This is a genomic window from Providencia sp., assembly GCF_040396775.1.
In the GTDB taxonomy this organism is placed as follows: Bacteria; Pseudomonadota; Gammaproteobacteria; order Enterobacterales; family Enterobacteriaceae; genus Providencia.
Window position 1 is genome coordinate 1 of record NZ_JBEBNT010000021.1, and the last position, 57671, is coordinate 57671.

49 protein-coding genes and 2 tRNA genes (1 of these 51 running past the window's edge) are annotated in these 57671 nt (G+C 43.9%); 15 read left to right on the plus strand and 36 right to left on the minus strand.

Going from position 1 to position 57671, the window contains the following annotated elements:
• Window positions 1-65: 65 nt before the first annotated feature.
• The 3 genes from sltY to ABWP91_RS17195 all read right to left on the minus strand — a co-directional run bounded on the left by sltY (window position 66) and on the right by ABWP91_RS17195 (window position 2718).
• A complete protein-coding gene (sltY, locus tag ABWP91_RS17185; protein WP_353244257.1) occupies window positions 66-1979 on the minus strand; it encodes a murein transglycosylase in 1914 nt (637 codons plus the stop codon).
• 279 nt (window positions 1980-2258) lie between these two features.
• Window positions 2259-2561, minus strand: coding sequence for a HigA family addiction module antitoxin (locus ABWP91_RS17190; protein WP_353244258.1), 303 nt, complete (start codon window positions 2559-2561; stop codon window positions 2259-2261).
• Between the two features lie 10 nt (window positions 2562-2571).
• Complete coding sequence (locus ABWP91_RS17195; protein ID WP_353244259.1) at window positions 2572-2718, minus strand: type II toxin-antitoxin system RelE/ParE family toxin; 147 nt, start codon at window positions 2716-2718, stop codon at window positions 2572-2574.
• 379 nt (window positions 2719-3097) lie between these two features.
• On the opposite strand from ABWP91_RS17195, the gene ettA reads away from it, so the two are divergent.
• The gene (gene ettA / locus ABWP91_RS17200) at window positions 3098-4765 is read left to right on the plus strand and encodes an energy-dependent translational throttle protein EttA (protein ID WP_353244260.1); all 1668 of its coding nucleotides are present in this window, start codon (window positions 3098-3100) and stop codon (window positions 4763-4765) included.
• Between the two features lie 492 nt (window positions 4766-5257).
• Here ettA and nadR read toward each other — a convergent pair whose 3' ends face one another.
• The 3 genes from nadR to serB form a co-directional block, all read right to left on the minus strand.
• On the minus strand, window positions 5258-6493 hold the full coding sequence (nadR, locus tag ABWP91_RS17205; RefSeq protein WP_353244261.1) for a multifunctional transcriptional regulator/nicotinamide-nucleotide adenylyltransferase/ribosylnicotinamide kinase NadR: 1236 nt from the start codon (window positions 6491-6493) through the stop codon (window positions 5258-5260).
• 24 nt (window positions 6494-6517) lie between these two features.
• A complete protein-coding gene (radA, locus tag ABWP91_RS17210) occupies window positions 6518-7903 on the minus strand; it encodes a DNA repair protein RadA (protein WP_353244262.1) in 1386 nt (461 codons plus the stop codon).
• A gap of 514 nt (window positions 7904-8417) precedes the next feature.
• Entirely contained in the window at window positions 8418-9395 is a 978-nt protein-coding gene (gene serB / locus ABWP91_RS17215; RefSeq protein ID WP_219245657.1) for a phosphoserine phosphatase, read from the minus strand.
• Window positions 9396-9586: 191 nt separating this feature from the next.
• Between serB and ABWP91_RS17220 the strand changes: the two genes are divergently transcribed.
• Window positions 9587-10333 (plus strand): AhpA/YtjB family protein, encoded by a 747-nt coding sequence (locus ABWP91_RS17220; RefSeq protein WP_353244263.1) that lies wholly within the window; start codon window positions 9587-9589, stop codon window positions 10331-10333.
• A 3-nt stretch (window positions 10334-10336) separates the two neighbouring features.
• On the opposite strand, the gene ABWP91_RS17225 is transcribed toward ABWP91_RS17220, so the two are convergent.
• Window positions 10337-11119, minus strand: coding sequence for an energy transducer TonB (locus tag ABWP91_RS17225; protein ID WP_353244264.1), 783 nt, complete (start codon window positions 11117-11119; stop codon window positions 10337-10339).
• 201 nt (window positions 11120-11320) lie between these two features.
• Between ABWP91_RS17225 and ABWP91_RS17230 the strand changes: the two genes are divergently transcribed.
• The 5 genes from ABWP91_RS17230 to ABWP91_RS17250 all read left to right on the plus strand — a co-directional run bounded on the left by ABWP91_RS17230 (window position 11321) and on the right by ABWP91_RS17250 (window position 20283).
• Entirely contained in the window at window positions 11321-11854 is a 534-nt protein-coding gene (locus tag ABWP91_RS17230) for an RNA polymerase sigma factor (protein WP_353244308.1), read from the plus strand.
• 2 nt (window positions 11855-11856) lie between these two features.
• Window positions 11857-12846, plus strand: a complete 990-nt coding sequence (locus ABWP91_RS17235; RefSeq protein WP_353244265.1) for a FecR family protein — start codon at window positions 11857-11859, stop codon at window positions 12844-12846.
• A 117-nt stretch (window positions 12847-12963) separates the two neighbouring features.
• Window positions 12964-15741, plus strand: coding sequence for a secretin and TonB N-terminal domain-containing protein (locus ABWP91_RS17240; protein ID WP_353244266.1), 2778 nt, complete (start codon window positions 12964-12966; stop codon window positions 15739-15741).
• 56 nt (window positions 15742-15797) lie between these two features.
• On the plus strand, window positions 15798-17504 hold the full coding sequence (locus ABWP91_RS17245) for an ABC transporter ATP-binding protein/permease (RefSeq protein WP_353244267.1): 1707 nt from the start codon (window positions 15798-15800) through the stop codon (window positions 17502-17504).
• Window positions 17494-20283 carry a M16 family metallopeptidase gene (locus ABWP91_RS17250; RefSeq protein ID WP_353244268.1) on the plus strand — a complete coding sequence of 930 codons (2790 nt, stop codon included), beginning with the start codon at window positions 17494-17496 and terminating at the stop codon, window positions 20281-20283. Before ABWP91_RS17245 ends, ABWP91_RS17250 begins: the two co-directional genes overlap by 11 nt.
• 86 nt (window positions 20284-20369) lie before the next feature.
• Here ABWP91_RS17250 and ABWP91_RS17255 read toward each other — a convergent pair whose 3' ends face one another.
• The gene (locus ABWP91_RS17255; RefSeq protein WP_353244269.1) at window positions 20370-21518 is read right to left on the minus strand and encodes a hypothetical protein; all 1149 of its coding nucleotides are present in this window, start codon (window positions 21516-21518) and stop codon (window positions 20370-20372) included.
• Between the two features lie 208 nt (window positions 21519-21726).
• Between ABWP91_RS17255 and ABWP91_RS17260 the strand changes: the two genes are divergently transcribed.
• Window positions 21727-22221, plus strand: coding sequence for a GNAT family N-acetyltransferase (locus tag ABWP91_RS17260; RefSeq protein ID WP_353244270.1), 495 nt, complete (start codon window positions 21727-21729; stop codon window positions 22219-22221).
• Between the two features lie 19 nt (window positions 22222-22240).
• Here ABWP91_RS17260 and ABWP91_RS17265 read toward each other — a convergent pair whose 3' ends face one another.
• The 12 genes from ABWP91_RS17265 to ABWP91_RS17320 form a co-directional block, all read right to left on the minus strand.
• Window positions 22241-22600, minus strand: coding sequence for a helix-turn-helix domain-containing protein (locus ABWP91_RS17265; RefSeq protein ID WP_353244271.1), 360 nt, complete (start codon window positions 22598-22600; stop codon window positions 22241-22243).
• Window positions 22601-22602: 2 nt separating this feature from the next.
• The gene (locus ABWP91_RS17270; RefSeq protein WP_353244272.1) at window positions 22603-22908 is read right to left on the minus strand and encodes a type II toxin-antitoxin system HigB family toxin; all 306 of its coding nucleotides are present in this window, start codon (window positions 22906-22908) and stop codon (window positions 22603-22605) included.
• Window positions 22909-23047: 139 nt separating this feature from the next.
• Complete coding sequence (gene deoD, locus ABWP91_RS17275; protein WP_206084491.1) at window positions 23048-23764, minus strand: purine-nucleoside phosphorylase; 717 nt, start codon at window positions 23762-23764, stop codon at window positions 23048-23050.
• Window positions 23765-24168: 404 nt separating this feature from the next.
• Window positions 24169-25392: a phosphopentomutase gene (deoB, locus tag ABWP91_RS17280; RefSeq protein WP_353244273.1), complete on the minus strand. Its 1224-nt coding sequence runs from the start codon at window positions 25390-25392 to the stop codon at window positions 24169-24171.
• 53 nt (window positions 25393-25445) lie between these two features.
• Entirely contained in the window at window positions 25446-26768 is a 1323-nt protein-coding gene (gene deoA / locus ABWP91_RS17285; RefSeq protein ID WP_353244274.1) for a thymidine phosphorylase, read from the minus strand.
• 48 nt (window positions 26769-26816) lie between these two features.
• On the minus strand, window positions 26817-27596 hold the full coding sequence (gene deoC / locus ABWP91_RS17290) for a deoxyribose-phosphate aldolase (protein WP_219245643.1): 780 nt from the start codon (window positions 27594-27596) through the stop codon (window positions 26817-26819).
• A 496-nt stretch (window positions 27597-28092) separates the two neighbouring features.
• Window positions 28093-29376 (minus strand): NupC/NupG family nucleoside CNT transporter, encoded by a 1284-nt coding sequence (locus ABWP91_RS17295; RefSeq protein WP_353244309.1) that lies wholly within the window; start codon window positions 29374-29376, stop codon window positions 28093-28095.
• 303 nt (window positions 29377-29679) lie between these two features.
• Window positions 29680-30465 (minus strand): TatD family hydrolase, encoded by a 786-nt coding sequence (locus tag ABWP91_RS17300; RefSeq protein ID WP_353244275.1) that lies wholly within the window; start codon window positions 30463-30465, stop codon window positions 29680-29682.
• A complete protein-coding gene (locus ABWP91_RS17305; protein ID WP_353244276.1) occupies window positions 30458-31555 on the minus strand; it encodes a patatin-like phospholipase family protein in 1098 nt (365 codons plus the stop codon). The genes ABWP91_RS17300 and ABWP91_RS17305 overlap by 8 nt, the downstream gene beginning before the upstream one ends.
• A 130-nt stretch (window positions 31556-31685) precedes the next feature.
• The gene (locus tag ABWP91_RS17310; protein WP_353244277.1) at window positions 31686-32096 is read right to left on the minus strand and encodes a BON domain-containing protein; all 411 of its coding nucleotides are present in this window, start codon (window positions 32094-32096) and stop codon (window positions 31686-31688) included.
• Window positions 32097-32293: 197 nt separating this feature from the next.
• Window positions 32294-33883: a peptide chain release factor 3 gene (gene prfC, locus ABWP91_RS17315; RefSeq protein ID WP_353244278.1), complete on the minus strand. Its 1590-nt coding sequence runs from the start codon at window positions 33881-33883 to the stop codon at window positions 32294-32296.
• A gap of 202 nt (window positions 33884-34085) precedes the next feature.
• Window positions 34086-35150 (minus strand): tartrate dehydrogenase, encoded by a 1065-nt coding sequence (locus ABWP91_RS17320; RefSeq protein ID WP_353244279.1) that lies wholly within the window; start codon window positions 35148-35150, stop codon window positions 34086-34088.
• A 101-nt stretch (window positions 35151-35251) separates the two neighbouring features.
• Here ABWP91_RS17320 and ABWP91_RS17325 point away from each other — a divergent pair, with 101 nt between their 5' ends.
• Entirely contained in the window at window positions 35252-36199 is a 948-nt protein-coding gene (locus ABWP91_RS17325) for a LysR substrate-binding domain-containing protein (protein ID WP_353244280.1), read from the plus strand.
• Window positions 36199-37104, plus strand: coding sequence for a helix-turn-helix domain-containing protein (locus tag ABWP91_RS17330; protein WP_353244281.1), 906 nt, complete (start codon window positions 36199-36201; stop codon window positions 37102-37104). Before ABWP91_RS17325 ends, ABWP91_RS17330 begins: the two co-directional genes overlap by 1 nt.
• 35 nt (window positions 37105-37139) lie before the next feature.
• Here ABWP91_RS17330 and ABWP91_RS17335 read toward each other — a convergent pair whose 3' ends face one another.
• From ABWP91_RS17335 to ABWP91_RS17345, 3 genes are read right to left on the minus strand one after another with little or no spacing between them, the layout of a single operon-like run.
• On the minus strand, window positions 37140-38093 hold the full coding sequence (locus tag ABWP91_RS17335; RefSeq protein WP_353244282.1) for a PDR/VanB family oxidoreductase: 954 nt from the start codon (window positions 38091-38093) through the stop codon (window positions 37140-37142).
• 16 nt (window positions 38094-38109) lie between these two features.
• The gene (locus tag ABWP91_RS17340) at window positions 38110-39558 is read right to left on the minus strand and encodes an NAD-dependent succinate-semialdehyde dehydrogenase (RefSeq protein WP_353244283.1); all 1449 of its coding nucleotides are present in this window, start codon (window positions 39556-39558) and stop codon (window positions 38110-38112) included.
• A gap of 32 nt (window positions 39559-39590) precedes the next feature.
• Window positions 39591-40718: an aromatic ring-hydroxylating oxygenase subunit alpha gene (locus ABWP91_RS17345; protein ID WP_353244284.1), complete on the minus strand. Its 1128-nt coding sequence runs from the start codon at window positions 40716-40718 to the stop codon at window positions 39591-39593.
• 321 nt (window positions 40719-41039) lie between these two features.
• Between ABWP91_RS17345 and ABWP91_RS17350 the strand changes: the two genes are divergently transcribed.
• Window positions 41040-42599 (plus strand): BCCT family transporter, encoded by a 1560-nt coding sequence (locus tag ABWP91_RS17350; RefSeq protein ID WP_353244285.1) that lies wholly within the window; start codon window positions 41040-41042, stop codon window positions 42597-42599.
• 87 nt (window positions 42600-42686) lie between these two features.
• On the opposite strand, the gene rimI is transcribed toward ABWP91_RS17350, so the two are convergent.
• Together rimI and ABWP91_RS17360 are read right to left on the minus strand one after the other, a co-directional pair.
• On the minus strand, window positions 42687-43139 hold the full coding sequence (gene rimI, locus ABWP91_RS17355) for a ribosomal protein S18-alanine N-acetyltransferase (protein WP_353244286.1): 453 nt from the start codon (window positions 43137-43139) through the stop codon (window positions 42687-42689).
• The gene (locus tag ABWP91_RS17360; protein WP_353244287.1) at window positions 43108-43518 is read right to left on the minus strand and encodes a DNA polymerase III subunit psi; all 411 of its coding nucleotides are present in this window, start codon (window positions 43516-43518) and stop codon (window positions 43108-43110) included. The genes rimI and ABWP91_RS17360 overlap by 32 nt, the downstream gene beginning before the upstream one ends.
• A gap of 131 nt (window positions 43519-43649) precedes the next feature.
• Between ABWP91_RS17360 and rsmC the strand changes: the two genes are divergently transcribed.
• The 3 genes from rsmC to ABWP91_RS17375 all read left to right on the plus strand — a co-directional run bounded on the left by rsmC (window position 43650) and on the right by ABWP91_RS17375 (window position 45042).
• Window positions 43650-44663: a 16S rRNA (guanine(1207)-N(2))-methyltransferase RsmC gene (rsmC, locus tag ABWP91_RS17365; RefSeq protein ID WP_353244288.1), complete on the plus strand. Its 1014-nt coding sequence runs from the start codon at window positions 43650-43652 to the stop codon at window positions 44661-44663.
• A gap of 159 nt (window positions 44664-44822) precedes the next feature.
• Window positions 44823-44908, plus strand: a tRNA-Leu gene (locus ABWP91_RS17370).
• Window positions 44909-44956: 48 nt separating this feature from the next.
• A tRNA-Leu gene (locus tag ABWP91_RS17375) sits at window positions 44957-45042 on the plus strand.
• Between the two features lie 97 nt (window positions 45043-45139).
• Here ABWP91_RS17375 and ABWP91_RS17380 read toward each other — a convergent pair.
• From ABWP91_RS17380 to ABWP91_RS17405, 6 genes are all read right to left on the minus strand, one after another.
• Window positions 45140-45394, minus strand: coding sequence for a DUF1435 family protein (locus ABWP91_RS17380; protein WP_353244289.1), 255 nt, complete (start codon window positions 45392-45394; stop codon window positions 45140-45142).
• A gap of 119 nt (window positions 45395-45513) precedes the next feature.
• Window positions 45514-46044 (minus strand): GNAT family N-acetyltransferase, encoded by a 531-nt coding sequence (locus ABWP91_RS17385; protein ID WP_353244290.1) that lies wholly within the window; start codon window positions 46042-46044, stop codon window positions 45514-45516.
• A gap of 216 nt (window positions 46045-46260) precedes the next feature.
• On the minus strand, window positions 46261-47700 hold the full coding sequence (gene phoA, locus ABWP91_RS17390; RefSeq protein ID WP_353244291.1) for an alkaline phosphatase: 1440 nt from the start codon (window positions 47698-47700) through the stop codon (window positions 46261-46263).
• A 181-nt stretch (window positions 47701-47881) separates the two neighbouring features.
• A complete protein-coding gene (locus ABWP91_RS17395; RefSeq protein WP_353244292.1) occupies window positions 47882-49450 on the minus strand; it encodes an alpha/beta hydrolase-fold protein in 1569 nt (522 codons plus the stop codon).
• A gap of 58 nt (window positions 49451-49508) precedes the next feature.
• Window positions 49509-50123, minus strand: a complete 615-nt coding sequence (locus tag ABWP91_RS17400; RefSeq protein WP_353244293.1) for a DUF3156 family protein — start codon at window positions 50121-50123, stop codon at window positions 49509-49511.
• Window positions 50098-51591, minus strand: coding sequence for an APC family permease (locus ABWP91_RS17405; RefSeq protein ID WP_353244294.1), 1494 nt, complete (start codon window positions 51589-51591; stop codon window positions 50098-50100). The genes ABWP91_RS17400 and ABWP91_RS17405 overlap by 26 nt, the downstream gene beginning before the upstream one ends.
• A 399-nt stretch (window positions 51592-51990) precedes the next feature.
• Here ABWP91_RS17405 and ABWP91_RS17410 point away from each other — a divergent pair, with 399 nt between their 5' ends.
• Window positions 51991-52656, plus strand: a complete 666-nt coding sequence (locus tag ABWP91_RS17410; protein WP_353244295.1) for a helix-turn-helix transcriptional regulator — start codon at window positions 51991-51993, stop codon at window positions 52654-52656.
• Between the two features lie 4 nt (window positions 52657-52660).
• Here the strand turns inward: ABWP91_RS17410 and ABWP91_RS17415 are convergent, their stop codons facing one another.
• From ABWP91_RS17415 to ABWP91_RS17435, 5 genes are all read right to left on the minus strand, one after another.
• Window positions 52661-53404 carry an SDR family oxidoreductase gene (locus ABWP91_RS17415; protein ID WP_353244296.1) on the minus strand — a complete coding sequence of 248 codons (744 nt, stop codon included), beginning with the start codon at window positions 53402-53404 and terminating at the stop codon, window positions 52661-52663.
• A gap of 127 nt (window positions 53405-53531) precedes the next feature.
• On the minus strand, window positions 53532-55025 hold the full coding sequence (locus ABWP91_RS17420; protein WP_353244297.1) for an aldehyde dehydrogenase family protein: 1494 nt from the start codon (window positions 55023-55025) through the stop codon (window positions 53532-53534).
• A 28-nt stretch (window positions 55026-55053) separates the two neighbouring features.
• A complete protein-coding gene (locus tag ABWP91_RS17425) occupies window positions 55054-55422 on the minus strand; it encodes a cupin domain-containing protein (RefSeq protein ID WP_353244298.1) in 369 nt (122 codons plus the stop codon).
• 48 nt (window positions 55423-55470) lie between these two features.
• A complete protein-coding gene (locus tag ABWP91_RS17430; RefSeq protein ID WP_353244299.1) occupies window positions 55471-56775 on the minus strand; it encodes an NAD(P)/FAD-dependent oxidoreductase in 1305 nt (434 codons plus the stop codon).
• A gap of 335 nt (window positions 56776-57110) precedes the next feature.
• A protein-coding gene (locus tag ABWP91_RS17435) for a helix-turn-helix transcriptional regulator (protein ID WP_353244300.1) crosses the window boundary here: on the minus strand, window positions 57111-57671 show its 3' portion. Its footprint extends 186 nt past the window's final position; the window shows 561 of its 747 coding nt (coding positions 187-747); its start codon lies beyond the right edge, outside the window — the gene reads right to left on this strand; its stop codon occupies window positions 57111-57113.

Sequence of the window (57671 nt, forward strand, 5' to 3'; positions counted from 1 at the left end):
AAGTATGTGACTAGGGTTAGCAAGCGAAGCCAACACCCCTACAATTCGAAATATGAAGAGTATTTTTAGTATTTCATATTCCATTCGCGGGGAAGCAAAACCTTACTCCCCTTTTGGCCCATAAAATGGCGATAGAACAAATCATACGACAGTACATTTTTCACGTAGCCGCGGGTTTCTGAGAACGGAATACTTTCAACAAATGCCACGGCATCAATACGGCCGCCGCTGTTCCCTAACCAACGAGTCACCCTTGATGGGCCTGCATTATAAGCCGCACTGGCTAAAATACGGTTATTACCAAATTGCTGGTAAACATCTTCCAGATACGCCGTGCCCAGTTCGATATTCATCGTCGGGTTAGTGAGCTGGCTAGTATTCACATAATCAATCCCTTGCTTCTGTGCGGTATGTTTAGCTGTTGCTGGCATTAACTGCATCAAACCTGTCGCACCCACTGGCGAACGCGCTTGTGGGTTCCAAGCACTCTCTTGGCGAGCGATAGCCATCGCATAGCTTTTTTGTATGTCTTTTGATTTGGTATACAAATTAAATTCTTTGTCCCACGCTAACGGGAAGCGCTCTTCAAGATGATCCCACAGTTTTGCTGTGATAGTGGCTTGCACACTGAGATCTGCCCATTGGTTATCGAACGCATAACGAGCCAGCTGTTCTTGTTGATTGGCAGGGCGGGATGCCACCAAGCTTGCCCATTCTGAGCGCGCTAAATTATCCATTTCCCAATACATTAGCTCGCGCACACGTTGGACTTCAGGGAGCTGGCTGATGCTCGCATCTGGCTTAACCGCGCTTTTGACTAACACTGGGTAGTCAATCTCTAACACTTGCGCCGCAACCATTGGGTAGAAACCGCGTTTTTCAGTCAGTTGACGAAGCAATGTTTCGCCTTCCGCTTTTTTCCCTGCATCAATTAACGTGATAGCCTGCCAATATTGCCATTCTTCTTTGTTTTTCACTTCCGCTGGAAGCTGTTTCAACCATGAAGCCACTCCCGTTTTATCTCCTTGCCCTAACGCAAGACGGACACGGCGCTCTTTCAACGAAGCTGAATTTGTTTCCTGAATAGTTTCATCACGCCACTGTGCTTGCTCTGGGGTCACATCCCCCATGTACTGCCATGCAATGCTGTCTTTTAGCTGCTGACTTTCGGCCATATTCATTTTTTGCGCAGAACTTACGCTGCTTAATACGGAGCGAGCTGCATCTGGCGATTGGCGTGCATAACGGTTAAATGCCGCAATGGTTGCTTGGCGAGTAAAGTCCGTTGGGGTGACGGTTTTTGCAAATGAAACCACCGAAGCTGGCTCATTTTGCAATTTAATCAGTGCATCACCAATGGTTTTATAACTTGGCGGTAGGCGTTTTGCTAAATAACTGGCAATCGACGGGTTCCCTTCTTTAATCGCTAAATTAATGCGTTCCAGCACCATTTCAGCACTTAAATAGCCCGCTTTTTCCCATTCGTTAAATAATTTATCGCAGGCTGTAGGCATTGAATGGCCATTTAACCACGCTTTTTCAGCACCTTGCCAAGCCACTTGTTTGTTCCCAACCGCCCAGTTAGCAAAGTAGAAATTACATTGTGCTTCGGCAGGTTTTGGTGCTTCAGGGCTAAATTCAAGCAATGATTTCCACTCTTGGCGACGGGCAAGTTCGTTGACAAAACGTGTTTTCAAATTCTTAGCAACAGGTAGCGTTGGGTAGGCGTTAATAAATTCTTGAACCTGACGAGGCGAAATAATATCAAGGTCTTGCGTTAGCTCACGGTAAGCCAAATAAGGATAAAGTGGATAATCATGCAACGTCGGTAATAAGCGCTCCACTTCATCCATTTTATTTGCATCCCAAGCGGTTTTAATCGCTTGATACCGCTCCCGCTGTGACTGTAGGGAATCCGCCCATACGGTGCTAGAAACCAGCATCATTGTCACTGGAACTGCCGCTAACCAACGTTTCATATCCACTCGCTCCATCGCTAAACTAAAGTCAAAATACAGGAGAAACCTTAACCTATATATACCCAAAATAATTCGAGTTGCAGGTAGGCGACAAGCGAAGATAGACGGGAAACATAGATAAACTATGTGACTCGGCTAGCTGAGCGCAGTCAACACCGCTGCAACTTGAAGGATTACAGGTATATTAAACATATATCAATAATACTAATGTTACCGAAAGTTTTTATCGAGCAACAGCGGAGAGTTCCTGAATTTACCTGCTTTACAGTCTTTTACGTATCATTTATGCAGTTCAGTATCCACCTGAGTCGGAAATAAAGGTTTGATTGCCGGCCGCTCTGCTAAAGAGGCTTGCCACAGCTCATATTGAGCCTGCATTTCTACCCACATCTTTGCGCTGGTTCCTAATGCCATTTCCAAGCGGATCGCCATATCGGCCGAAACGCCACTGCTACCATTAAGAATACGTGACAATGTTGCACGAGTGACACCCAACCCTTTCGCTGCGTCAGTCACTGAAATTCCCTCTAAATACTCACGCAACACCATACCCGGGTGTGCTGGATTATGCATTTTATTCATGATTTTCACCTTAATGATAATCTTGATAATCAACGAGGATGGCATCTTCACCCTCAAATTTAAACGTTAACCGCCAATTTCCATTGACGGATATTGACCAATGACTTTGCAAGTCAGCTCCTTTTAACTGATGTAGTTTCCAACTAGGTGCAGACATATCTTGTGGTCTTTTGGCCGTATTTAACGCAGTAAGCTGTATCCGTATTTCGCTTGAATACCTGAGGTCATTCCCATCCTAAAAAAACGCTCTATTCCTTTGTGCTTAAAACTTTTTATCACAATTCACTCCCTGTATATCGTATCGACTCACTACACAGTCAGAGTTAAAAAAGTAAATGTTTAAAAATAAAACACCGCTGTTATCTGCCTATCTCTCATCAGATAACGGGGAGGGATGGATGATCCTCTGATGTTCAGGTATAGTTCAGGACAAACAATTTATCGCGGTTTTTCGTTGTCCTTTAGGGCATTTTCCCCTGACGTACAGAAAACGGCATAAAATTAAAATTCCCTTTATAAAACAAAAGGTAAATAACTTGGCTCAATTCGTTTATAGTATGTATCGGGTTGGAAAAATTGTTCCACCGAAACGTCATATTTTAAAAAATATCTCTCTGAGCTTCTTCCCGGGGGCTAAGATCGGTGTTTTAGGTCTCAACGGTGCAGGTAAATCAACATTACTGCGCATTATGGCGGGTATTGATACCGATATCGAAGGTGAAGCACGTCCACAACCTGGTTTAAAAATCGGCTACCTGCCACAAGAACCAAAACTGAACCTTGAGCACACCGTGCGTGAAGCAGTAGAAGAAGCCGTTGGCGAAGTTAAACGTGCATTAACGCGTTTAGATGAAGTTTATGCCGCCTACGCTGAAGAAGGTGCAGATTTCGATAAACTGGCCAAAGAACAGGGCGAGTTAGAAGCGATTATTTCCGCACAAGATGGTCACAATTTAGATAACCAACTGGAGCGTGCTGCGGATGCACTGCGTCTGCCAGCTTGGGATGCAAAAATCGAAAACCTCTCTGGGGGTGAACGCCGCCGTGTGGCCATTTGCCGCCTGCTGCTGGAAAAACCAGACATGCTGCTGCTCGATGAGCCAACCAACCACTTGGATGCGGAATCCGTTGCATGGTTAGAGCGCTTCTTACATGACTACGAAGGCACTGTTGTGGCCATCACGCATGACCGTTACTTCTTAGATAACGTTGCAGGCTGGATCCTTGAACTTGACCGTGGTGAAGGTATTCCATGGGAAGGCAACTACTCTTCATGGCTTGAGCAAAAAGATGAGCGTTTGGCGCAAGAAGCATCAACTGAGGCGGCTCGCCGTAAGTCTATCGAGAAAGAGCTTGAGTGGATCCGCCAAAACCCGAAAGGCCGTCAATCGAAAGGTAAGGCACGTCTGGCCCGCTTTGAAGAACTTAATAACGTTGAATATCAAAAGCGTAATGAGACCAGCGAACTCTTTATTCCACCTGGGCCACGCTTAGGCGACAAAGTCATCGAGGTTGAAAACCTAAGTAAATCCTATGGTGACCGCGTATTAATCGATAACCTGAATTTCTCCATTCCTAAAGGGGCAATTGTTGGGATTATCGGTCCAAACGGTGCAGGTAAATCCACCTTATTCCGTATGATTTCAGGCCAAGAGCAACCAGATTCAGGCTCTATCACGTTAGGTGATACCGTGAAAATCGCCTCTGTTGATCAGTTCCGTGACGCAATGGATGACAGCAAAACCGTGTGGGAAGAGATTTCCAACGGGCAAGATATCATGCGCATTGGTAACTTCGAGATCCCGAGCCGTGCTTACGTTGGTCGCTTTAACTTTAAAGGCGTTGACCAAGGTAAACGTGTTGGTGAGTTATCCGGTGGTGAACGCGGTCGTTTACACTTAGCCAAACTACTGCAAGTAGGCGGCAACGTACTGTTACTCGATGAACCAACCAACGACCTTGACGTAGAAACCTTACGTGCGTTAGAAAATGCGCTGTTAGAGTTCCCAGGTTGCGCTATGGTTATTTCCCATGACCGTTGGTTCCTTGACCGTATCGCTACGCATATCATTGATTATCAAGATGAAGGGAATATTACGTTCTTCGAAGGTAACTTCTCTGAGTATGAAGATTATAAAAAGCGTACGTTAGGCGCAGAAGCGTTGCAGCCGCATCGGATGAAGTATAAGCGTATGACCAAATAATATTCTTCATTCTTCGGCTTGCAGCGGTGTTGGCTTCGTTTACTAACCCTAGTCACATACTTATGTATGTGACTAGGGGCTGTTTATCTTTGCTGCTGATTTTTACCGCTAAAAAAGGTCAAAAAATAATTAAAACAATGATAAATGTGTCAATCAAGATGACTAACTATTATCTACGTTAACTATTGTGCTTAAACGCTGCCCTGCGGGTTCGATTAAAGCGCGTTTCACTCATTTGATGCTGTGTTGAGAGGCTCTTGCCTAGTTCACTAGGCAGCGAACCTCTCGCCTTGCCTAAAATGGCTTTAATTCGAATAAAAATTGACCATCAAAGATAAACAGCCCCTAGGGCTTAGTTTCACTCACCGCCTACCTGCAAGCCGAATTATTTTGAATATAATGAATTGCCGCTTAATCCTTCTAACGTCTGCGCGTTTAAGGGATAGAGGTAATAAAACGGTGCCGAAACAGCACCGTTTTTATTGGGGGATTTTATAGGTCATCCAACATCAGTAACTGCTGCACGAGGGTGATACACTCCAAGAAGCGCGTATCGTAGTCTGAGGACTCCACACGGACAAACTCAACATTATTTTTCTTCAGCATTTCAATGAGTAAATTTTGGAACGCTTTTCGGTCTTTATCGCTGCCTAAACTTCGCAAACCATCAGCAACCCATGGGGTGTTATTCTCGAGAACGATAACCAGATCGAATCGATACTCATCAATTAGCGCTTGAACAAATGGGTGCTCTTTACCCTCATAACGCAAACAGAACGCTTGTGTCGTCACAAAGTCCGTATCGATAAATGCGACTTTATTTGCATATTTAACTGCAAAATCAATGTATTGCGCATGCCCTAGTGCGATTTTGTCATAATCCGAATATTGCAGCGCCATTTCGTCGCCGCCTAAATGACTAAAGACATAATCACGGCCATATTCCCATGCACTAGACGTATTAAAAATATTGGCTAATTTATTGACCAGCGTGGATTTCCCACTGGATTCCCCACCTAAAATCGCCACTTTACGTACAAAGAATGGCTTCACTTCAGTCGGAATATATTCCCAATAACGAAATGGCGCTTGGCGGATTTGGTTACCGCTGATATTCATAAACGTGCGTTCTGGGTCGATAAGGATAGTTTCAATCCCCAAGTATTTCTTATAGCGCGGGGCATCATTTGCTTCCCCTGAATAGATAAAACTGGGGTTAATGTTGTGCTTTTTCAAAAAGCCTTTCATCCCATCGCTCCACACTTCCCAGCCGTGTGGATAAGGCTCAATGCCCTGTTCATCAAACGAATGAATATGGATATTTTTTTGATATTTAAAGGTTTGTAGCAACCAACGAAGCCTGTCGCTCACTGTAGGTTGCTGGGACATAGAGCTATTAACAAACAGTTCTTTATCACGGGGCTCATCGTGGCACAAAATAATATGTAGTTCATCCACTTGGCTACATGCCCGTTGGATCAGATAAATATGCCCTGTGTGCAACGGGTAAAATTTACCAATAACCACGCCAATGGTTTTTTGCTGATTGGGAAATTCCAATCCAAGGAAGCGATGAAGCGCCGCAATTTTTTGGGCGCTTGGGCTCTTAATTTTGTCGTTAATTAACTGGCTGAGATAGCCTTTGGTCATATCTGTCGCATCCGCGACCTGTTGAAGCGTATAGCCCGCCCGTTTGATCGCGTTTTTTAGATAGTCAAATTCAGCCATGGTTTTTCCTTTTTACTCAGAGCGTTATAGCTCGTCCAAAATACTTAATGCATCCGCTAATTTTTTCACCCCGTACACTTTCATATCTGGCGGTGATTTTTTCGGCATATTCGCATGGGGAACAATGGCGCGTTTAAAACCGTGTTTTGCCGCTTCTGAAATACGCTCTTGCCCGCTTGGTACTGGGCGAATTTCGCCCGCCAGCCCGACTTCACCAAAAACGACAAGGTCGCGGGGTAATGGACGGTCGCGGAAACTGGACACAAGGGACAGCAGCAAAGCAAGGTCAGCACTGGTTTCAGTGACCTTGACGCCACCTACCACGTTCACAAAAACGTCTTGATCCGACATTTGCAAGCCACCATGGCGGTGTAGCACCGCCAATAAAATCGCTAAACGGTTTTGCTCTAAGCCAACCGCAACACGCCGCGGGTTCGACATCATTGAGTGATCAACCAGTGCTTGAATTTCCACCAGCAGTGGACGCGTACCTTCCCATACCACCATCACCGAGCTGCCTGAGGTAATTTCATCACCGCGACTTAAGAAAATGGCTGATGGGTTACTGACTTCTTTGAGGCCTTGCTCTGTCATAGCAAACACCCCTAATTCATTCACCGCCCCAAAACGGTTTTTATGGCTGCGCAGGGTGCGAAAACGGTTATCGGCATCACCATCGAGCATAATTGAGCAGTCAATACAGTGTTCAAGCACTTTAGGCCCTGCCAACGAGCCGTCCTTGGTGACGTGACCCACCATAATGATGGCGACACCGCGGGTTTTGGCAAACCGCGTTAAATAGGCGGCGGTTTCACGGACTTGCGCGACACTCCCCGGAGACGATTGGATATCCGCCATATGCATGACTTGGATGGAGTCAATCACCATTAATTTAGGCTGTTCTTGCTCTGCGGTTAAACAAATTTGTTCGATGCTGGTTTCAGAGAGCATATTGAGCGAGTCTGTTGGCAACCCTAATCGGTGCGCACGCATCGCCACCTGTTGCAGTGACTCTTCCCCCGTGACATACAGAGTTTTCATTTCGCGGGATAACAAACACATGGTTTGCAGCAGCAAGGTACTTTTACCGGCTCCCGGATTTCCGCCGATCAGAATGGCACTTCCTGGCACAACGCCACCACCCAACACGCGGTCAAATTCTTTAAACCCAGTGGTAAAACGAGGCAATTCTTCAAGGCTGATATCAGAAAGTTTCTGAACCTTACTCACCCCCGCCGCATTCCCCGCATACCCCGTTAACCGGTCAGTACGTGAAGCCGAGTTTGTTGAGGCAAGACGCACTTCCGTAATCATATTCCATGCATGGCAAGCACTGCATTGCCCCTGCCAACGCGGATAATCCGCCCCGCATTCATTACAGACAAACGCCCTTTTTACCCCTTTCGCCACACCAAACTCCTCGTTAAAATTATTCTGTATTACAACCGCCGAACCACAGTGTTCTAATGTTCTTGAATCTTGAAAATTAAATTAGCTTAATATTCAAAATAGTTCGTGTTGTGGCAAGGCGGCAAGTGAAGCTAAGCCCTAGGAGCATACACCAGTATGTGACTAGGGTTAGCGAGCGCAGCCAACACCGCTACCGCAAACTCTTTTATCTATTAATTTAGCGTTAAATTAATCTCATAATATTCAAAATGGATTGTGTTGTAGCAAGGCGGCAAGTGAAGCTAAGCCCTAGGAGCATACACCAGTATGTGACTAGGGTTAGCGAGCGCAGCCAACACCGCTACCGCAAACTCTTTTATCTATTAATTTAGCGTTAAATTAATCTCATAATATTCAAAATGGATTGTGTTGTAGCAAGGCGGCAAGTGAAGCTAAGCCCTAGGAGCATACACCAGTATGTGACTAGGGTTAGCGAGCGCAGCCAACACCGCTACAGCGCAAACCATGAAGAATATTAGCGTTCCTCGTGCTTCAAGCCCCCGCTGAGCACACACAACACCCCCATAAGATCCGCGTGACGAATCGCCACTTTGGCTCTCGCATACACCTTCGGTTTCGCATGGTACGCAATTCCCAGCCCTGCTTTGCGGATCATTTTTAGGTCATTGGCACCATCGCCAATCGCCACAGTTTGCTCGATAGGGATTTCGAGTTTTTCTGCTAATTTTACAAGGGTTTGTGCTTTATATTTCGCATCGACTATCGGCCCTTTGACCTTCCCTGTTAGCTTGCCATTTTTTACTTCAAGTTGGTTAGCCACAGCCGCAACTAATTTGAGTTTTTGTTTTAGGTTATCGGCGAAGAACGTAAAACCGCCAGAGGCGATTGCAATATGCCAATTCATCGCTTGTAGCTTGCGAACAAGGTTCGTTAAGCCCGGCATTAATGGCAGTGTTTCTAAGACTTTATCTAAGATAGCCGCATCTGCACCTTCCAATAATGCGACGCGAGCACGTAGACTTTCTGTGAAATCGAGCTCCCCTAGCATGGCGCGCTCAGTGACCTCTGCCACTTGCTCACCCACCCCGGCTAAGCGGGCAATTTCATCAATACATTCGATTTGAATTGCCGTGGAGTCCATATCCATCAACAAGATCCCCGGTGAACGTAAGCGCGGAATTTGCCCCAATGGCACTACGTCTAATAAGCATTCATCAGCGAGTTTCTTAATTCTTGGCGTGATGCTGCCCGCGATGCGGACGACTTGATAGTCATCAATGCGCCATGAAGACACAATCACAATCGCAATTCCCAAACGTTGTTGGAAATTGCTGATCCGCGCTTTGTCTAGCCCGCGGCCATAGAGCAGCCACCCACTGTCACCTGCACGATAATCAAGGGGCATGACTTCCTCCCCGCTTAAGGAGAGAGGCAAACCCGGCCATTTTTGGATCTCGTCGGGTAGGTAACAATAGGTCAAACTCGTTGACATGAAAATGCGCTCCTGTAATCGAAATAACTTTTTTATAATGATGAGTTGCGAGTAGCCGAACGAAGCCACTATACTAAACTTTAAGGCTTTATAGCCTTACGTTTTTACCGCGAAAACTAAATATAAACCCCTATTACTTGAATATAACGCTATCTTTATACTCAAAATAAGTCGAGAGCACCAATAAAGCAATGAAACGCACCTTCAGGCTACATAAAACCGTTATTATCGTTATCTGCGTTGCGCTGGTAACTTTACTGATGCACGGCATTTCTTATTTGGGTTATAGTCAAAATCAAAGCCGAATCGAGCAATTTAAACAATTGACTTATGTTCTTGCCGAGCAAGTTGCTTTCAGCTTATCTGATTATATTGTTCCCGGCAGCAAAGATTTTAATTTAGAACGAATTAATGCCAATTTAAATAATGTGGCAAAAGACCGCTATATTCTGGATGCCAGTATCTACACCGCGAGTGGTACGCTGGTCACCCAAGTTGGCGAACCTACAACGGTCAAAGAACGCCTCGCCATCGACAATAATTCTTCGTTACAAAACTTTCAATATCAATTAGTTGTCCCCATTCAGGGTGCAAAAGAACCGAAAGGTTACTTACGTCTCACCATTGATACCGAATTACTGTCAGCGGAAATTCAGCAAGCAGATAACAGCACCAATGTATTACGGATTTTTATTTTATTCGCGCTATGCATAGGTTTTGTTTTAGCCAATACCTTGCTGAAATTGAAGAAAAAGAAAGGTCACAAACAGCCACCGCCGTTAGTGGTTAATACGGAAGAAAATAACGAAGAAAATGAATCAGATAGCCAACCTGCACTCCGAGCAAAACCCGTTCGCCTACGGCGTAAAAAAGAACCTCGTCCATATCGACCAAAGCGACCTGCGCCAAAGCACAAGCCACCACAATCGGAAAAATAAGCCTTAAATTGAGGTTGTATCAAACACAATCGGGGCAATAAATTCAACTCGCCCATCAACTAATAAAGTTTCGGGCGGTACTGGGAAAGGGGCCGCACGTGAAATCGTCGCAAGGGCTTCTTTATCCAATATTTTTGTGCCTGACGAATTAAACAAACTCGCGGTCACGACTTCCCCTTTGCTATCCAGCACCACTTTCACTTGGGAAACCCCTGTTGAGCGAAAACGTAGCGCAGCACGTGGGTAACGCTTAGTTTTTGCAATACGCTGATGCACTTCACTTTGCCACCCTTGGTGGCCACTTACTGCCATGGAGGCATTGCTAGAAAAGTTTGCGCTACTACTGGACTCGCTACCTGATGCAGGCGCTGATGTCACCGCAGATTCTTGGGTGGTCACAGGGGCATCTTCAAATACTTTTTTCTCTTGGGGAATTTTTTTCTTCGGCGGACGTTTTTTCTCCGTCACTTTTGTCAGCGTGCCATTATTCACCAACGCAGTTTCAGGCAGTTTCTCCGCTTTTTCCACCACTTCTGGCAAGGTTTCCTCGCGAGTTGCAACTTGTTGCTTAGGCGCGTGATTCACCTCGGGCTCCGCTTGTTGTTCTAGCTGGTAAACCCCGAGTTGCAAAGAAATTGCAGGCGGTAATACGCCTGTTTTGGGGATGGAGGACGTAAACCATCCAATAAAAATAATTGCTAGTGTTCCGTGGAAAAGACAACTCAACACCAAACCGCCCAGTGGACGGAAAATCGGGCGTTCTAACTTGCCCGTCATACTGCTCATATTCTGCCTCACGACTTTATTTTTTGCAGATTATAGGCATAATACAAACAAAAATGATATTCATTATTATTAGTAAAAACACAATAATTAAAATAAGATATTGATTTATAATAAAAAGTAATCTGAGCGGATTATTCATCAGCGCATTTAGGGTTCCCATCCTGTTATTTGCGCACTTTTGATAACATTGACACCAGTAAAATGACCATCGATAAATCCCTTGCCCGCAAAATTAGCGGTGCGTATCAGTCAACTTATAGCCAACTTGTACGGTTTTTCCGCAATCGGCTAGACAACAGCAACGATGCTGATGATTTATCACAGGATGTGTTTACACTATGGCTTAATCGCAAGGAACAAACACCAGTAAAAGAGAGCCGAGCTTACCTGTTTAAAATTGCAAATCATGTGCTGATTGACCATTGGCGACGTAACCAACGCCAGACCAAATCAGAAACCTCTATTGATGAGGTCGTACATGAGCACAGTTTTGAGCAACGCGAAGCCGATCCCAGTGAAATACTGGAACATCAGCAACGTATTCAACGGTTAAGTGAAGCCCTTGAAACTTTGCCTCCTCGTCGACGAGAAGCATTCTTGCTATATCGTTTTGATGGGTTATCGCAAAGTGAAATCGCTGAACGAATGGAAATTTCAATCAGCATGGTGGAAAAACATATTGCGGCAGCATTAGTACACTGTAAAAAACACCTTGATAATCAGGGCAATAAATAGTCATGACACACGAGCCTTTGCACCAATCAGAGGATACAGACCGCATTGATGAAGAGGCTGCGCTTTGGTTTACCCGAATGCACAGCCAACGTATCAGTGAACAGGAAACCGCGCAATTTAAACAATGGCTTGCCGCGTCCTCTGAACATGCAAAAGCCTATGATGTAATGTCGTCAGTGTGGCGTGATTTTGATGCAATGCCTCGCCCCGCCAGTGCCAAAAAAGAGGCAAGTGAAAAACGCCCTTTTTTTCGACTCTGGCGGCCGCTGGGTAATACATTAGCCGCGTTTTTTATCGCCGCTATTTTATTTTTACCTTATAGCCATTTACCGTCCATGTTACTGAATAACATGACGTTGGTGACGACTGATACACCAAAAGAAGTCACGCTCCCCGATGGTTCTCAATTATTTCTCAACCGCCATACCCGTGTCCGTGTTGCCTATGAAACGCCTATGCGTAACCTGTACCTTGATGAAGGCAATGCGTATTTCAAGGTAAAATCAAACCCTTACCGCCCTTTTGTGATTCAAACTGACCAACGGCGCATTCAAGTTGTCGGTACTGAGTTTGAAGTGAATAAGACCGCCCAACAAGTTTCGGTGAATGTTAGCCAAGGCATTGTGAGCTTCCAAAGCGAACAAAACTCCCACCCTGTTTTTTTGCTCGCCGGCGATAGCGCAGTCAGTGCCAGCCCAAGCAGCAAAATTACCCGACAACACATGGATGCTCAAGATGTGGCGCGCTGGCGCTTTGGTGAATTGGTTTTTGAAGATAAACCCCTTGCTGAAGTCCTTGCTGAACTCAAAAACTATTCTGCCATCAATGTTGAGCTTTCACCTGCCACATTAGCAAACAGTAAAATCTCAGGGCGTATCAATATCCGCCAGCCAGATCTATTCTTTCAAGCCCTTCCTTCCCTATTACCTGTCCAAGTTGTCTATCAAGATAAAAATAACATTTTGATTATCAACAACAAAAAAAATAAATGAAAAATATTTTCATTTGCAGGTGAGGATAATTCTCATTTCCCCCTCTTCTTAAGTAGTTAGTTTTTTACTGACCATTTTCCGCACACTTTTTGTGCAGCTTAAGAATAAGGGATATCCATGTCTATTCAGTTTACTCAAGGCCGGTTAAAGCCGCTTGCCCTTGCTGTGGCAGTTGGTAGCGCAATAGTTTGCCAATCCGCAGCTGCACAAGAGCTGGCATTTTCACTACCCGAACAATCACTTGCAACCTCCGTTGCAGAAATTAGCCGCCAAGGCCAAATTCAACTGCTGTACGATAAAAGCCAGCTTAATGGCTTGCGCGCCCCTGCACTGTCTGGCAACTACTCCGCACAAACCGCATTACAAAAAATACTTATCGGTAGCGGGTTAGAGCTTGTCAGCGAAAATGGCGTTTTCGTTATTCGTCAGCAAAATTTAAACCAAGGCGCATTGATTTTGCCTGAAACCCAAGTCTCGGGTGTGGTACAAAATCACCCAGAAACCGATGTGATGTCAGCACCACAGTATGTTACCGCCGAAGAGATCAGCCAAAAAAATACGGGCGATGGCAACATTACTGACCTGATGAAAACCAACCCTGCGGTGCAATTTGCCAACAATGACAGCAACTCCATGAACCAAGGGGAGATTAAGCCTTCCCGCGTGTCAATCCACGGTTCAAGCAGCTACCAAAATGCCTATCGCCTTGATGGTGTGAGTTTTAATAATGACTTTGACCCTGCCGATAGCGGTTTAGGGGAAACCTCAACTCGGTTAAGTAGCAGCGACCAAGGAATTTACATCGATAGCCGCCTGATTGACAGCATGACGGTGTACGATAACAACATTCCTGTTGAATTTGGTGGTTTTACGGGGGGTACCGTTGAAGTGAATAGCCGCCGCTGGCAAGGAGAAAACAGCGCTCATGCCTATTACCGCTTAACACGTTCGGGCTGGAACAACTTATTCCACGATTCAACCCAAGGCATTGATACCACTAAAAATGACACATCAAACCCCGCGCGTTTCCAAAATCGCTACGATAAAAATGACTTTGGTGGTTGGTTTGAATTAGGTGTTAGCGAAAATTCAGGGATTGTCTTTTCTGCCTCACGCCGCAGTTCAACCATTCCGATGACAGTCACGGGGGGGGAAGCCTTTGTGCTGGAGAATAACCAAGTTGAACCGATCACCTCTGACTCCGGTAAGAAAAATCAGCGCCGTACTTCGGATAACTACTTTTTAAAATATTCATTGGATCTCTCCGATAAGAGCTCATTAGATTTATCGGCTAATTACGCCAATTATGATAGCCGCCTTTTTTCGTCTTCAATCAGCAACTCAGGCTATGATTCAACGCACAATGGCTTAGGTTTTACCGCGGTATTTAAACATCAGCTTGATTTAGGCCAGTTAGAAGTCACCGCGAATACCCAAGATTTAAAAGATGATAGAAAAAATGACCAGAAATACTCGTTAACGGTCAGAGCATTACCATCAGCAGCAAACCCCAACCTTCAAGAACGCAATAGCGGTGGTCTTGGCGATTTAGAATCCAAACAAAAAACGCATGGACTAAAAACCGTGATGCGGTTTAATTCCCAAGAGGATGCTCTTGGATTAACACATCAGCCAACACTCGGTGCTGAGGTAAATTACACCAAAGGAACCTACGTTCGTGATCAAGACTATTTCCGTTACACCTACACTGGCGACATCATTAATGATGATTTATACGATGGTTACTTAAGTAATGTCACCCGGTTTAAAAAAGGCTCATATTCTGCGGATTATACTAATTACGCCATCTTCCTTGATGACAGCATTCAATATGGCAAATTGAATTTGCGCCCAGGTGTACGTTTGGATCGCGATGATTTTGTCAATCGTACCAATATCGCCCCACGTTTAAGTGGAACTTATGATGTCTTTGGTGATGGTGCAACCCAATTGATAGCGGGGGCTAACCGTTACTATGGACGCTCAATGCTCACCTATGCATTATACGGTGCACAAAATGACGGAATGCAAAATTGTATGGGCTGGGATAAAGATTTTGCGTGTTCACTTAACCCTGACAATAACGATTGGGATAATCAAAAAGATTACGAAGGGCTAGATTCTCTCAAAACCCCCTATAACGATGAGCTCACCTTAGCACTGCAACAAGAGATCCTTTCGACTACATGGCGCTTACAATACGTACACCGCGAAGGGTATGACGAAGTCAGAAACCGTACTAAGTACGATAACCCTCGAGACCCAAATACTCGCAGTATTCGTACCTTCGATAACGGCGGGCGCAGCTCCCACGATACCGTCACTTTATCCGTGAAAAATAGCCAGCCATGGGAATGGGCGGATGCTTCTCATGTTATGAATGCGTCCTTTACATGGCAACAAAGTGAGAGTAATACGCCAAAAGACTCAGGCTATAGCGCTTATGACCCTGCCAATAAAGTGAACCTGAATAAAGTTTGGTATGACGGTAAAGTTATTGATGCCTCAAAACTGCCTTCAACCAGCTTTAACTCACCCATCAAGTTAAACCTTGAACTCACCAGTGTATGGGATGAATACGACGTTACTTGGTATAACCGCCTTCAATGGTGGGGAGCTCGCAGCCAAGCTGTTCGTTATGACAACTCTTATTATAGCGACCCTGAAGTGGGCCAATTACGCAAATATACCAAGCAAAACTTTGCCAGCAAATACACATGGGATACCCGCCTAGGCTGGAAACCAGACTTTGCCCATGGCTTCGGTTTCTCGGTTGAGGTGAACAATATCTTGAATAATAAAAATATTGCTGACCGCTTTATGTTCGAAGACCGCGTCCTGAAGTCCTACGACCCGGGCCGTCAGTTCTGGTTACAAGTGAATTACGACCTGTAATACCCGTATGCCTGTCGGCAATGTGAGCCATTAAAACAACAAATGAATAAAACGTCATGAAGACATTGAAACAATTTTTCTATTTAGTAAAACCTTTTTGGGGGCAGCGTGCTGCCCTTTTGTGCTGGATACTGCTTTTCGCCTCGCTGGGGCTAACGCTGTCATCCGTGTGGTTCAACGTCAAAATGAACATGTGGAACGGCGACTTTTATAACGCGCTGCAAAAGCTTGATGGCCAAGCGCTGTATGGCTTATTACAGTACTTTGTTATCTTAGTCAGCGGGTTAATCTTTGTGGTGGTGATGGGGAATTACCTCAAACAAATGTTGATTATCCGTTGGCGCAAAGGCATGACTGAGCAAGTCCTTGGCCGTTGGTTATCCCCTAACAGCAAACATTACCTGTTAAGGCTAACCGCCCAAGAGCCCGACAACCCCGACCAACGTATTGCCGAAGACATTCGCTTACTGATTGAATCGACCCTTAATTTGGTAGTGACATTCCTTCACTCAATGTTAACGCTCGTTTCATTCGCGGCAATCTTATGGACACTCTCCGGTAGCCTGTCATTTAGCTTTGCCGATAGCGATTGGACCATCCCCGGTTATATGTTCTGGGCTTGTATCATTTACACCCTAATTGGTATCGCCCTCACCCAGTGGATTGGCTTTCCACTACGCCGTTTGCATATGGACAAACAGCGCCGTGAGGCAGATTACCGTAGCTCGCTCATTAACTGCCGCCAACACGGTGACGCCATCGCAGGGCAGCGCGGTGAAAACCAAGATAGAAAAGAGTTAATGGGGCGTTTTGGTGAAATCATCACTAACTGGAACCGTTTGATCCGCTGTGAACGGAATTTATCTTTTTATACAGTGGGTTACCAGCAAGTCACCGCATTAGCGCCTGTTCTATTAGCCTTGCCTAAATTCCTTGCTGGGGAAATTATGTTAGGTGGATTAATGCAATTACGCCAAGCGTTCACTAGCGTTGCCACCTCTTTAGGTTGGTTTATTTTCGCCTATAAAGAAATTGCGGCATGGCAAGCTACTGTCTCCCGTTTATATAACTTCGTGGTGTTATTGGAAAATGACAATAAAGCGCAAGTCACTGTTGATGAACAACATGCGCCGTTAACCGCCAAAATTAGCGTATCAACGGCAGATAACCGCCTACTGGTTGAAGATGTTAATTTCACGGCCAAACAAGGGGAACTGACATTAATTTCAGGGCGCTCTGGTATTGGTAAATCCACCTTACTGCGCACACTCAGTGGCCACTGGCCGTTCTTTAGTGGCACGATTTCACGCACAGAACACGTCATGTGGATCCCACAGCGCTTGTATTTACCTGTCAGTCGCTTAGATAACTTATTGGCTTACCCACAAGCGGCCAACCAATTTAGCCAACACGATTTCCAGTATGCGCTGACCTTGGTGGGGTTAGAAAGACTGCACCATCAGCTCGCTTTAGAAACGGACTGGAACAACCGCCTATCTGGAGGCGAGCAGCAACGCATCATGTTTGCGCGCTTGTTGCTTAACCGCCCGAAACTGTTGTTGCTTGATGAAACCACATCGGCTCTGGATGAAAACAGCGCATTGGAATTGCTCGCGCTGCTAAAAGCGGAATTGCACGATAGCACGATAGTCCTCGTCAGCCACCAAAGCTTTGTCGCGCAATTTGCAGAACAAAAAATTCACCTTTCAGAGTCTGCCCGTACTGACTCTTTAATGACAGGAACGCCAGAATATGCTTCGTAAAATCACTTTTGTTACCTGCATCAGTTTAGTATTAGGTGGCTGTGCAGGTCATGTTGCCACCAGCCAAAATGCTCAAGCTTTACTGCCTGTGCGTAGCGACCTACAACATTATCAATTAGATAACGGCCTGCAAGTTTACCTCTTACAACGTAGTCAGCCGGGTGTTGAACTGCGTTTATTGGTCAGTAGCGGCTCATTGCAAGAAAATGAACAGCAACTTGGCCTCGCTCACTTTACCGAGCACATGGCGTTTAAAGGCACTAAACATTTTCCCGGCACAACGGGCTTTAAACAGCTGGAACAGCAAGGGTTGAAGCTGGGTAGCCACGTCAATGCCATCACCAGTTTAAATTCCACTTTGTATAAGTTGTCGTTACCCGATGCAACCGCAAAACAAGTAGAAACTGGCTTACAAGTGATGGCGGATTGGGCTGCGAATATGACGTTCGACCAAGACGCATTTGAAAAAGAACGCCCAGTGATTGTCGAAGAGTGGCGCTTACGCCAAGGGATGGGCTATCGCATTAATGATAGCCTTGAAAAACTACGTTACCACGGCAGCCGCTATGCAGAACGTAACCCAATTGGCTCCCTCGATATCGTACGCCAAGCCCCGATTGAGCAAGCAAAAAATTACTATCAAACATGGTACCAGCCACAACGCATGACCCTGTTAGTGATTGGTGATTTCAATAGTTCTTCAGTTCGCAATCAGGTCAATAATTTATTTGCCTTACCGAAACCAGAAAAAGTGGCGGAAGATAACCCGCAATGGAAGCAATTTGCTAACTCCACCAATATGTTAGTGCAAGGGGTGTTTGATAAGGAACAAGGTGCTCGTTATGTTCAATTCGCATTGCAAAAGGATGTTAGTGCACCACTAAATACCCGCTTAGGGCAGCAAGAAGACTTATTAGACAGCTTATGGCTCGCCATTTTAAACCAACGCTTTACGGTAATGGTGGATAATGGCGTTTTGCCGTCAATCAGTATCAACGAGCAAGGGGCAATGCTGGATAACCAACGTTTACAGCAATTGATGATTATCCACCCGAAAGGCAATGACTATGCAGGTGCCACGCAAATTCTGTTTACGGAATTACAGCGGTTAGCCACAGAGCCTGTGACCCAAGAAGAGCTCGATAGCGCAAAACAAGCGATGTTGAAAAAGCTCAGCTTACAAGCCGCCTCTGAACAGCGTTACAGCAATGATTATCTGGCAGGGCAACTGACGACCGCCCTTGAGTATGACATGCCAATGTGGAATAAACGCCAGCAACTGGATGGTAGCTATCAATTGATCAATGGAATAAAACCACAAGCATTACAGCAACACGTGGCAAAATTCCTGCAAGTGGCCTCCCCGCGCTTAGCGCTGATTGGCCCAGATACTGATGCCCCAACCGTGGATAAATCCACATTTAATACCCAATGGCTCAACGCTCGCCAAAGCTCACCGGGGCCATTTACGTTACGCTCAAAAGCAATTACCTTACAACTGCCTGAAGTGGCAAAAGGCACTATTGTTGAGCAAGCCAAATTGCCCGTTGATAAAACCGAGCAATGGACATTAAGTAATGGCATCAAAGTGATTGTTAAAACGGATAAAAATCTTAAAGATGATATTCAGTTTAACCTACAATTACCGGGCGGCCGTTCCTTAGAAACCCAACAAACCGCAGGTTTAACCGACTGGGCGCTGAAGTTGCCTGAAAGCAGCGGCTACGGCAATTACAGTGCGCGTGATTTAGCACTGCTGGCGAAACAGAACCAAATATCGCTACGCCCTTACAGTGAGTTACTGACTCACGGTTTTCGTGGTAAAACCCCTATCGATAACCTCGAAACGGCCTTACAGCTACTGAATTTAAAGCTCACTGCGCCGCAATTTAGTGGGGAAAAACTCGAGCAACAAAAACAGTCTTTCGCGTTAAATTTATCAAAAACCCCGGTAGAGCGAACATTCCTCGATAATATCAATCAGGAAAGTTATACCCATGGTGAATTTTTAGTTATTAATCCAAAAGGTGGCTGGAACCAATTCACCGCACAGCAATTACAACAAGCCAACCGCCAGTTGCTCACCTCAACGGCGGATATGACGTTAGTGATTACGGGGGCGATGAGCAGCAAAGACATTAAGCCACTACTGGAAAAATGGGTTGCTTCACTGCCCTATAGCGACCAAAAGTTGGCCTCGCGCGACCAAGGCATCATGCCAAAAATGGCGAGCTTCAATAAAACCTACCCAATCAGTAGCAGTGACAAAAGCATGGTAAGCATTCAGTTTGCGGCGCCTGCGGTTTGGTCGCAACAAGATCAACTGGCATTGCAATTGATTGATACCCTTGTTAGCCAACGCTTACGCAGCGAGTTACGTGAAAAAGCCAGCGGAATTTATGCCCTCGGTTTCTCGCAGATGTTAGCGAAAAAACCACAGCCTTATTACCTTGCTCGCTTGAACTTTACCACCTCCCCTGAGCGTGCGCAGGAAATGACGGCAATCGCGCAAAAAACCATTGCGCAAATTCGCCAATCAGGTGTGAGTGAAAAAGAGTTAACGGAAGCCAAAAATATTTGGTTAACGGAGAATTCGCAAGTCACTGACAGCGCAAGCTATTGGACAGAAGCACTAGCACAAATCGCTTCTGATGATGGGCAGTATCAACGTTTAAGCCAAGAGCAAGCTATTGTTTGCCAACTCACAGTCGAAGATATAAACCGTTTAGCTCGTCAATATTTAGGGCAAAATAGCAAAGTGTTTATGATGACGCCTTAATATCAGTAAAAATCAGCCCGTAAATACAACACAACGGGCTGATTTATCTACTTTTTATCATATTCTTACATAAAGAAAATTCATAATTAATCTTTGTAAAATAGCCTTCGTATATTATTGATAACTCGCTTGAATACATGTGAAATTATTTTCTTTAAACTTATATCCTTCATTAACTCTTCAGTACTTATATTTTCTTGAGGTGCCAATATTTCTGTTTTACTTTCAACACTGAGATTCTCATCTCTCTTCAATTCATTTACTCTATCTATTGAATAGCTGGTGATGAAATCATTAACTTTATTAGCAATATTTTTGTGCGTATAACTTGACATATTTCGCATTAAATCAGATGAATACTTTTCAATATTTTCAATGGGTTCTTTTTTAAAACCATCGATAATTGCCATTTTAAACTCATTGAACTTATGCGGTGTAATATCTTGTAAACCAAATACAGAATTTATGGCACACCAAATTCGGCTTATCGGACTTTTATTTTCTCTAATATATAATTCATACTCATCTAAATATTTATTAATAATCTTATTTATTTTTTCACAAACCAATTTGTTATCGTATTTTTTTAATATTTCCTGTGCATTTAACATTTCTCTTTCAAAGAGTTCAGGGGTTTTACTTGACTTTAACTCATTAAATTTTGCCTTAATCTTAGATTCAATCAAATTTAATGAGCGAGCCGAAACCTCGTTAAAGACCACTTTAATTTTAATCGCTTCCTCTATTGTATGGCTAGCAAGAATCTTTTGAAATTCAGGTTCTTTTTCACTTAAACTTGACTGACTTAATTGGTTATTTTTTATTGAATTATTAGGTAAATCATCACTATCTGATTTTCGTTCAGTTACTTTAACTAGCGTATTTTCTTTTTGATCAGTTTGTATTTTTTTAGCGGGAAGTGGCTGTTCAGAAGGCGAGGAATCATTTTGTTTATCGGCCCTCATTCCCAGCTTAAAATATTTATCAATTTTATGTCTCGCTTCAATACTCGCATTATCAATTTTCGCCCATGCCTCCTGTATTTCCTTCATCCCATCGGTACCTGCACTATTCTTCAAGCTAACTATTTTATCTATTATTATATGGCTAGACCCCTCATAAAATTTATCTTTTCTGATAATGTTGTCTACCATATCATTCAGTGAAATTAATGGGTTAATTTGTTTCTTTGAATGATTCTGAAATATTAAACCTGTGGCTCTAGAGATTTTCATATTAAGTTTCCTATTTTTAGGTAAAACACACAAAAATCATATATAAGCCAACAGACTTTCGATATCAGATAGCGATTCCCTGAGCGCTTTTAAAATCCAGCCAGTAAAATGTAATGTGACTGCTTGATTTCTATCACCTTATTGAGTTGACAGAACATAGCTTTAATGTGATTAATATTCATCTAAAGAATGATAACAAGAGAAAACCATGAGCGACGTAATCATACGCAGGGCAACAATGGCAGATATCCCCGCCATCACACAAATCCACGCAGACTATTCGGCTTACGCCAATACATTGCAGCTACCATACCCAACAGAAAAAACATGGGAAGCGCGTCTTGGGGCGAATGATCCGCTGGTAACACAGTTTGTCGCCACCATTGATAATATCGTTGTCGGGTTACTGGTTATTAGTCAGCCTAGCCAAGTTCGCCGTCGCCATGTGGCCACTTTTGGTATCACCGTCAGTGAAGCCCATCAAGGGAAAGGCATTGGCTCAAAGCTGATGCAAGTGATGGTGGATTACTGCGATAACTGGTTAAATGTACGCCGTATTGAGCTCGAAGTGTTTGCCGCAAATGGTAGCGGAGTTGGGCTATATGAAAAATTTGGCTTTGTGCAAGAAGGCCGGATGCGAGACTACGCCTTTCGTGATGGGCAATACGTTGATGCCGTGATGATGAGCCGAATAAAAAATTAAACGGCTCATAGTGTGAATCCTACACGCCAACTAGGCTACGTAATGGAATACCAAATTGATTATGTAGCCTACGGATCATGGGTAAGGTTAAATTACGTTTGCCATTTAGAACCTCATAGACACGATTCGCTTTACCAATAGCAGGTTCAAGATCCTTAACCGTTAGCCCTTGTTGCTCCATTCGAAATTTAATCGCTTCTATAGGATCAGGCGCTTCAATGGGATAATGTCTTTTTTCATACTCTTCAATTAATAAGCACATTACCTCAAAATAATCCCCTTCAGGGGTATTCAACTCAGGCTCATTATCGAACATAGGGGATACTGCCAATAATGCAGCTTGATAGTCTTCTTCTGTTCTTATAGGTTTAATTTTCATGATCATGGCTCCAAATCCACCGTTTCTGCATCAACTCGATCATATTGTTCATGAGTTCCAATGAATTTAACGAATATCCACCCACGCTGGTATGCAATAGCCACAATTAACCGGTAACAATTTCCTTTTATATTGAATACCACGCGCCTATTTTTCAAAATACTTGCGCTACGGTACATTCCTTTGGTGTCTGAAGGGGTTTTCCATGTTGCTTTAATGGCTTCATCTACCCATGCCTTCAGCGGTTGTTCTGACTCTGGATATTTTAACCAGAAATCTTTCAGCGTTTTTATGGATATGATTTTCATGACTTTAAAATAGTCCCAATTTAGGACTGGGTCAATTAAAAAATCCCATTTCGGGACTAACTTTATTTATTTACTCATAATAAAAAAATGCCACGCAATACGTGGCATTTAGAGAACTCTTTTTTATCGAATCAAACGATTATTTATCGCCTAACAGAACAGAATCCAGTGCGATTTCAATCATTTCATTAAATGTGGTTTGACGCTCATCAGAAGTAGTTTGTTCGCCCGTTTTGATATGGTCTGATACGGTACAGATAGCCAGTGCACGCGCACCGTATTCCGCAGCCACACCGTAGATACCCGCCGCTTCCATTTCAACACCTAAGATGCCGTATTTTTCCATCACTTTGAACATGTCTGGATCTGGCGTATAGAACAGGTCAGCAGAGAACAGGTTACCCACACGGACGTTAACTTTTCTTGCTTTTGCCGCTTCAACTGCATTATGAACTAAGTCATAGTCTGCGATTGCCGCGAAATCTTGGTCTTTGAAACGCAGGCGGTTGACTTTAGAGTCTGTACAAGCACCCATGCCGATAACAACATCACGCAGTTTCACATCATCCATCACTGCGCCACATGAACCTACACGAATAATCACTTTCACACCGAAATCGGTGATCAATTCTTTTGCGTAGATTGAGCAAGAAGGGATACCCATGCCATGACCCATGACAGAAATTTTACGGCCTTTATAAGTCCCAGTAAAACCTAACATGCCACGAACATTGTTCACTTGGCGGACATCTTGCAGGAAAGTTTCTGCGATGTATTTCGCACGTAATGGGTCGCCTGGCATCAGAACGACATCAGCGAAATCACCCATTTCTGCATTAATATGTGGAGTTGCCATGATTATTTCCCTTTAAACGATAATATATTTTAAAAATAAATAAGGTGGTATCCCCCACCTTATTATTAGAATCAGTATCCCATTACTCTAAGCAATTTGAGTTGTCGCTAGGCGGCTAGCAAAATCATCCCTATGAGCATACATAAGTATGTGATTAGGGTGGTTTTGTGCAGCCAACACCGCGACAGCTCAAAGCATGACGGCAAAGCTTGCTCATTACCTTTAATTGCTCACAATTACCTTAGTTGCTCACAATTATCTTGATTGCTCACAATGACCCTAAATAATTTGAGTTGTCGCTAGGCGGCTAGCAAAATCATCCCTATGAGCATACATAAGTATGTGATTAGGGTGGTTTTGTGCAGCCAACACCGCGACAGCTCAAAGTATGACGGGTATTGGGATTAAAGCATTGGTTTACCGTACTCCATCGGCGACAAATCAAAATACTTAGCGACTGTCTGACCAATATCTGCGAATGTTTCGCGGTGGCCTAATGAACCTGGTTTAACTTTTGGCCCATATACTAGAACAGGGATGTGTTCACGTGTATGGTCTGTACCCGGCCAAGTTGGGTCACAGCCGTGGTCAGCGGTTAAAATCAGAATGTCATCTTCTTTAACCAGCTTCATTAATTCAGGTAAACGGCGGTCAAATAATTCGAGTGCGGCAGCATAACCTGCAACATCGCGGCGGTGACCATATGAAGAGTCAAAGTCAACAAAGTTAGTGAAGACGATGGTGTTATCACCTGCCAGCTTCATTTCTTCAATTGTTGCATCGAATAAAGCATCTAAACCCGTTGCTTTAATTTTCTTCGTGATACCAACATGCGCATAGATATCTGCAATTTTACCGACAGAAACAACTTCACCTTGTTTCTCTTCCACTAATTTTTTCAGAACAGTTGGTGCTGGTGGCTCAACTGCTAAATCGTGACGGTTACCCGTACGCGAGAAGTTGCCTGCTTTATCACCCACAAATGGACGCGCAATAACACGGCCGATGTTATAACCACCTTTGGTTAACTCTTCACGGGCGATTTCGCACAGCTCGTACAGTTTGTCTAAGCCGTAAGTTTCTTCGTGGCACGCGATTTGGAACACGGAGTCCGCAGAGGTATAGAAAATCGGTTTCCCCGTTTTCATATGCTCTTCACCCAGTTGGTCTAAGATAACCGTACCTGATGAGTGGCAGTTACCTAGGTAGCCCGGCAGATTCGCTTTTTTAACTAAGGTATCCAGCAATTCTTGTGGGAAGCTGTTTTCTTCGTTAGAGAAATAACCCCAATCGAATAACACAGGCACACCCGCAATTTCCCAGTGACCTGATGGGGTATCTTTACCAGAAGAGATTTCGCTCGCATAACCGTATGCACCGATAATTTCCGCATTAGGATCAAGCCCCGCAGGGAATGAACCGCTTGATTCTTCTCCTGCTTTACCTAAACCTAATTTTGTTAAATTAGGTAAATGCAGAGGCCCTTTACGACCAATGTCCGCTTCGCCGCGTGCGCAAGCATCTGCAATGTGACCCAACGTATTTGAGCCTTCATCACCAAATTTATGTGCATCGTGTGCAGCGCCGATCCCAAAGGAATCCAAAACCATAATAAATGTGCGTTTCATATTTTTCTCCTGCGGTATTTATTAGAACGATATACCACTAAAATCTATTTGTATTACTCGCTGATTTGGCGATAAACCATCGGCGTTTGCTCTGGGGAATTTTCACCAATAACCATGGCTGCGCGCACTTCTTTTGCCGCTTCTTCCCATGCTTTTTCACTGTTAGCATGGATAATTGCCAATGGTGTTTGTGTATCCACTTTCGCGCCTAACGCTGCGATATCACTCAAACCAACACTGTAGTCAATTGGGTCTGTGGCTTTACGACGACCGCCACCTAATGTCACAACGGACATGCCCAATGCACGCGTATCCATTTGCGTGATAATACCGTCTTTCGGTGCATAAACAGCTTTGCTCAGCACGGCAGTTGGCAGGTATTTGTCATAATTTTCAACAAAGTCTGCTGGGCCTTTTTGTGCTGCAACCATACGACCAAATACTTCGGCTGCTTTACCGTTATCCAGTACCGCTTGCAGTTTTTGACGTGCTTCTTCACGGGTAGCCGCGAGTGAGCCTGAAACCAACATTTCCACACAAAGCGCCATTGTCACTTCATACAGACGAGGGTTACGGTATTCACCCGTCAAGAATCGTACAGCTTCGCGCACTTCAACCGCATTACCCGCACTGGATGCCAGTACTTCGTTCATGTCGGTTAACAATGCCGTTGTTTTACAACCAGCGCCGTTTGCCACTTTAACGATTGACTCTGCCAACTCTTCTGATTTCTCATAGGTTGGCATAAATGCGCCAGAACCGACTTTTACGTCCATCACTAAGGCATCAAGGCCTTCAGCCAGTTTTTTACCTAAGATAGATGCCGTGATCAGCGGAATCGAGTCAACTGTTGCAGTAATATCACGGGTTGCATAAAAACGTTTATCTGCTGGTGCTAATGAATTGGTTTGCCCAATAATCGCCACACCCACATCTTTAATAATGTCGCGGAAACGAACATCATCAGGGAAAATGTCGAAATTAGGAATAGCTTCCAGCTTATCCAGTGTACCACCTGTGTGACCCAGACCACGGCCTGAAATCATTGGGACATAACCACCACATGCAGCCACCATTGGGCCAAGCATCAGGGAAGTCACATCACCGACACCGCCCGTAGAGTGTTTATCCACTAATGGGCCGTTAAGATTGAGTGATTTCCAATTCAGAACCGTTCCTGAATCACGCATTGCCAGCGTCAGTGCGACACGCTCAGACATCGTCATATCGTTAAAATAGATGGTCATTGCCAGTGCAGCAATTTGACCTTCCGAAACAGAATTATCACGAACACCATTGATAAAGAAGCGAATTTCCTCTTCGCTTAATGGTTTTCCATCGCGTTTTTTACGAATGATTTCTTGTGCCAGAAACACGATATACTCCTTTAAAGTCGAACTTATCGGCTAACAATAATGCGAAAATTAATAACTGCTGCTTGATTTTTTAACGTCGTAACCCAGCGTGTTTAATAAATTTGCTAATAAGCTTGATGCGCCAAAACGGAAGTGGCGGCTATCAGCCCAATTGTCACCTAAAATTCGGCCTGCTAATGCTAAATAATCAGCAGCTTCTTCAGCAGTACGTACACCACCGGCAGGTTTGAAACCAACGGTTTTTGCAACACCCATATCACTGATGACTTGCATCATGATTTCTGCGCTTTCTAATGTTGCATTAACAGGAACTTTACCTGTTGAGGTTTTGATAAAATCAGCACCCGCTTTAATTGAAATTTCAGACGCTTTGCGAATTAACGCAGCATCTTTTAATTCGCCAGTTTCAATGATCACTTTCAGTAATACATTGGCAGCAGCACAAGCATCTTTACACGCTTTCACTAAATCAAAACCGATTTGTTCATTGCCTGCGATCAGCGCACGGTATGGGAATACCACGTCAACTTCATCCGCGCCATAAGCGATAGCCGCTTTGGTTTCTGCTAATGCGATGTCAATATCATCATTACCGTGTGGGAAGTTGGTTACGGTCGCGATGCGAACGTCAGGCGTACCTTGCTCACGCAGTGTTTTGCGCGCAATTGGAATGAAACGAGGGTAGATACAAATTGCTGCTGTGTTACCCGCAGGGCTTTTGGCTTGATGACATAATGCGATCACTTTTGCATCAGTGTCGTCATCATTTAATGTGGTTAAATCCATCAGGGTCAGCGCGCGTTGTGCGGCTGCTTTTAAATCAGTCATATAACTCTCCAACGTTATTAATTCTTCAGAACGACACGTTCTTTGTTGGCGAGCGGGCTTGGTTCCTTAAAGATGCCAGCCGGATGCGTCCGAACTGAGCAGCTGAGTTCCTTCTCACCGCACGATGCCCTAGAGTCACTTGACTCTGAGAACTAGCAGTTCAATTAGCAGCTTACTAGTGTCTATTTGACCATGGAACAGCGTCATTTTATGTGCTACAAATCACATTAATCGACTGAATGTTACATTATTAAATATAATTATGTGAATCAGATCTCATTATACCTGATCTGCCTGTTAATTTATTCACTCAAATGGCTTTTCTAACCATAGACAATCATTAATTGACTAAGTTAAGAATAGTTGAAATTTTGCCGTTGAATATAAAAGATAGCAAATGAATATAACCGATAAAAATAAAAGCGAAAGAGCAACGCCCTTCCGCTTCCATTGTGAACAGGTTTGATAAACCCGCCTAAAATTCTACATCATGCTTTTATGCTAACGCAGCGGCACCCAAGGTCAAGAAGAAACCAGCAATGGTCGCGCTCATTAAGTTAGATAACGTCCCCGCCATGACAGCTTTCATACCAAGGCGCGCAACATCCCCACGGCGATTTGGTGCCATACCGCCTAAGCCACCCAACAAAATGGCCACGGATGATAAATTCGCGAAGCCACACAATGCGAATGAGATAATCGCTTTAGTATGGTCGGAAAGCACTTGTTTACCTGATGCAATAACATCCGCATCCGCTTTCATGTATTCACCAAAGTTCATGAAAGCAACAAATTCATTCACAACTAATTTTTGACCAATGAACGAACCCGCAATAGTCGCCTCACTCCATGGCACACCAATTAAGTAAGCAATCGGTGCAAATAACCAGCCTAATAATAGCTCAAGAGACAACTGTGGATAATCAAACCAACCACCAATACCACCTAAAATACCATTGATTAAAGCAATCAATGCGATGAAGGCTAATAACATGGCACCCACGTTCAGCGCTAATTGCATACCCGATGAAGCACCTGCTGCTGCTGCATCAATGATATTTGCAGGGCGTTCATCTTCGGCAACTAAATCAGTTGCGTTAACTCTGTCACGTACATCTTCTGTTTCAGGTACCATCAATTTTGCGAATAACAGGCCACCCGGTGCCGCCATAAATGATGCCGCAATCAGGTATTCCATTGGCACGCCCATTTGTGCGTAACCCGCTAAGACAGAACCCGCCACTGACGCTAAACCACCACACATAATCGCGAACAATTCAGAGGTGGTCATGGTTGCGATGTAAGGACGCACAACCAGAGGCGCTTCGGTTTGCCCAACGAAAATGTTTGCTGTCGCAGATAAGGACTCCGTTCGTGATGTGCCGAGAACTTTCTGTAAACCGCCGCCTAATACTTTAATCACCAACTGCATGATACCTAAGTAATAAAGTACAGCGATCAACGATGAGAAGAACACAATGATAGGCAGTACGCGAAAAGCAAAAATAAAGCCACCACCACCAAATAATTCGAACATTTTGTCGGACACTAAGCCGCCAAAAATAAAGCTCATACCATCGTGGCCATAACCGATGATTTTAGAGACGCCATCAGACATCCCTTGCAGTACGCTGCGCCCAGCAGGTACATATAAAACTAATGCGCCAATCGCTAGCTGTAAAATAAAAGCACCACCCACAGTGCGAAGTCTTATCGCTCGGCGATTGCTGGAAAATAGGACAGCTATCGCGATAAGCACCGCCATTCCTATAATACTCATAATGAGTTGCATGGAAGGATCCCTGTTCACTTGATTCTAGGTTGATATATAAGGAAACGTGTAAGTCACCTTGTCTCTTTGTGGGATGATTATACCTAGTCATCATGAATAACCCGCAATATTCATCACAAATACGAGGTGCAAGAAACACTGAAAATTCAAACAATGTGATAAAAATCACAAAAATGAATCGGTTTTATCTGGAAAGACACTAAAGGTGTCATAAGTCATCGTAAAAGCGGAATGGATTAAATCAGATGGGAAACAGATTTATATAAGCATTACTTATCGTTTAAACTATTTTTACTTTGTCAGATTAAATAACGACAGGCTATTGTTGTAAAGTTGTTGGGCGATTTCTGCTGGAGATTCGTGGCGAAGCTCACAGAATGAACGAAAAACCCACTCAATACGCTCGGGTCGATTAGGCTCCCCTTGAAAGCCAGAAACAGGCATATCTGGTGCGTCGGTTTCAAACAACAATGAAGTGAGTGGCAATTGCGACATCACATGGCGAGTTTTATTCGCCCGTTCATACGTTATCGTTCCCCCTACGCCAATATAATAACCTAGTTTAACAAAGGCTTGCGCTTGAGATAGGCTCCCTGCGAAACCATGTACAACCCCGCGAGCAGGCACATCAATACGGCGCAGTATCGCTGCTAGTGGGTCATGGGTTTTACGTGAATGCAAGATCACAGGTAAATCGACCTGTTTAGCCAGTTTAAGTTGCGCTATTAACAGTTGCTGTTGGCGCTCAAATTGGGGATTGTGCATGTATAAATCGAGGCCAATTTCCCCCACCGCCACACACTTTTTATTTTTTTGCGCAAGGTAATCCACTAATACATCAAAATGAGCATCTTGATACTGACTGATATACAGGGGATGAAACCCCATCGCGGCATGCAATTGCGAGTATTGCTGTGCCAATTGCCACACACGAGCAAAGTTATCTAAACTCACTGTTGGGATAACAATCTGTTCTACACCACTTTGGTTTGCAAGGTTTAAGCTTTCAGTGAAATCGTCACTAAAAGGTGGAAAATCAAAATGGCAATGTGTATCAATAAATTGCGGTTTATCCATTACGATTTTCATTCACTGGTAATATGATTGAAGGCGCCTCGGCAAGCTCTGGCACGAGCTCTTCAGGTACTAGCGTATTTTGCTCTGAAGGCTCGATGTCAATCTCAAGAGGATTGCGTTCTATCTTACGCGCCAAAGTTTGGCTGAAACTATTTTGGTTCTGATTAAACCCGGCACCAAGGGCAGCAATAAAGTAGCGCCCACAGCGCCGCCCAGTGTGATAGTCTTCATTTAACGAAGAGACTTTACTGCCTAGCGCACTGCTTTTTAGCGGAACAGGTGGATAAATTTCGAAAACCTGCACATCTTTAGGCGGGTTTTCAATAAATTCTTGTGTCTTGCGGTAGCTTTTCAGGTGTACTTTCAGCATCGTCGCCATGCGTTGCAACCCGTTATTATCCCCTTCCAACCAGCGCGTCATTCTTTTCACCCATTCAGGGGTGAAATACATCTGGGATGGTACGGTGCGGATAACGACAATAGTATCAGCCCCGCGTCGGTAGGCTTCTTCAACCGGAATTGCCGCACTAATGCCGCCATCATGGTACCGCGTACCATCAAACTCGACACCTTCGCGGTAAAAACCAGGGATTGCACTGGATGCGCGAATAATATCCAACCAAGTATCTGCATCTGGCTGTAGAAATTCGGCGGAAAAATCATCGCTACGGCTAGCCCCCATATAAAATTCACGACCTGAATCCAACAAATCCAGCCCCGCTTCCATGCGTAAAGGAAACTCTTTTGCTGTGGTTTCTATCAGCCAATCGAGGTCAATGAGGTGACCACCACGAATAAACCGCAGTGGATTGAAAAATGCAGAATTGGTGGTATAGCGAGTGATCACACGGCGTGCATAACCTGCTTGCCCACAAATATAAGCAGACAAATTTTGCGCCCCTGCGGAGGTGCCAATCATTAAATCAAAGGGATTAAAATCAGAAATGAGAAACTCGTCCAGTACACCCGCCGTAAAAATCCCTCGCTGCCCGCCACCTTCACAAATCAGTGCAGTCTTTCCCGAGTTGATATTATCTAAAAATGCGAGCGGCTCAATGGTGCCTAAAGTGACTGAAACGTGTTTTCCCATAATACCCCTGAATAACTTGAACGCTTTAATTGACTCAAAAACAGAATGAGCTTCCCTTTGAAAGCTCATTCTAGCGACATTGTACAATAAACGTTCAACACTTTGGGCTATTGAGACATTTATTTACAGATTAGTTAGCAAGCACCAATCCATTTTGCACAGATTTCACGCCATTAACGCGGGAAGCGACCTGCGTGATTTTATCAATTTGGTCAGCAGATTGCACAAAACCTGAGAGGTAGACCACACCGTTAACGGTTTTTACCGATACGTTATTGCTAGAAATTCCTTTGGTGCCCAGTAACTTGCCTTTCACATCCGCAGTAATCGCCGAATCATCGATGTAGTCGCCTGTATTTTTCGCACCGCTAGAAATTGCACTTCCTGTATCTTTACCCGCCATTTCAACGGTTTTTGCCGCACTGTCCCACGTTTCAGAAGCTTGTTTTTTCAGCGCGCCGTCTGACGATGAGCTGCATGCTGTGAGTGCAAAGCTCAGTCCAATAGCAGTTAAACTACTTAATAGCATTGTCTTTTTCATAAGAACCTTCCTTTCACTGTGGAGGACGAGTCAACGTTACTAGCCTAAGTAAAAAAACGGAAAAAATAAAGGGCTTCAAGGGTAAAGACAGAATATTCTTGATGAAATAGTTTTAAAGACAGGGAAAGGCTCTTAAAAGGAGCATTAGGAAGAGACAACCCGCTACCTCATAATGAAATAGCGGGTTAAAGGCAAGATTAGTGTTCGCGCGTTTTACGGAACCGAACATCTGGGTAACGTTCGCTGGTCAAATTGAGGTTCACCATTGTTGGGGCGATATACGATAAGTTATCGCCACCATCAAGCGCTAAGTTTTGCTCATTTTTGCGCTTAAACTCTTCGAATTTCTTCGCATCATCACACTCAACCCAACGTGCCGTAGAAACGTTAACCGCCTCGTAAATTGCTTCAACGTTGTATTCGCTCTTCAGACGCGAAACCACCACATCAAACTGTAGCACACCCACCGCACCCACGATTAAATCGTTATTGGTCAATGGACGGAACACCTGCACCGCACCTTCTTCAGATAACTGAACCAGCCCTTTTAACAGCTGTTTTTGCTTCAGTGGGTCACGTAAACGAATACGACGGAACAGTTCTGGTGCAAAGTTCGGAATACCGGTAAATTTCAGTTCTTCACCTTGCGTGAACGTATCACCAATTTGGATGGTTCCGTGGTTATGCAGACCGATGATATCCCCTGCGTAAGCATTTTCAACCTGAGAACGATCCCCCGCCATAAAGGTTAATGCATCGGAAATCACCACGTCTTTTTTGATACGAACTTGGCGTAACTTCATACCTTTTTCATAAGTACCTGAAACAATACGCATGAACGCAACACGGTCACGATGTTTCGGGTCCATATTTGCTTGAATTTTAAAGACAAAGCCCGTGAATTTTTCTTCGGTGGCTTCAACTTCACGTACGTCAGTTTTACGAGCTTGCGGCGCAGGTGCCCACTCCACTAAACCGTCTAGCATGTGGTCAACACCAAAGTTACCTAATGCAGTACCGAAGAAAACTGGCGTCAGCTCACCTTCTAAGAAAGCATCATGGTCAAATTCATGTGAAGCACCTTGAACCAGCTCTAATTCATCACGTAATTGAGCCGCCAGTTCATCACCCACCGCCGCATCCAAGTCAGGGTTATTTAATCCTTTGATAATACGGACTTCTTGGATTGTATGACCTTGACCTGTTTGATAAAGGATGGTTTCGTCGCGCAGTAAATGATAAACACCTTTGAATAATTTACCGCAACCAATAGGCCAAGTGATTGGGCAACAGGCGATTTTCAGCTCGTTTTCCACTTCATCCAGCAACTCCATTGGGTCACGAATATCACGGTCAAGTTTATTCATGAAGGTCAGGATTGGCGTATCACGCAGACGGGTAACTTCCATCAATTTACGGGTACGATCCTCAACCCCTTTACCAGAGTCGATGACCATCAAACAGCAGTCAACTGCGGTTAACGTACGATACGTATCTTCCGAGAAGTCTTCGTGCCCCGGGGTATCGAGTAGGTTAACTAAGCAATCATGGTACGGAAACTGCATCACAGACGTGGTGATCGAAATACCCCGTTGCTTTTCCATTTCCATCCAGTCAGATTTTGCATGTTGATTTGAGCCACGGCCTTTTACTGTCCCTGCACGTTGAATAGCGTGCCCAAACAGTAATACTTTTTCTGTAATCGTGGTTTTACCCGCATCGGGGTGAGAGATGATAGCAAACGTTCTACGCGTGCTAACTTCCTGTAGAAAATTCTGATCTGTCATTTAACCGTTCTTTTCGTCTGAATACAGATTTATAGAGACACGCGCCTTGGCTCAATGTGGCACTTTGCGGTGCAAATCCGTGTTGTTAAACATAATTGGCGGATATTTTCGCAGATCTTGGGGGTATTAACAATCAAAGCATCGAGGTACAGTGAAAACAATACCCCGACGCAACGTAAAAATAGCTTAAATAACGAACATATTACGCCAAAATCAATTGAGTGATTTCATCGCCTAACGCCTGAGTACTCGCATTTCCGCCCATATCTCGCGTCAAATGACGGCGCTCTTTAATCGCCATTTCCACCGCAGCCATAATGCTGTCGTGCATTTCAGGGCAACCTAGGTGTTGCATCATCATCGCTGCCGCCCAAATTGTACCAATTGGGTTGGCAATATTTTGCCCTGCAATATCTGGCGCAGAGCCATGTACAGGCTCAAACATGGATGGAAACTCTTTTTCTGGGTTGATATTGGCAGATGGCGCAATCGCAATGGTTCCCGTACAAGCTGGGCCTAAATCAGACAAAATATCACCAAATAAATTTGACCCAACAATGACATCGTAAAATTCAGGCATGCGCACTAAATTTGCTGCAAAAATATCAATGTGGAATTGATCAACTTTTATCTCTGGGTAGGACTTAGCCATTTGCGCTACACGGCTATCCCAATACGGCATGGAGTGGAATAATCCGTTAGATTTAGTGGCAGAACTCAGGTGTTTTTTCTCACGACTTTGCGCTAATTCAAACGCATATTTTAAAATACGGTCAGTGCCTTTACGGGTAAAAATACTTTGTTGCAGCACCATTTCATCTTCAGTGCCTTCATATTGAATCCCGCCAATGGCGGAATATTCCCCTTCCACGTTTTCACGCACCACATAAAAATCAATATCCCCCGGTTTTTTATCTGCTAGAGGGCATTTAATCCCTTCAAATAAACGAACGGGGCGCAGGTTAACATATTGGTTAAATGCACGGCGAATCGGTAACAATAAGCCCCATAACGAAATATGATCAGGTACACCAGGGAAACCGACTGCACCAAGAAAAATCGCATCAAACTTTTTCAGTTGTTCTAAGCCATCTTCTGGCATCATGCGCCCTGTGCGGTGATAGGTTTCGCATGACCAATCAAAATGTGTAAAGTTGAATTTTACACCGTGTTTGCTCGCGGCGGCTTCTAAAACTTTTACCCCTTCTGGGATCACTTCCGTACCAATACCATCCCCCGGAATAACCGCTATATTGAATTGTGACATGGTGAAAACCTCTGATAAATGAATTAGGTGTGTTTTTCTCCAGTTTAGGGATTGCTGTGATAAAGTATAGACATGAACTGTAATCCTTAGGTTTACAAACTATGAACAAGCTTCCTGCGTTAGAGGACATTCGCGTTTTTGTTACCGTCGCCCGCTTAATGAGTTTCTCTCAAGCGGCAGCGCAGTTATTGGTTTCGCCTGCGTATATTTCTAAGCGGATCAAACTGTTGGAAGAAAACCTAGGGCAAACACTTTTTTTTCGCAGTGCACGTTCCATTAAGCTGACCCATGAAGGGCAAATTATTCTACGCAGTAGCGAGTTGATGCTAGCCGAACTTGAGCACATGCAAGAAGCACTCAACGCTTGTCGTGAGGAAATCCGTGGTTCACTACGGATCAGTTGCAGTACAGGGTTTGGCAGTACCTACATCAATCCGTTTATCCTGTCATTACGCGCTCAATACCCTTTATTGGCTATCGACCTCACATTAACGGATAAATCCGTCGATATTATCAATGAAAACATTGACGTGGATATTTGCATCGGTGGCACTATCTCCGATCAGTTTATTGCACGGCGTATCGCCGAAAACCAACGTATACTCTGCGCTGCGCCCAGTTACTTAGAAAAAAAAGGCACCCCAAAATACCCGCAAGAGCTTGAGCAAAAACATTTTTGTATTGCCATTAAAGAACGTAACCAAGCCCCCGCAGTGTGGAAGCTAGCGCAAAACCAAGAGAGCATGACCGTTACCCCTAACAGTAAACTCACGGTGAATAATGGTGAAGTCGCAAAACAGTGGTGTTTAAGCGGGGAAGGTATTCTCTTGCGCTCATTATGGAGCGTTTTACCCGAATTAGAATCGGGTCAGTTAGTGCGCGTCCTCCCAGAATGGTACCAAACCGCCGATGTTTATGCCGTTTATTCGAGAAGTATTCGAACAAGTGCTAATCTTAGAGTTTTCATTGAAAACCTCGAACAGTACCTTACGACCCATTTGCAAAATGGATTTATGGCAAAACCTTCAGTAAAGGTAGATAGCAATTGATGACAGAAACAGAGACATTCAAAGAACGTTTATTAACGCTGCTCAAGCAAAAGAAAATGAGCCAACTTAAGGCCGCACAAGCCCTTGGCGTCTCCCGAACTGCCGTCAACAAGTGGACAAAAGGTGGTATGATTGATGAAGACAACCTTGATAAACTCGCCACGTTACTGGATGTCGATAAAATTTGGTTAAAATACGGCGAATACACCAATAACCAAATTACCGTCACCAATGCAGGTGTCATGCGCAACATCAACGAAGTGCATCTGCAAGAGTCTGCCGATATCGTGACGTGGGAATGGGATTTACTCACTGGTGAATTAAACTACTCAGATAACGTCGAAACCGTTTATGGTATTAAAATCACGACCAACGAAGATTTCTGGGCGTTAATGGCGCCTGAATCCAAAGAAAAGTTGGTGAATGGTTACTCAAAAATCATTCGCGAAGGCGGTGCCCATGAGATGGATTTTAAAATTAACTGGGAAGGCGAATACCGTTGGATCACCTCCCGCGCGACGGGTGTTAAAGGCCCTAATGGCAAAGTAACTAAATTGGTTGGGATCAGCCTTGATAATACCGAACGTAAAAATAATGAATTACGTCTGCGAAAAATCAAATGCTACTTTGATGTTTTACTCGCCCACTTCAATCATTTAGTTGTTTTCACCGATAAAGCGGGGGAAATTCTTGCCAGTAATTTACACAGTCAATCCACTGAAATTGACTACCTCGAACTGCAACGTTTATTGTACCAACTCGTCATTAACCACAAAACTTGGCTAGAAGATGTGTGCCAAGCGGGGCGCGGGCAAATTGTTTTCCAAGATAAGCAAATCACTGCATATCAACATTTTAATGATGAAAACCAACCGTTTTTGATGTTTGAGCTCAAGCAAGCTTAATGATTTACCCCACATATTACAGTGGGGTAAGTGGCTTATAAATCAAGCACTAAACGTTTACTTTTTGCCCGAGAAACACACAGCATCATGGTTTTTTGTTCCGCTTTTTCATCATCATCTAAATAATGGTCGCGGTGATCTGCCTCACCTTCAAGGATCGCCGTTTCGCAGGTTCCACAAACCCCATTTCGGCATAAACATTCCACATTAATGCGCTTATCGGCCTCAATCACTTGTAAAATAGACATATCTTTGCCAACGTCTAAACTAAAGCCTGAACGCTGAAAGTAAACTTCAAAAGAATCCCCTTCACTGGCGACCTCACCAAAGTTTTCAAAATGGACGTGTGATTCTCCAAGATGTTGATTCCCTTTTTCAATCACTTCATTAATAAGTGATTGCGGGCCGCATACATACACATGAGTCGATGTCGACTGTGACTGGATCAACGCCTCGACTGGCATCCTCTGACCTTGGCTGCCATCATAAAGGTGTAAGCGAGAGCCAATGCGTTCTTGTAAATGTTCGATAAACGCAACGGTTTTCGCATCGCGAAAGCAATAATGCAACTCAAAGTCCATGCCGCCTTGCTCTAATTCATACAAGTAAGACAAAAACGGTGTGATGCCGATCCCCCCCGCAATGAGCAAGTGCTTACACTGGCTATCTTGTTCAAGGGAAAAGAAATTCTGGGCAGGTGAAAGATGGATACAATCCCCAACAGATAGCTGCTCATGCATAAATGCCGACCCGCCTTTCGAGTTTTCATCACGCAAAACTGAAATGCAGTAACTGCCACGGTGTTTTGGGTCGCTAATCAGAGAATAAGCACGCTGTAAGCCCATTTGATCCCCCATATGCACAGTAACATGACTGCCTGCACTAAAAGGCAAGAAACTGCCCTTTTGGGCGACAAACTCAAACATTTTAATCGTTGAGCTAACCTGTTCGATTCGGCTGACATTTACTGCAATTTTTTCTTGGCTCATCACCGTTTCCCTCTTTTTAGCCAATATCTAAGCACAGGTATTTGATACTTAAGTAATCTTCGATGCCATATCGAGACCCTTCTTTTCCGAGCCCCGATTGCTTAACCCCACCAAATGGCGCCACTTCATTAGAAATCAACCCTGTGTTGATCCCCACCATGCCACTTTGCAGTTTTTCCGCAACACGATAGACACGGTTCACATCACGGGAAAAAAAGTAAGCCGCTAGCCCATAAATGGTATTGTTTGCACGCGTAATGACTTCATTTTCATCCGTAAAACGGATCAACGTTGCAATAGGGCCAAAGATTTCCTCATGCACGATATCCATTGAATCATCAATATCTACCAGCACTTTTGGATTGAAAAAATGACCTTGCTCTTTGATTTCATTACCCAATACCAGCTGCTTTGCACCCTTTGCTAATGCGTCTTGCAATAGTGCATTCATGCCATCAATAGCTCGAGTGGTAATCATTGGCCCAATATCTGTACCAACATCCGCCCCATTCCCAACTTTCAACTTGGCGACTTCTGCAACAAACTTGGTCTTAAATTCGTCGAAAATAGCATCATGAAGGTAGAAACGGTTGACGCAAACACAGGTTTGCCCGCCATTGCGAAATTTCGCTTGAACTGCACTGCTCACCGCTTTATCAATGTCAGCATCCTCGAAGACAATAAACGGCGCATTGCCACCAAGTTCTAGTGACGTTTTCTTGATGGTTGAGGCACATTGTTCCGATAACACTCGGCCGACTTGTGTTGAGCCCGTAAATGAAAACTTACTGATAAGCTCATGTTTTGTCAGCCTTTCACCTAAAATTCGAGAATCCCCAGTGATGACGTTAAATATCCCTGCTGGAATACCGGCTTCATCCGCCAGCTGCGCTAATGCGAGAGCAGTAAAAGGTGTTTCTGTCGCAGGTTTAATAATAATGCTACACCCTGCTGCCAAAGCAGGAGCCGCCTTGCGCGTGATCATCGCCGCTGGGAAATTCCACGGGGTGATAGCGCTACAAACACCAATCGGTTGTTTTATCGTTGAAATACGGTTACTGCCAACAGTTTGCGGGATGGTTTCTCCATACACGCGCTTACCTTCCTCCGCAAACCATTCAATAAAAGAAGCCGCATAGCGGATTTCCCCTTTGGCTTCATGCAGTGGTTTGCCTTGTTCAAGGGTCATGATAAGGCCGAGATCGTCGACATTGGACTCGATCAGCTCAAACCAACGGCGCAAAATGATTGAACGAGCCTTCGCGGTCAGTTGTTTCCAACCGTCCATTGCACGGTGAGCCTGCTCAATTGCCTCATCCACTTGTGCTGCCGTTAGGCTGGGAATATTTCCCAGCACAGATTGATCAGCAGGGTTAGTCACAGGAATTTTTTTATCTGAATCAACCCATTGCCCGTTGATATAACAAGACTGGCGAAAAAGCGTCGGGTGAGTGACTGTCTGCATGTGTGACTGCTCCTTTGGTGATTATTTAAAAATTATTCAGTGTGTGCGCCAGCAACAATTTTGTGGAAGTGCGCCACACCGTGCTCGCTGATCCCACTACGTTGCCTATCCGCCATAATACGGCCTTGGCCACGGTAGCCACGGGATCTCAGCCCTTTTTGAACACTTTCAACTAAGCGTAAATCTTCTGGGCGGAACACAGTGCGATACCATTCCACTAAATTTTTCTGATATTCAGTCAGCTCTTCATTGAGGAAATAAATATCATAGTGCTGCAAAGTCTCCCCTGCATTCACTGGAAATTCATAAATAACGGTCATGAAATCCCCACCCGGCGGCATGTTGAACATGGTGCTTGGCCAAATCCAAAAACCAAAGAAGCGCGGGTCTAAAACTGATTCATCAAACTGATAGGAGGAATCAGATGGCTTGGCTTTACCAATTTGCACCGTCCAATTATCCAGAAGTTGGTGCTCATAAACATTCACATCCACAGAGCTGGCGAAACTGACGTGGTTTGTTGGGCAGTGATAACATTCAATATAGTTATCAACGATAGTTTTCCAGTTGGCTGGCGTATGGCTAACAAAACGCGCCGCCAGTTTTAAATCACCAATCACCGCGCAGGCTTCTTGCATTTTTTTCGCAAGACCCGGCAATTGTTCTTCAATTGGCTGTGGCTCACCAACGGTCATGTTCACGTAAATAAACCCTGCATGTTCAGTCACATGGAAGCTACTCAGTGACATCACATCCGACTCAAAGTTATTCACGTTTTCACAGTTTGTTGCATGGGCTAGTTGACCATCGAGTTTGAAAGCCCACGCATGGTAAGGGCAGGTAATCACATTTTTAACTTTACCACTGTCACCACTAATTAATTGGTGCCCGCGGTGAGGGCATACGTTATAAAAACCACGTAGAACATCGTCACGGCCACGCACAATGACTAAGCTTTCGCCAATTAATTCACGGGTGATATAGGTATTTTTTTCTTTAACCTCACTAATATGGGCAACGCAAACCCATGAGTTAGCAAAGATTTTTTCTTTTTCATATTCAAAAACATCATTAGATGTGTAATAACGCGCAGGGATTGTCCATGCGTTATCAATATCAAGGTGATCATTAATCGAAATGACTTTTGCTGCATTGCTCATAATTGCCCTCACTTATGTAAACTTATAGTTAACATTATTTTTATGAATGTTAACTAAGATCGCATAAATGATCAAACAAAATATTGTACAACATTCAAACAAAAACAATTAATCATTTTAAATCAAATGGTTAATTTAAAAATAATCAATTTTAATGTTAATCTTTGGTTAATTACTTGTTGACTACGCAATCTTTGCATGGCTATTCTCTGTAAACCCAAAGTAACCATTATTAGCTGTACCCTTAAAAAATAAACAGGCATTCCCTGCAAGCCAACTCTCATAAAAGACAAAAAATAAGTGAGCAACTGGAGAAGAGGTATGATGAATCATAAGAAATCCGTATTTTACGTGTCGTTAGCCATTAGCTTGGCTATCATCAGTGTGGGCGCGTTTATTCCAGACAAACTGGAAGCATTTTCACATTCTGCTCTGAGCTTTATCTATAACAACCTAGGCTGGTTCATTCTGGGCTCTGTTTTTATCTTTTTTAGCTTCTGTATGTTCCTTGGTTTTTCTAAATTCGGTCATATTCGTCTTGGTGATGATAGCGATCGGCCGGAATACAGCACGGTGACATGGATTGCCATGTTATTCAGCGCATCTATCGGTATTAGCTTGATGTTCTGGGGGGTTGCTGAGCCAGTCTCTTACTATATCAGCCCACCGATTGGCCAAGGTTCAACAGAGCAATCCGCAAAGGCAGCGATGCAATATGTCTACCTTCATTGGGGGGTTTCTGCATGGGCGTGTTATGCGTTAGTCGGTGTTGCTCTTGGTTATTTCCAATTTAGAAAAAAACTGCCATCCTCACTCAGTTCGGTGTTTTACCCATTAATTGGCGATAGGATCTACGGGACAATGGGTAAATTGATCAATGTGTTAGTGATCTTATCCGTCGTTATCGGGATCGCCACCTCACTAGGCTTTGGTACACTTCAAGTTAACAGTGGAATGAATTACTTATGGGGATTACCCATTAGTATTTATGTTCAGATTGGTATTATTGTGTTGGTTACGATTGTGTACATCACATCAACCATTTCAGGGTTACAGGGGGCGATTAAACATCTATCCAACCTTAATATCATCCTCGCATTAGCATTGATGGCATTTATCTTTATCTCTGGCCCAACGCAAACCATTTTGAAAGTATTGTTCCAAGGTATTGGCGATTACGTGCAAAACTTTGTCAGTATGTCATTTCGTACCGAGCCTTATAACGACGGCACTTGGATTGCTAACTGGACACTGTTTTACTTCGGCTGGTGGATTGCTTGGGCGCCATTAGTAGGTAGTTTTGTTGCTCGTATTTCAAAAGGCCGAACCATTAAAGAATTTATGATTGGCGCAGTATTTATTCCAGTATTAAGTGCATTTGCATGGTTTGCCGTAATGGGCGGTTCTGCTATTCACTTAATTCAAAATTTAGGGCAAACTGCACTCGCCGATGCGGTAAAGACTGATGTAACGTCAGCACTGTTTAAATTCTTAGATTATTTCCCTGCATCCACTTTCATTAGTGTGCTTGCCATTGCATTGGTGTTGATCTTCTTTATTACTTCTGCGAACTCCGCGGTGTTTGTATTGGGAATGGTCAGTGAAAATGGTAACCCGAACCCGTCTCATATCACCAAAACCATTTGGGGTGTTGTGATTGCCGCGATTGCTGTTGTGCTCATCATGACGGGAGGGTTATCCGGTTTACAGTCGGCGTTAGTTGCCATGGCAGTTCCTCTTTCTATAATGATGCTAGTGATGTGCTATTCCACCTATAAAGGGTTAAATGAAGAAGTGAATGCACAGGCCGCAGCCAAAAAACAGATAAAAGAACCTCTTTCTATTACTAATGAATCAGTATTACCAGAACCTGAGAAGTAATTAGGAAGTAAATTAATAATGTCTTAATAACAAAAACCCCAGAACATTTGCCATGTGCTGGGGTTTTTTACTCACTTTCAGGCGCAATTATTGGGAGCCAAATAGTGTGAGCGCTAAGACCAATGCATCTTCCCGGCCTTTTTTAGCAGGGTAATAGTCTTTTCGTACAGTGACCTCATGAAACCCGAGCTTTTCATACAAATGCAATGCGGAGGCATTTGACTCTCGAACTTCGAGCCAAAGCGTCATAATACCTTTATTCATCAGCTCACTAATCAACTGTTCTAGCAATAAACGCCCATACCCCTTACCTTGGTAATCAGGGTGAATAGCAATATTAAATAACGTTGCCTCGTCGAGAACACATTGAGTTATTGCATAACCAACAATTTGATTATTAACGGAAATTTTTAGGTTATGATACTTTTCCCCTTGATTTCCATAAAATACCCGCTCAGTCCATGGAAAATCATGGCTTAACTTCTCAATTAAGAAGGCGGTAGCAAGATCAGATTGCTTTAATGTTGAAATTTTCATCATATTGATAAATTTGTTTCCATAGTGCCTGCTTGGCGCTGATACTCATCATAAGCTCAGATAAAACAGGTGAAAAATACGTCATTTTTGAACCTTCTGGGTGGACTTCCCCCCCCAGAACCCAACAAGGAATTGTTATTGGCGTTGGGATTAAATTCAGCTGCTCAGAATTAATGCAAACGACGTCATCTTGCGCAATTTGCATTGAGAGAAAAATATCTTTTAACAGCTGGCTATTTAAATCAAGGTTCTCATCAGTAATAATAATAAGCTTAGTCGACGCTGGGATCCTGACACCACGTTCACCACGTAACACAGCCGGATTTCTCACCATCCATTGAGTGATCCCCATTTGTTCTAAAAGCCTGTCACGTCGTGTCATTTGTTTTTCCAGTCGCAATTTTACAACCCCATCTTATCAAAGGGGATTAATAGCGCCAACAGAGCAATGCGATTTCTCGCATTTCTGGTATGGTGTTAGCAGTTTTTATCATTTTAGGAGATTGACAGAATATGTCATTACTGACACCGGCCAGTGAAGTTATCCAGCGCCATCTTGAGCATTTTACGGATCGTCATGTCATTTTGGCTGGTGACATTCAGGATGAATTGGCTGCCACTCTCGAATCCGCAAGCGTTCGTGTCGTAACCAATCAATACCATCGTTGGAAAAACCTACAGCCATTGATGGGCGAAATGGTTTTATTTTCAACAACAACACCCGCTGAATTTATCCAACCTTGCGATACGTTGATTTACTTCTGGCAAAAAAATAAACAAGAAGCGTGCTTCCAATTGGACGACCTGTGCACCCATCTTGCTGCGGGTAGCCAAATTTTTGTTGTTGGTGAAAACCGCAGTGGCGTTAAAAGCGCAGAATCCATCATGGAAGGCATCGCGACCTTACAAAAAATCGACTCTGCCCGCCGTTGTGGTTTGTATTATGGTGAATTAGAACAGCCAACGACCTTTGATATTGCACGTTGGTGGCGTCATTATGATCTTGATACTGTGAGAATTAACGCACTTCCTGGCGTGTTTAGCCATAATGAACTGGATATCGGCAGTGATTTACTGCTTTCGACATTAACAGAGCCAATGAAGGGCGATATTCTCGACCTCGCTTGCGGTAATGGCGTTCTTGCAACTGTCATTGGAACACAGAACCCAGATGTTAAGCTAACGTTAAGCGATGTTAGCGCTTCTGCATTAGATTCCGCAGCATCCACACTCGAGGCCAACAAGCTCACGGGGACAGTGGTTGCAAGCGATGCTTACTCGGATATTCACGACAAATTCGATTGGATTATCTCCAACCCACCTTTCCATGATGGGCTAAATACCAACTACAATGCCGTTGAAAACATGATTTACCAAGCGCCTAAGTTCCTGAAAAAAGGCGGTCGCTTACGTATTGTTGCCAATGCATTCTTGCCTTACCCTGACTTATTAGATAAAGCTTTTGGTAGCCACGAAGTACTGGCAAAAACGGGTAAATTCAAGGTTTACCAAGCCACGAAACGCTAATTATTTGCCGTCTTACCGCGCAATTTAACGGTCAGCCTAATGTGCTGGCCGTTTTTTAATCAAACAAAAAATTGATGATTAAAAAAATATTGACGTCCGCTAAAATTAGCCTAAAATCCGCTGCGTATTATCGTTGTAAGAAAAGTTAGATTTGGTATTGCGAGGGTGGCGGAATTGGTAGACGCGCTAGCTTCAGGTGTTAGTGTCCTATGGACGTGGGGGTTCAAGTCCCCCCTTTCGCACCACTAACTTTCAAATAAAACACGGTAATTCAGCATTGACGAAACAGTATTGCGAGGGTGGCGGAATTGGTAGACGCGCTAGCTTCAGGTGTTAGTGTCCTATGGACGTGGGGGTTCAAGTCCCCCCTTTCGCACCACTGGTCAGTGAATGTTATTTCCCCAGCAGCCCTGCATGTATTCTTCTTAAACTTCCTCAGGTTACATTCAACTCAATGAGTGCTTTCGCTCATCAAGCTACCTTTGCAACACAAAAGCCATTAGAAAGCACAGCAATGAAACCACCGCTGGAATAATTAACAAGCGGCGAGAACCACGATTGAATAACATTCCCGCCGTTGCGATCATCATGGTGATCATCACCACCTTTAGGTTATCAAACCCCATATTGCTAAGGACATAAGCAATGCTCAGCAATACCACGGCAAAAACTCCCCATAGACCTGCGCCTATACGCCGTAAACCTGCGGTTTTTGATATGCTAGTTGGCATCGTGACCTCAACGTTATTAAATGATAATGATTATCAATCATATCTAATTTTTAGTGAATTTCAATCGTTTTTATTCAGAAGAAACCATAAATTAACATGCTTTTTACAAAATAGATAACTTAAGAAAACCAATAAACAAAATGAATATCTTCGGGTTCAAGGGCAAACAGTTCAGGGTCAGGCGTTTCAATCAAGCCACATCCCATATATTGGTAAAAACGCACCGTGTTTTCAGAGGGTGTTGCAGAGATATACAGGCCTTTTGCCCCTTTTTGCATTGCAATGTCCACACATTGTTGGAATAACATCCCTGCAAGCCCTTTGCCTCGATATGCATGGCTCACGTGCAAAAAGGACAGTTGCAGTAAATTCTTTTGCTCCCCTCGCCAAATATTGTCCACACTCGCAGCCGCAATAATTTTCCCTTGTTCATAGACGCCTAGAAAAATAGCCCCTTGGTCATAACTGTCTAATAAATGAGGGGTATAAGCCTCTGGTTCGCCTTCTGGCCAACCTTTCATATCAAAGCGCTGCTTCGAAAGCACCAGTTTACCCCCTTGATATAAATAAAGGCGTTCAATTAATTCAGTGCGATCAATTGACCAAACAGAAGGGATTTCATCTCGTTGTAGTTCGCGGATTTCTCTCATGCCTTGTTCTCATTATCTGCGCCAATATAAATGCGCTTTATTGTTATCAGATAAATTTGTGTCCCACGATAACGGATAAAAAAACAAGTTCAACAATTTCAGTAAGTCGTTAAGGCAGGTTGAAATAAAGGCGAGAAATTAAATAAAAATGGAGACGCTAAAATAAAAATTCCCCACAACATCCGTATTGTGGAGAATTTACACTACAGGGTTGGTTTATTGCTTCAGTCCCATTGCATCACGCATGGTAAAGAACAAATCGGTTTGGTCAGTCAGACCCATGACGTTCGCAGCATGTGGACCATAAGCCGCAACACGTAGCTGAGCACCTGTATGCTCTTGTGAATCATCTTCTTCAGAGTTACCGTAATTCACCACCATCACAGAACCATCTTTGGTAATCAACGCTTGAGTCAAACCGGTTGATTTCGTGCCTTCAGGAATGATTTGGCTTGAATGTGAATGGTCAGCCGTGACGATAACTAAGGTATCACCATGTTTTTTCGCGAAATCTAAGCCCACTTGTACGGCTTGGTCGAGGGCAACTGTTTCACCAATTTGGCCACATGGGTTGGCTTTGTGATCCTGTTTATCGATAGATGCACTTTCAACTTGTAAGAAGAAACCATTTGGGTTGACTTCTAATAGGTCAATCGCCTTTTGCGTCATTTGCGCTAAGGTTGGCGCGTTTGGATCTAATTTCGGGTTCGGCTTACACTCCAGTGGCGCATTGTTGATGTTGCCATAATGCACGGCTTTCGGGCCTTCCCACGCGACGGTCATGTTGCCATCGTGGAATAATCCAAGGACAGGTTTGTCTTGGTTCGCCACTTTCACATCATTCAGCGACTGTGCATCACGTACGATGTTATAACCACGCTCAACAGCTTGTTGTTCAAGCGTTTTGCCTTTGTAGTCACCCGCTTTCGCTTCTTGTTTGAAGCTCTTCGCACCACCGCCTAATGTGACATCTGCGCGGGTCACCAATAACTGTTCAGAAATCGAACCACGACCGCCATTTTCAAGGGCATTGGTTCCACATTTTTCTGAGGTTTCTTCTGGACCGTAACATTTACGTGCAGTCACGTGGGAGAATTGCGCCGCAGGTGTTGCATCTTGAATCTCAGAGGTCGTCACGTTACCTGTCGCTTTGCCATTGCGTTTAGCAATTTCAATTAAGGTTTCGTGGTCTTTACCCAACACATCAATCCCTAACGCGCCGTTGTAAGTTTTCACGCCGGAAGACCATGCTGTTGCGGATGCCGCTGAATCTGTCACGTAATCAGGTTTTTGCGTCTTTTTATCTAACGCATAATGTGTATATTGGCCTGTAATTGGCAGTGCATCGATACCTTTAAAGAAGCCAGAAGCCCCTTCTGCATAGTTACGTGCAACAGTGATTTCTGAATCACCCATCCCATCACCAATAAATAAAATGACATTTTTCGCCTTGCCGTTATGCAGTGCGGCTTTCATGATATCCGTTTGCTCGGTCGCTAAGCGGCGTGCGCCACCAAACTTGGTAATATCACCTTGTGCTGCGCGGTTTTCTGAAACTGCATCATTTTTATCCGCCGCATAAGCCGGAAGGGTGCTACCTAACATTAATGCGCTGACTGTGACAGCTAAAAGGGATTTCATAAAATTACCAGTCATAACTGTTTTCCTTGCCAATCAATAATGAAAAAAGAGGAAGTATGCTTCAAATAATGATAGGCATGCTAAAGTAGCCAGATGACAGTTGAATGACGATTTTGTGGCAAAACGAAGACGATTGTCATAAATGTGAAAAAGGCAGCGCATTATCCGCTGCTTTTTTGTTGAAATTAATGCGTGATTACCACTGGGAAGTGAGCTGTTTAGTGCCTTCGTATAATGTTTCACACCAAGAAACATAATCGTGCCCGCTGGGTAATTCAATGGCATCCACGAAATAACCTTTATGTTTCAACACTTCCAATAACTGATAATGGTTTTGAATTATCCCGCCCCAACTTCCCCGTTGCTCAAATAACCCCGCTTCAAGGAAAAAACGAATTGGCTGCGGTGGCATCGCTTCTATTTCACTGATCAACCATTCAGGGTCTTCTCCTTTTGGCGACCACCAATAAGACCCGGACATACTGAGCACATTGCCAAATATCTCAGGGTGTTGTAGCGCATTCCACGTTGCCCCTAACCCACCAAAACTTGAGCCTGCAATAATGGTATGTTCCGCTTTGGCGTCAATGCCTTTCTTCGCCAATTGTGGCATTAATTCCTCCGCCAGCAATTGCGGAAAAAGCGCGTTAGGGGGCAGTTCCTCACCCCGCTTATCAGAGCTAATGCTATCGACAAATACGATATTCATTGGCGGCAAATCCCCCTTATTCATCCAGCTATCAAAGAATTTCGCCATTTGGTAGGTATGAAGGTAAATTTGCCCATCCAAAAGCACCAATAAAGCAGGCTGTTTCATCGGCACATTTGGGCGGTACACGGTAATTTGCCGCTCGTTATTTAATATTTTGCTAGATAAGGTAAAGGTCTGTAACTGCCCTTTAATTTGGCTTTTTTCAATGGTAGGAAATTGGCACTGACGAATATTTGGTGCCAGTGATAACAAGGAAAAACGGTTATATTTATCCGTTGAGGCAGAAGGAATACTTTGCGGATTATAAGGGTCAGCCTGTGCGGTGACTAAAATAGCTTTACGCTGTGCAAACCCACCTTCTGGCACCGTTGGGATATCAGGGGCAATTTTATATTGGGTTAAAGTATCGGCTGGAATGATAAAAGAACGATACCAAATATCAGTCCCTTCTATTTGAGCCATTCTTTCATGGTTACCTGAAGGTGCCCCAAGAATATAGGCATTAGACTTTGCTCCGCGCCATAAAAATGTCGCCCGTTTTTGTCGACCCGCAAGGTCTTCAATCAGTGGCGTCCCTTGTGCGGCAACCGCCTGCCAAAACGCATTGGTATCGCCATGTTGATAATGTGCATCGAGCAGACTTTGCAGTTTAGGGCTAATAGGCTCGTTATCTTTTTTAATCGCTAAAGGCAGATAACCGCTCACGTCAAACTGGAGCTGCCATGACCTCCCTGGCATGCCCTGTAAATCAAGGTAATACACCCCATTTTTTGGAACGATGTAATCTGCTGAATGGGGTTCTTTGTCAGAACCATATGGCTGTAAGACGCGAACACGCTGCTTATCAGCATTCAACAAAACGACCTGAGAAACCCCCTCACCGTTCTGCTTAATAAAATCTTGCTGCGAAGCCTCAAAATAAACGCAGCTATGGCCTTCGCTATCATGTACACCTTCTACAGAAGAAAGTTCACCTAAACGAATACAGTCCGATTGCGAGGCCATCGCTGCACAAGAGTACAGGATACAACCTAAAAGCGGCAAAGATTTCACATCTAATTCCAAGGAGTCAACTGATAATAATTATTACTATCAAAAAACCTTTTTAAACTCAATGGGTCGCGGTATGTTTTTCCATCAGTTGGTTAATCAACTGAAGAGTACTGAGTAACCGGTGCCGTTGTTTTTGGGATATTTTCAAATAACGCCTTGTGGCTGGAACGCGGCTAACCAGTTCCGATGCGGTAAAAGGCTCTATTTCACAACGCCAGTGACCATGATTAAACGTTATTTGGCATGAGTTAAAATCTAATTCTTCCAGTGTCTCTCTGATTATTGGGTGGGCATTCAGCCAATCAATCACTTTTTGCCCATCAGGTTGCTTAGACACAAAATGAATGTGTTTTTTCCTCACGCTCCCACGCGTTTTTACGACAATTTTTGCATTTAAATTTTCATCACAAAAACCTGACACTGCAAAACGGCTGTACACAATAAACGCAAGGAATAATTTTCTAACGCGCTCAGTGACGTCGATGGTCAATGAGGGTTGCGGTTGAATAAGAAGCACACCCGGTGCTCTCCACTCACAGGGATAAGGCGCCATGTCCCGCTCAATGCGATTTAGCGTTAACCCAGCTTGGTAGCCCGCTGGTAACCGTTTTTTCGTTAAGCCCCCCAAACGCTGTAATAGCGAAGGTTTAGGCGAGGTGACGTAATGGCTCAAGTTGTACCTCCTCATGATCATCATCTCTAAATGAATTAGACAGAACAACTTCAACATCAACGGGTTTGAACGGATTGACCTTCTGGACGAACACCGTCCAAATTAGTGCATAACCTGATGTTAAACCTAACATTATAGCAAACGGAATATACACATCTGACTTATTCATGCCTGGCGGCGTGATATACACAATCGCTAAAATAATCCCCACACTTGAAATAATTTGAGGAATTGGGAAGAACGGTGAACGGTAAGCGCGGTGTAAATCAGGGCGACGAATACGTAATAACACCACGGAAATAGTGACTAATAAATAGGCCGTACCCCAAGAACACACCGCCGCGAGTACTAATGGAATAATACGGTCAAGGTCGCCTTGGATAGCAAATGCATGCAAGCATGGGATCATCACGGCCACTAGAATGCCGAATACGGGTGTTTTAAAACGTGGATGCAAATATGTGAAGATGCGCGGCAATGCCCCATCCAATGCCATGCCATATAAAATACGTGGGACAGCAGCCATCAGTGTATTGATGGTTGCCCCACCCGCTAATAATAGCGCGACACCAATCCAGTATTTACCAAATTCGCCCATAACACGCTCAGCAAACGCAGGGATTGCCATCGGTGTTTCCAGTAAACGCGTACCCGTTTGTGGGTCAACGACGACGTTTTCAACTTGGTTGGCTAACGCAGCACCGAACAGCACCATACATAGGGCTACGCAGAATAAACCGGTTGTCATGGCACGAGGGATCACTTTGGCCGAGTTTTTAATTTCTGGTGCCATTGGTGTCACCAATTCGCAGCCCACAAACATAAACATCGCCATACCGACAAAGCTTAAAACCAGTGTTGGATCGGAGATATTGAGTTCTGCACCAAACCACCCGTCCATCGGCACATTAAACGGTAACATCAAGCCTGTAATACTAAAAATCACTAATGTAGACCACATAGCGAAAGTCAGCACCACTTCAACCTTACCAAACGCTTCGATACCGAAAGCATTTAAGATACCAAAGGTGACAACTAAACCCACGCCAACCATCCACGATGAATTACTGGTTTCCAGTACGGTATTCAGGTGCTCAAAGTTCACTAGCGCCATAATCCCCGACAAAATGGTTTCTGCGGTTCCCGCAAAGACGTGCACAATCAAATACGCGGACAGCGCGCCTGTAATCGCCCAAAAGCGCCCCATCCCACAGGAAATATAATCATACACTGAGCCAGAGGTGGGTAGAATCGCCGCGGCCTCAGAAAAGGTAGTTAGCTGCGCCTGCATCATAATAAAGCTCAGCAGCACCGCTAACGCAAAGGTATCGCCACCAATACCAAATCCACTGGTGACCGTTAAAATAACAGGGCTCGCCATAATTAAGCCCGCAGAACTCGCCAGCGTCGTTGGGAAGCCAACTTTCCCCTTTTCGAGGTGTGACGATAATTTTGAGGATAGATTCATTTTATTTCCCTCTCGCTCTCAATGCAGTCAAGAATGTGAATTTTTTGTAAAAATAGCGTGACTACATTGCCACTATAGAAAGAAGCACAAACCAGCCACCATCGTCCTAAAGAACGATACCCAGAGAGAGGGGGGAATTCTTGTAACTATCCAAAAAGTACCAAGAAAATCGAAAGGAATAAAAATATATACTTGAATATCAATATATAACAACCATCTTAGTCATTAATATATTAATAATTAATTGGCAAAAGATACCAAATCCTAACAAATCAGGACCAAGCCACTTTTTACTTGTTTTAAATACTGTTATCGACCTCACGTTATTAACATGTTTATTTTATGTTAATAGCAATAAAGCGCATGATAATTACCTGACTCACTATGGAAGGTAATCAAATGAGCCCACCTCAATTTAGCGACCACCAGCAGACATTAATTGATTGTTGCCTAAATACCATCGCGCACATTATTCCGATTTCTGCGTCAGTATATTACCTCGTCAACGACCACTGGCAGCCAGACAACTATGTGTTATATGGGATCCCCGCTCAAATGCATCGTGATTATCTGACTTATTTTCACCAGCTCGATCCGCTCCACCCCGATAAATTTCGTGGGGACGATCTACGATTAGTGAGAATGGATCCTGAAGTTCGCCAGCAAAATCAGGCTTTTTTTCATGATTTTATGCAACCAAATAACCTAACCGATATGGCTGAGATTTTTATTCGCCGGAAAAATAAAATTATTGCGGGGATTTCGGTATTGCGAGATAGCCCATTTTCTCAACACGAGATTATGCGGTTAAACGCCATTTTGCCTGTCGCCGAGTTGATGACGTTTGATATCCTGCCTGATTCGTTGGTGTCCTATACACCGAAAGAACAAGAAATCATACATTTAGTGCGTGAAGGCGCGAGTAACAAGCGCATCGCATTGTTATTGGGCGTGTCATTATCCACAGTCAAAACTCATCTGCGTAATATATTCACCAAAGCCAATGTTACTAACCGAACGGAGCTCGTGTCGTCAGGCTTTATTATTCGCCAGGAAAAGTTTTAATTTACTAGCGGCCACCCGCCGCATCAATAATCGAGCCAGTCACATAGGATGATGCATCACTCAGCAGCCATGAAATAATTTCAGCAATCTCTTCAGGCTCGCCGCCTCTTTTCAGTGGCAACTGTGCCGCAACCCGATCAACCCGCCCCGCCTCACCGCCATCTTGGTGCATTTGTGTATAAATATAGCCGGGACGAATGCCATTTACGCGTATCCCTAACTCAGCTAACTCTAATGATAGCCCCTTTGTAATGGAGTCTACTGCGCCTTTTGACGCAGCATAATCGATGTATTCTCCAGGCGCACCTAAACGTGCTGCCGCTGACGAAACATTCACAATCGCTTTTTTATCAAAGTGGTTAAAATGGCGGGCTAGTTGGATAAACTCACGACAGCAGATCAATAGCCCAGTGACATTTGTGGCCAGAACCGTATTAATTCGCTGTGCCGTTAACGCCTCTGTTTTGCATTGCTGAAATAAAATACCCGCATTATTGACTAAGTAGTGCAAGTCACCATGTTGCTGCTTAATGGTCTCGAACAACTTAACAACCTCACTTTCACTACTGATGTCACACGCTAATGCATACGCAAGGCCACCAAACGCCTGAATCTGTGCGATCACCTCTTTTGCCGCCTGATGATCACTTTTATAGTTAATGAGTACTCGCATACCAAGCTGTGCAAGCTGTATTGCAGTTGCACGACCAATACCTCGGCTTCCACCGGTAATCAATACTGTTTTCATATCATGACCTAGCTCAACGATAATAGATTGCTATCATAGCCATAATTTTCATATCAAGACGAATAAAAGCATAAAAAAACCCGGCACTATGGCCGGGAAGCAGTTGATCAATACTCAAAATTAACCACTAATAACGCACCATGACAGATTTTAATTCGGTGTAGTACTCAATAAAGGCACTGCCAAACTCGCGGCCAATACCTGAAGATTTAATACCACCAAATGGTACCGCAGGGTCAAGGAAGGTATGCATATTCACCCAGACCGTCCCCGCTTCAATACGTGAGATCATCCGCATCGCCTTGCTGAGATCATTTGTCCACACGCTAGCCGCTAAACCGAATGGCGTACTATTCATCATCTCAATAAGTTGTTCTTCATCATCGTAACTTAAGAAGGTGCCAACAGGGCCAAAGGTTTCTTCCTTCATCAAAGCATCTTCAGGGCTATTCGCTCGAATGATTGTAGGCGGAACAAAATAGCCTGCCCCTGCAATTGGCTGACCACCATAAATAATTTCGCTGCCATCTTGGCGTGCTTTCTCAAACAAGCTGAGTATTTTTTCGTAATGGGCTTTGTTAGCAAGCGGGCCCATTTCCGTTGTTTCGTCCAATGGCGAACCTATCTTTATCGCGGATAAACGGGTTTTAAGCTCAGCCAATACCTCATCCATTAATTTGGATGGGATGTAAAAACGCTCTGCCGCCGCACAGATTTGCCCTTGGTTGAGGTAACCCGCTTCGATAATGCCATTAACAATTTTCTCGACAGGTAAATCTGCCAAGAATGCCGCACCGTTTTTTCCCCCAAGCTCTAAGGTCACACGGGTTAACTTCCCTTCCATCGCTGTGCGCCCTACCGCCAGCCCAGTCGGTACAGACCCCGTAAAGGTCACTTTAGAACATAATGGATGTTGAATAAGTGCAGGTCCCACTTCGCGACCACCACCGTTGACGATATTAATCACACCGTCTGGAATACCGGCTTCTTTCGCTAATTCCACCACGCGTAACATAGTCAGTGGCGTAAATTCACTCGGTTTCAATACAATCGTACAACCACAGGTTAATGCAGCTGCCAATTTCCAAATGGAAATCATGATGGAAAAATTCCATGGAATGATCCCTGCAACTACCCCAACAGGCTCACGCTGCGTAAACGCAGAATACTTCTCACCATTAAATGATGGCAGTGAGACATTTAACGTTTCACCGCTAATTTTTGTCGCCCAGCCAGCAAAGTAGCGTAAAAACTGCGCAGCTGACCCCACTTCCAGAAAACGAGAAAGTTGGATCGTCTTCCCTGAACATAAGGTTTCGAGCTGTGCGAGTTCTTCAAGGTGCTTCTCAAGTAAATCCGCAAGGCGGTTTAGGCAGTTACCACGTTCCATTGGCGTGGTATTTGCCCAAACGCCTTTGAATGCCGCGTGTGCCGCATTCATTGCGGCATCCACTTCCGCTACCGTCCCTTCTTTGACGTTAGCGATAACCTGTTCAGTGGCTGGATTGACGACGTTAAAAAAAGTCTCGCTCTTGCCATAAACCGGCAACCCATTGATAAAATGCCCATGTTGACGTTTCAGAAATTCGCTGACTTCAGGTAATAGGGTTAACTCACTCATCGCAATCACTCCACTAAATAGAAATTAATTAAGCATTCACACAAGCTAGGTAGTGCTTAACAAAACGTGGGGCATCAATTTCCCATAAAACTTCAGTACCTTTCGCAGCAAACCATGTGTCGCCTTTATGGTATTCAACGGTCACACCCGTTTTGACATCGGTTAATTTAACTGAGCCTTCATGCACTGTTGCCATTTCATCAAATGGATAAACCATCTTAAACTTGCCTGTTGTGCACGCGAAAATACCGCAAGTCAGGTTATCAGTTGGCTCACCGTGCACCATAGCCACGCTTGCTTGTGGGTCGCCTTCGACAACGACAGAGCCTAAGTTTGTTACGCTACCAATGTTCAGCAGTTCTGGAAGTGGTTTATTCAACAGTAATGGACTAATCATGATGTTTACCTTTAATCGATTTCAATAAAATAATTAAACTGATGCGAATTAGCGGCGACCTTGCCAGTAACCCGATGTTTGGTGCATGATTTTTGCAAGTGAAACAATCACATTACGCATGCTATCTTTACCAATAATATTCGCGTGAGGAATCGAACTCATTAAGTCATAACGATGAGAACCTTCCACCATCCCTTCTGCCAATACCTTGCACACAATTTGGCTTGGCGTGACACCAAAACCTGAGTAACCCTGCGCATAAAACACATTTTTATGTTGAGGCAACGAGCCAATCTGTGGGAATAGATTCGCGCTACAGGCCATTGGCCCACCCCACGCTAATTCGATTTTGACATCTTTTAGGTAAGGGAAAACTTTCAACATTAAGTGACGATTCCACGCTTTTAAATCAGATGGAATGTACTCAAGAAAATGCGTTGAACTGCCGAATAACAAACGGTTTTCGTTGGTCACACGGTAATAGTCAATCACAGGGCGAATATCACTATACGCGCCACGAATTGGGCTAATTTGCTCAATTAACTCATCAGACAGCTCTTCCGTCATTAACTGATAGGCATAGGTGTTAATGGTTTTTGGGTAAATCGTTGGCTCAAGGCCATTTAAGAATGAGTCACATGCCCACAGCATTTTCTGGGCTTTCACGGTTCCCATCGCGGTTCTAACTTTTATGGTATTACCATACTCAACATTCAAAACTTGACTATTTTCAAAAATTTTAGCGCCATAAATTTCGCTAACCGCTTTCGCCTCACCCAATAACAGGTTCAACGAGTGTACATGCCCACCGCCCATATGCTTGATACCACAGGTATAAGCATCGGAACCGATAATCTGTTTTAGCTCAGAACCGCTGTAAAATTCAATTTCCTCATCGGGGTCAACCGATTTGAAATCTTTCAGCCAGCTACGCAGTGTTTTTTCTTGGCGAGCGTTGCTCCCTAAATAGGCATATCCACGGCAAAAATCCGCATCAATATCATATTTAGCAATACGCTCACGCATAATTCCAGCGCCCATATTGCTGAGCTTAAAGATGGTTTCTAACCCGTCTGGGCCCACATATTTTTTGATTGCATCAATGTCATGGCCAATTCCTGCCATCACTTGACCACCATTGCGCCCAGAACCACCGTAACCGAGGTAACGCCCTTCCAAAATAGCGATATTGGTAATCCCTTTCTCGCACAATTCAAGCGCGGTATGGATACCTGAAAATCCCCCCCCGATGATCACAACATCTACATCAAGGTCTTCTTTCAATGTTGGAAAGCGTAAGTCGTATTTTTTAGTCGCTGAGTAATAAGTTAATGATTCTACTTGGTTATTCATAATGGATACCCTGTTTAGTATCTTGCAATACCTCGATTATCTTAACCTTGCATTAACAATTACATAGCCCTTTAGGTATATTCGAAACATTAAGTTAACATTTGTGAGCCAAGTAGAATATTTAAATAAAAATAAAATTTTAATAAATTATTTTTTATAATTTATATTCAATGAGTTAAATAAACATTTTGATATTAATAATATTTTTTGTACATTTTTTGAATAAAAATTGACTGGGTATGAAAGAGGAATAAAAACACCCGTAATCACATGATTAATAACATATAATTTTGGATACTTATTATTTTTACTACATTTAAACTCACCCAGTATTATCACTGAGCTATTCGATTCATTAATAAATTAAACAATTCCGCTTGCGAGTTAATACTCAATTTTTGGTAGATGTTTTTACGGTGATTTTTGACAGTACCAAGACTAATGAAAAGTGACTCAGCAATTTGAGGCGAGCCCTTCCCTTCAAGGATCAGCTCAACAACTTCACACTCCCTTGGGGTTAAGCCGAAACGTGTTTTCCTATCTGCCATTTGATAATGGCTTGATACGGCATTAGGAGAAACTTCTTTATGTAATCGGGCCATACTGCAAATAATTTCAAACGCTTCTTTTAATGGCGCTTGCGTGTATTTTTCAGAGAAAAATGGCCTATCTTCATTACCAAAAAATATGCCCAACTGCCTATCAGCAGAAATTTCCAACAGTAGCCCTGCCTCATCACACCAGCCCGTTTTACGGTAAAAATTAAGGTAATAATCAGTCTGATAAAAACCTTTAGGTGCTAACTCCTTCAATGTGAGAACTTTAGACGTTCCCCCTTTTTGGATCTCTTGGTAAAACGGATCCATCAAGTAAGCGCCTCGTTGATAGATTCGGTT

What these genes read in the sequence shown, in the direction of transcription:
- sltY (WP_353244257.1), bottom strand. Translation starts at nt 1,979, where the DNA reads ATGAAACGTTGGTTAGCGGCAGTTCCAGTGACAATGATGCTGGTTTCT.
- ABWP91_RS17190 (WP_353244258.1), bottom strand. Translation starts at nt 2,561, where the DNA reads ATGAATAAAATGCATAATCCAGCACACCCGGGTATGGTGTTGCGTGAG.
- ABWP91_RS17195 (WP_353244259.1), bottom strand. Translation starts at nt 2,718, where the DNA reads ATGTCTGCACCTAGTTGGAAACTACATCAGTTAAAAGGAGCTGACTTG.
- nadR (WP_353244261.1), bottom strand. Translation starts at nt 6,493, where the DNA reads ATGGCTGAATTTGACTATCTAAAAAACGCGATCAAACGGGCGGGCTAT.
- serB (WP_219245657.1), bottom strand. Translation starts at nt 9,395, where the DNA reads ATGTCAACGAGTTTGACCTATTGTTACCTACCCGACGAGATCCAAAAA.
- ABWP91_RS17220 (WP_353244263.1), top strand. Translation starts at nt 9,587, where the DNA reads ATGAAACGCACCTTCAGGCTACATAAAACCGTTATTATCGTTATCTGC.
- ABWP91_RS17225 (WP_353244264.1), bottom strand. Translation starts at nt 11,119, where the DNA reads ATGAGCAGTATGACGGGCAAGTTAGAACGCCCGATTTTCCGTCCACTG.
- ABWP91_RS17230 (WP_353244308.1), top strand. Translation starts at nt 11,321, where the DNA reads ATGACCATCGATAAATCCCTTGCCCGCAAAATTAGCGGTGCGTATCAG.
- ABWP91_RS17235 (WP_353244265.1), top strand. Translation starts at nt 11,857, where the DNA reads ATGACACACGAGCCTTTGCACCAATCAGAGGATACAGACCGCATTGAT.
- ABWP91_RS17240 (WP_353244266.1), top strand. Translation starts at nt 12,964, where the DNA reads ATGTCTATTCAGTTTACTCAAGGCCGGTTAAAGCCGCTTGCCCTTGCT.
- ABWP91_RS17245 (WP_353244267.1), top strand. Translation starts at nt 15,798, where the DNA reads ATGAAGACATTGAAACAATTTTTCTATTTAGTAAAACCTTTTTGGGGG.
- ABWP91_RS17250 (WP_353244268.1), top strand. Translation starts at nt 17,494, where the DNA reads ATGCTTCGTAAAATCACTTTTGTTACCTGCATCAGTTTAGTATTAGGT.
- ABWP91_RS17255 (WP_353244269.1), bottom strand. Translation starts at nt 21,518, where the DNA reads ATGAAAATCTCTAGAGCCACAGGTTTAATATTTCAGAATCATTCAAAG.
- ABWP91_RS17260 (WP_353244270.1), top strand. Translation starts at nt 21,727, where the DNA reads ATGAGCGACGTAATCATACGCAGGGCAACAATGGCAGATATCCCCGCC.
- ABWP91_RS17265 (WP_353244271.1), bottom strand. Translation starts at nt 22,600, where the DNA reads ATGAAAATTAAACCTATAAGAACAGAAGAAGACTATCAAGCTGCATTA.
- ABWP91_RS17270 (WP_353244272.1), bottom strand. Translation starts at nt 22,908, where the DNA reads ATGAAAATCATATCCATAAAAACGCTGAAAGATTTCTGGTTAAAATAT.
- deoD (WP_206084491.1), bottom strand. Translation starts at nt 23,764, where the DNA reads ATGGCAACTCCACATATTAATGCAGAAATGGGTGATTTCGCTGATGTC.
- deoB (WP_353244273.1), bottom strand. Translation starts at nt 25,392, where the DNA reads ATGAAACGCACATTTATTATGGTTTTGGATTCCTTTGGGATCGGCGCT.
- deoC (WP_219245643.1), bottom strand. Translation starts at nt 27,596, where the DNA reads ATGACTGATTTAAAAGCAGCCGCACAACGCGCGCTGACCCTGATGGAT.
- ABWP91_RS17295 (WP_353244309.1), bottom strand. Translation starts at nt 29,376, where the DNA reads ATGAGTATTATAGGAATGGCGGTGCTTATCGCGATAGCTGTCCTATTT.
- ABWP91_RS17300 (WP_353244275.1), bottom strand. Translation starts at nt 30,465, where the DNA reads ATGGATAAACCGCAATTTATTGATACACATTGCCATTTTGATTTTCCA.
- ABWP91_RS17305 (WP_353244276.1), bottom strand. Translation starts at nt 31,555, where the DNA reads ATGGGAAAACACGTTTCAGTCACTTTAGGCACCATTGAGCCGCTCGCA.
- ABWP91_RS17310 (WP_353244277.1), bottom strand. Translation starts at nt 32,096, where the DNA reads ATGAAAAAGACAATGCTATTAAGTAGTTTAACTGCTATTGGACTGAGC.
- prfC (WP_353244278.1), bottom strand. Translation starts at nt 33,883, where the DNA reads ATGACAGATCAGAATTTTCTACAGGAAGTTAGCACGCGTAGAACGTTT.
- ABWP91_RS17320 (WP_353244279.1), bottom strand. Translation starts at nt 35,150, where the DNA reads ATGTCACAATTCAATATAGCGGTTATTCCGGGGGATGGTATTGGTACG.
- ABWP91_RS17325 (WP_353244280.1), top strand. Translation starts at nt 35,252, where the DNA reads ATGAACAAGCTTCCTGCGTTAGAGGACATTCGCGTTTTTGTTACCGTC.
- ABWP91_RS17330 (WP_353244281.1), top strand. Translation starts at nt 36,199, where the DNA reads ATGACAGAAACAGAGACATTCAAAGAACGTTTATTAACGCTGCTCAAG.
- ABWP91_RS17335 (WP_353244282.1), bottom strand. Translation starts at nt 38,093, where the DNA reads ATGAGCCAAGAAAAAATTGCAGTAAATGTCAGCCGAATCGAACAGGTT.
- ABWP91_RS17340 (WP_353244283.1), bottom strand. Translation starts at nt 39,558, where the DNA reads ATGCAGACAGTCACTCACCCGACGCTTTTTCGCCAGTCTTGTTATATC.
- ABWP91_RS17345 (WP_353244284.1), bottom strand. Translation starts at nt 40,718, where the DNA reads ATGAGCAATGCAGCAAAAGTCATTTCGATTAATGATCACCTTGATATT.
- ABWP91_RS17350 (WP_353244285.1), top strand. Translation starts at nt 41,040, where the DNA reads ATGATGAATCATAAGAAATCCGTATTTTACGTGTCGTTAGCCATTAGC.
- rimI (WP_353244286.1), bottom strand. Translation starts at nt 43,139, where the DNA reads ATGATGAAAATTTCAACATTAAAGCAATCTGATCTTGCTACCGCCTTC.
- ABWP91_RS17360 (WP_353244287.1), bottom strand. Translation starts at nt 43,518, where the DNA reads ATGACACGACGTGACAGGCTTTTAGAACAAATGGGGATCACTCAATGG.
- rsmC (WP_353244288.1), top strand. Translation starts at nt 43,650, where the DNA reads ATGTCATTACTGACACCGGCCAGTGAAGTTATCCAGCGCCATCTTGAG.
- ABWP91_RS17380 (WP_353244289.1), bottom strand. Translation starts at nt 45,394, where the DNA reads ATGCCAACTAGCATATCAAAAACCGCAGGTTTACGGCGTATAGGCGCA.
- ABWP91_RS17385 (WP_353244290.1), bottom strand. Translation starts at nt 46,044, where the DNA reads ATGAGAGAAATCCGCGAACTACAACGAGATGAAATCCCTTCTGTTTGG.
- phoA (WP_353244291.1), bottom strand. Translation starts at nt 47,700, where the DNA reads ATGACTGGTAATTTTATGAAATCCCTTTTAGCTGTCACAGTCAGCGCA.
- ABWP91_RS17405 (WP_353244294.1), bottom strand. Translation starts at nt 51,591, where the DNA reads ATGAATCTATCCTCAAAATTATCGTCACACCTCGAAAAGGGGAAAGTT.
- ABWP91_RS17410 (WP_353244295.1), top strand. Translation starts at nt 51,991, where the DNA reads ATGAGCCCACCTCAATTTAGCGACCACCAGCAGACATTAATTGATTGT.
- ABWP91_RS17415 (WP_353244296.1), bottom strand. Translation starts at nt 53,404, where the DNA reads ATGAAAACAGTATTGATTACCGGTGGAAGCCGAGGTATTGGTCGTGCA.
- ABWP91_RS17420 (WP_353244297.1), bottom strand. Translation starts at nt 55,025, where the DNA reads ATGAGTGAGTTAACCCTATTACCTGAAGTCAGCGAATTTCTGAAACGT.
- ABWP91_RS17425 (WP_353244298.1), bottom strand. Translation starts at nt 55,422, where the DNA reads ATGATTAGTCCATTACTGTTGAATAAACCACTTCCAGAACTGCTGAAC.
- ABWP91_RS17430 (WP_353244299.1), bottom strand. Translation starts at nt 56,775, where the DNA reads ATGAATAACCAAGTAGAATCATTAACTTATTACTCAGCGACTAAAAAA.